Here is a 57,671-nt window from a genome sequence, read left to right on the forward strand (position 1 = left end):
CGACGGCATGCTGGTCTACGACCAGGTGGGGCCGGACGGCACCCTGGGCGACAAGGTCGCGGTCAACGGCCTGATCGAGCCGGTGCTGAAGGTAGCCCGGCGCAAGTACCGCTTCCGCCTGCTGGATATCGGCCCGAGCCGCATCTACGAGTTCTTCCTGACCCGTACCAACGGCGTATCGCAGACCTTCGACTACATCGCCAACGACGGCAACCTGCTGCCGGCGCCGCTGCGCAATCAGGTCAGCGTGCGCATCGCCGTGGCCGAGCGGGCCGATATCGTCATCGACTTCTCCAGGTACGCGCTCGGCACCGAGCTGTACCTGTCCAACCGCCTGCAACAAGTCGAGACGCGTCGGCACGAAGGGCTGGGCGCCGCCACCCCGGTGCTGAAGTTCATCGTCGACCGCGAGCCAGACGAGCAGGATCTGAGCCAGGTGCCGAACGTGCTGCGCGAGCTGCGGCCGCTGGACCCGGCGGAGATCGCCGCGGCGCCGGTCAGGCGCTGGGTGTTCGAGCGCAGTAACGGCATGTGGGCGATCAACGGCCAGTTCTTCAACCCCAACCAGCCGCGGGCGGTCATTCCCAAGGGCGGCGCCGAGGTCTGGGAGCTGGTGAACATCGACAACGGCTGGGATCACCCCATCCATATCCACTTCGAGGAGGGGCGCATCCTCAGCATGACCCGCGACGGCGTCGAGGTGCCCGTGCCGCCGCACATGCGGGGACGCAAGGACGTCTACCTGCTAGAGCGCAACTCGAGCTTCCGGGTGTTCATGCGCTTCCGGGACTTCGTCGGCAAGTACGTGATGCACTGCCACAACCTGATCCACGAGGATCACGCGATGATGCTGCGCTGGGACATCAGGGAAGACGACTAGTCGCCGCGACGGAGGTATTGCCATGAATACGCGAAGAAAACTGCTGGCCGGAATGGGCGCGGTGGCGCTGGGCGGGCTGCTCTGGCAGCGCTTCCCGGCGGAGGCGGACGGCGAGGTCGAGGAGGCCGTTCAGGCCCCCGAGGACACCTACTTCCCCAACGTCTGGGTCACCACCCATGAAGGTGAGCGGGTGCGCTTCTACGACGACCTGGTGCGCGGCAAGATCATCACGGTCAACATGATGTACGTGGACTGCGCCGGCGTCTGCCCGACCATGACCTCGAACCTGCGCAAGGTGCAGGAACTGCTCGGTGAGCGGCTGGGTGAGGAGGTGTTCATGTACTCCATCACCCTGCAGCCTTTGCTCGACCGTCCGGAACAGCTCAAGGAGTACGTCAGGCAGCAGCGCCTGTTGCCCGGCTGGAAGTTCCTCACCGGTGACCCGGCCGATATCACCCGATTGCGCTACGGCCTGGGCTTCTACGACCCGGACCCGGAAGTCGACCGCAACCTGGCCACCCATACCGGCATGCTGCGGGTCGGCAACGACCGCAACGAGCGCTGGACCATGGCGCCGGCCCTGGCCGACCCGGAGCGCATCATCACCACCATCAACCATGTCGATGGGGCCATGGTGCACACCGTCCACCGGGGGCGCGAGGGTGCCAGCCGCATCGGCTAGCGGGGGCATGCTCTACGGGAAGCGTGGGAATTAATGCTCGCAGCAAGGAGGTGCTCGGGCCCTGAGCAAGGGTGAGCGTGATGAAGCACACAGCAACCGGAAGCGACAAGGACAAGGGGGACGCGCCATCCCATGATGCGTCTTCCCCGAGGCGCACCAACAGCGTGCGAGAAGAGAAGGGCGAGGACGAAGGCCGCCGTGCCTTTATCAAGGGTACGGCGGTGGGCTTGGCGCTGCCGCTACCGCTGCTGCTGAGTGCCACGAGCGGTAGCGGCAAGAGGCGGGAGCGCCGCGACGACGAGGCCGAACCGGACGACAGGCCGGAGAAGAGTCCGCCGAGCATTCCCTGGCAGATCGAGTTGCCGCTGGCCTACGAGCCGCTGCAACCCGTGGTGCTCGACCCGGCGCCGATGGAGGAGGCCAACACCGCGGCCGGCGAGGCCGGGCGCGACGCCCATCAGCGCTGGGACGAGCTCTACGAGCGCGTGCGGGAATATCCGCCCGTTTACTACGAGATGAGCGCCGCGGAAAACCCCGCCTGGGTCTTCAATCCGGCCTATCCGCCGCAGCGTACCTGGGGTTTCGCCTATGGCGGCAACGCCGCGACCACGCCGGGGCCCACCATAGTCGCGCGCTACGGCCAGCCGGCCATAGTGCGTATCTACAACCGCTTGCCCCAGGACCACAAGGGCTTCGGCACGCCGGAGATCGCCACCCATCTGCACAACGCGCACACGGCCTCGGAGAGCGACGGATTTCCCGGGGACTTCTACAGTGCGGTCAAGGCCGGGCCGACCCTGGCCGCCCCCGGGCAGTTCCTGGATCACTTCTATCCCAACATCTACGCCGGCTACGACGAGCAGCAGAACGGCATCGGCGACCCGCGCGAAGCCTTGGGAACCCTGTTCTACCACGACCACACCATGGACTTCACCGCGCCGAACCTGGTCCGTGGCCTGATGGGCTTCCTCCTGCTGTTCGACGATATCGACTCCGGCGACGAGCGCGACCCCAGTCCCGCGGCGCTGCGCCTGCCGAGCTATCCCTACGACTACCCGCTGGATTTTGCCGACCGCCTGTTCGACCGCAACGGCATCCTGTTCTACGACCAGGTGGACCCGGACGGCACCCTGGGCGACAAGGTCATCGTCAACGGCTATGTCGAGCCGGTGTTGCGGGTGGCGGCGCGCAAGTACCGCCTGCGCCTGCTCAACAGTGGCCCGAGTCGCTTCTACGAGTTCTACCTGGTCGACGCGAACGACAGGGTGCAGACCTTCACCTACATCGCCAACGACGGCAACCTGCTGCCCGCGCCGCTGCTCAACCAGCACCGGGTGCGCCTGACCGTGGCAGAGCGCGGCGATATCGTGGTGGACTTTTCCCGGTACCCGATCGGTACCGAACTCTACCTGGTCAACCGCCTGCAGCAGGACGACACGCGGCGCCCGGATGAGGTGAAGGCGCCCGGCGTGCGGGTGCTGAAGCTGATCGTCGATCGTTATCCGCCGCAGCAGGACCTCAGTCGGGTGCCGCCGGTGCTGCGCGAACTGCGCCCGCTCGATCCGGAGGAGATCGCCAATGCCCCGGTGCGCCGCTTCGAGTTCGAGCGCACCAACGGCATGTGGGCGGTGAACGACAAGTTCTTCAACCCGCTGCGCAGCGCCGCGAATATTCCCCGGGAGGCCGTGGAGGTGTGGGACCTGGTCAACGACTCGGGCGGCTGGGCGCACCCCATCCACATCCACCTGGAAGAAGGGCGGATCATCGCCAAGTTCCAGGATGGCACCGACGACGATGACGAGGTGCCGGTGCCGCCCCACGAGCAGGGCCGCAAGGACGTCTTCAACCTGGCACCCAACTCGCGCACCAAGGTGCTGCTGCGCTTTCGCGACTTCCTCGGCAAGTACGTACTGCACTGCCACAACCTGATCCATGAAGACCACGCGATGATGCTGCGCTTCGATGTCGTCGCGCCCGACCGGCAGGCGGATGACCCGGTTCCTGATCGGGACCGGCCCGACGAGCGTCTCGACCGTGACGACAAGCGCTCGTCTCGACGCAAGGGCAAGGGCCGCAGAAACTAGGTGCTCGACACTTCGCCAGTCGTGTCACAGCCTGTGCCCGGAATAACCGGCTGGCCGTCTGTATTCCCCAAGCTAGAGCGGATGCTCCCTCAGCGACCAAGGCATCGAGGGACGCTGTGTTTTTATGGCGTTTGCTATTTGACGCACCTGCACCAAACTAGGTTCGTGTCGCGCTTTTTGATATGGTGAGCGGCGAAAAACAACCGCAATTCAGACCGCAGCAGTGATGCGCATGGGGAGTTCGCTTGATTAGGGTGCTGGTGGTCGATGACCACGATCTGGTTCGAACAGGCATCACGCGCATGCTGGCGGATATCGACGGCCTGCAGGTCGTCGGTCAGGCCGACTCCGGCGAGGAGTCGCTGCAGAAAACCCGCGAACTCAAGCCCGATGTCGTCCTGATGGACGTCAAGATGCCGGGTATCGGCGGCCTGGAGGCCACCCGCAAGCTGCTGCGCAGCCATCCTGACCTGAAGGTGGTGGCGGTTACCGCGTGCGAGGAAGACCCTTTCCCCACTCGCTTGCTGCAAGCCGGGGCGGCCGGTTACCTGACCAAGGGCGCGGCGCTGACGGAGATGGTCCAGGCCATCCGTCAGGTGTTTGCCGGGCAGCGCTACATCAGCCCGCAGATCGCCCAGCAGCTGGCGTTGAAACCCTTCCAGCCCCAGGGCAATGCGTCGCCGTTCGACCTGTTGTCCGAGCGCGAGATCCAGATCGCGCTGATGATCGCCAGCTGTCAGAAGGTGCAGAGCATCTCCGACAAGCTATGCCTGTCGCCGAAAACGGTGAACACCTACCGCTATCGAATCTTCGAGAAGCTATCGATCACCAGCGATGTCGAGCTCGCCTTGCTGGCGGTGCGCCACGGCATGGTCGATGCCGTCAGCTGAGATGAACGCCCCGTTCGACGCCAGTGCCTTCCTCGCCACCTGCAGCAGCCGCCCCGGTGTCTACCGCATGTTCGGCGCGGACGCCAAGCTGCTCTACGTCGGCAAGGCGAAGAACCTGAAGAAGCGCCTGGCCAGCTACTTTCGCAAGAGCGGCCTGGCGCCCAAGACCGCGGCGCTGGTCGGCAAGATCGCCCAGGTCGAGACCACCATCACCGCCAACGAGACCGAGGCGCTGCTGCTCGAGCAGACCCTGATCAAGGAGTGGCGGCCGCCCTACAACATCCTGCTGCGCGACGATAAGTCCTACCCCTACGTGTTTCTCTCCGATGGCGAGTTTCCGCGTCTGGGCATTCACCGCGGGGCGAAGAAGCTCAAGGGCCGTTATTTCGGCCCCTATCCCAGCGCCGGGGCGATTCGCGAGAGCCTGGGCCTGCTGCAGAAGGCCTTCCTGGTGCGCCAGTGCGAGGACAGCTACTTCAAGAACCGCACCCGTCCCTGCCTGCAGTACCAGATCAAGCGCTGCAAGGGACCCTGCGTCGGCCTGGTCGAACCGCAGGAGTACGCCGAAGATGTGCGCCACTCGGTGATGTTCCTCGAAGGCCGCAGCAACGCCCTGAACGCAGAGTTGTCCGCCGAGATGCAGCAGGCCGCCGGCGCGCTGGATTTCGAGCGGGCCGCCGAGCTGCGCGACCAGGTGGCCTTGCTGCGCCGGGTGCAGGATCAGCAGAGCATGGAGGGCGGCAGCGGCGATGTGGACATAGTCGCGGCCATGGTCAACCCCGGCGGGGCCTGCGTACACCTGATCAGCGTGCGCGGTGGGCGGGTGCTGGGCAGCAAGAACTTCTTCCCCCAGGTGGCGATCGAGGAGGAGGGCAGCGAGGTGCTGCTGGCCTTCCTCGCCCAGTACTACCTCAGCAGTCAGGAGCGCGACCTGCCCGGCGAGTTGATCGTCAACGCGCTGCACGAGGACTTCCCCACGCTGATTTCCGCCATCGCCGAGGCGCGCGGTCGCGAGCTGAGCATCAGCCATCGCGTACGCGGCACCCGCGCGCGCTGGCAGCAGCTGGCCGTGACCAATGCCGAGCAGGCCCTCGGCGCGCGCCTGGCCAACCGCCAGCATGTCGCCGCCCGGTTCGAGGCCCTGGCCGAGGCCCTGGACATGGACGAACTGCCGCAACGCCTGGAGTGCTTCGACATCAGCCACTCCAGCGGCGAGGCGACCGTGGCCTCCTGCGTGGTGTTCGGCCCCGAGGGCCCGCTGAAGTCCGACTACCGGCGCTACAACATCGAAGGCGTCACCGCCGGCGACGACTACGCGGCCATGCACCAGGCCTTGACCCGGCGCTTCAGCAAGATCAAGGACGGCGAGGGCAAGCTGCCCGATATCCTCCTGGTCGACGGCGGCAAGGGCCAGCTGGCCATGGCCCGCGAGGTCTTGGAGGAGCTGGCCGTGCCCGACCTGATCCTGCTCGGGGTCGCCAAGGGCACCACCCGCAAACCCGGCCTGGAAACCCTCTACCTCAACGACGCCGCCCATGAGTTCACCCTGCCGGGAAACTCGCCGGCCCTGCACCTGATCCAGCAGATTCGCGATGAATCGCACCGCTTCGCCATCACCGGACACCGCGCGCGGCGCGGCAAGGCCCGGCGCACCTCCAGCCTGGAAGAAGTCGCCGGGGTGGGGCCGAAGCGCCGCCGCGAGCTGCTCAATCATTTCGGCGGCCTGCAGGAGCTGACCCGAGCGAGCGCCGAGGAGATCGCCAAGGCCCCCGGCATCAGTAAAAAGCTTGCCGAGTCGATTTATGCCGCCCTGCACAGCGAGTAGAATGCCGACTCACCTCGCAGCCCAGTTGTGCCGATGAACATCCCCAACCTGCTTACCGTGCTCCGCGTCCTGCTGATCCCGATCTTCATCCTGCTGTTCTACCTGCCGTTTTCCTGGAGCTATTGGGCCGCCGCCGGCGTATTCGCCTGTGCCGCCTTCACCGACTGGCTGGATGGCTACCTGGCGCGGCGTTGGGAGCAGAGCACGCCTTTCGGCGCCTTCCTCGACCCGGTCGCCGATAAGTTGATGGTGGCCGTCGCCCTGGTGTTGCTGGTGGCCGAACATGCCAACCTGTGGCTGACGCTGTCGGCGGCGATCATCATCGGCCGGGAAATTGTGGTGTCGGCCCTGCGCGAGTGGATGGCCGAACTGGGCGCCCGTGCCCATGTCGCGGTGTCCAACCTGGCCAAGTGGAAAACCGCCGCGCAGATGCTCGCGCTGATCATCCTGCTGGCCAATCCGCCGCTGTTCAACTTCTGGGTGCTGCTCGGCTATGTGCTGCTGATCGTCGCCGCGGTGCTGACCCTGTGGTCGATGCTGCAGTACCTGCTGGCCGCCTGGCCGCATCTGAGTACCACCGCGGAAAAGAAATAAAGTTTTTTGAATCAAGGGGTTGACGGGGCGTTCTGAAGCTATAGAATGGCGCCCGTCACCAAGACAAGCGGGAATAGCTCAGTTGGTAGAGCACGACCTTGCCAAGGTCGGGGTCGCGAGTTCGAGTCTCGTTTCCCGCTCCAATTTCTACGGGCCGTTTACGACGGCCCGTTTGGTTTCAAGGCTGAGTAGCAGAGTGGTTATGCACCGGATTGCAAATCCGTGAACGCCGGTTCGATTCCGACCTCAGCCTCCAATTAGAAAGCCCCAAGCGGTCATGCTGTTTGGGGCTTTTTATCGTGCGCCTGTTTTTATGCTGCTCGACAAGCCAGGGCCGTTTCATGCGGCTCATGTAGCAGTGCTCGGGGCTCATGCGATTACCCAGGGTTCCATAGCTTTCGTATTCGCCCCACGCTGTTCTTTGGCGTACTCAGCATGGCCATGGAGCTGGGGCTGTTCCTGTATCCTCGGAAAGCGTGCGCTTCTGGTCGCCGAGAAAACTCTGAGCGAGCGGCTTCGGCCGCTGTGCCGGGGGCACATCACCCTGAGCTGTGGTGTGGCCATGGCCGATGTGGGTGATCAGGTCGAGGCGTTGGTCGTACGCCTTGCCGAGCAGGCGCCGAGCCGCAGTTTCCCCAGGGCTGTAGCCCAGTTAGAAAGCTACCAAAAATAATGGTTTACGCGCATTTTCTAATAAAACTGAAAGGTTGCGGCTTCGTCGAGTGCTGTATATAGTCCTGGCCTCGCTCGAGCCGGCCAAGGCTCGCTGCGTTGGGCCCGGCCTCATTCGTCGTGAATGACAGAGCCCAGCCCGCCGTCCGTTAGCCATTCACCTGCTTAGCCAGGTGAAATGCCGAAGCGCCCCGATGGTGAAATTGGTATACACAGCAGACTTAAAATCTGCCGACCGCAAGGTCTTGCCGGTTCGATTCCGGCTCGGGGCACCATATTCGAGTCTTGCTCCAGCGCCCGCTCGGGCAAGCTGAGAATCCAACCGCGCAACGGGTCGTTCCCTTTATGCCGCGCCGTCTCCAATGCCTGCCCCCCCTGCGGTGAAGTGCGCAAATCCAGTGCATTCCCTTACTCGCCTCGCCATATGCTGGGAGAGCTTCCCTGGCTCGGTCTCCCGCAGCGTCTGCGATAAGCGCATAAATCTCTCCTATAGTTAAAACAGACCTGCCCACCTCCGAGGCACTGTTGTAGTGCATGTCGGACGTCTGAAGTAAAGCCCCATGGGCGCCAAGTCCCTCATCTGCATACGCCGGGCGAGCGTTTAAGTGGCAGCCGGTCCGCAAGGGCTCCGGGTGATTCTGGAGCTGGGCGGGTTCGCCGCGCAGTCGTGATGCGCAACCACAAGTACATGAGGAACTCCATGGAACATGCACTCAGTTTCGCAACATGGTTCTGGCTGATCGTGCCGATGGGCGGCGTCGTTCTGCTGTCGCTGGTTACCTACCTAATGGGCAAGTGAGGAGCGCCAGCCATGAGCATGAGTACCCCCACCCTGGTGACTTTCATCATCTATCTGATTGGCATGCTGGTGATCGGGTTTGCGGCCTATCGGCTCACCGACGACCTGTCCGACTACGTACTCGGCGGACGCCGCCTCGGGCCCGGCGTGGCGGCGCTGAGCGCCGGTGCCTCGGACATGAGTGGCTGGCTGCTGCTCGGCCTACCCGGCGCGCTCTATGCCGCCGGTATGAACCAGGTGTGGATCGCGGTGGGCCTGACCATCGGCGCCTACCTGAACTGGCAGTTCGTCGCCCGGCGGCTGCGGGTCTACACCGAGGTCGCCCGCGACGCGATCACAGTGCCGGACTACCTCGAGAATCGCTTCCATGACAGCAGCAAGGTGCTGAGGATGATCTCGGCGCTGGTGATTCTGCTGTTTTTCACCTTCTACACCTCGTCCGGCATGGTCGCCGGCGCGACCCTGTTCGAGAAGAGCTTCGGCATGGAGTACGGTGTCGCCCTGTGGGTGGGCGCGATCGTCATCATTTCCTACACCTTTCTCGGCGGCTTTCTGGCGGTTTGCTGGACCGACTTCGTGCAGGGCCTGCTGATGTTCCTCGCCTTGCTCATGGTGCCGATCGCGGTGATCGCGGCCGATGGCGGCTGGGGCAACACGGTGGCGCAGGTGGCGGCGGTCGACCCGACGCGGCTCGATATCTTCCATAACATGACGCTGTTCGGCATCGTCTCGCTGATGGCCTGGGGACTGGGCTATTTCGGTCAGCCGCACATAGTCGTGCGTTTCATGGGCCTGCGCCGCTCCAGCGACATGCCCACCGCCAAACTGATCGGCATGACCTGGATGGTCCTGGCGCTGTACGGTGCGATCTTCACCGGTTTCGCCGGTATCGCCTACTTCGCCGAGAGCCCGCTGGAGAATCCGGAGACGGTGTTCATCACCCTGTCGCAGGTGCTGTTTAATCCCTGGGTGGCCGGGGTGCTGCTGGCGGCGATCCTGTCGGCGATCATGAGCACCATCGACTCGCAGCTGCTGGTGTCCTCCAGCGCCCTGACCGAAGACTTCTACAAGGCCATGATCCGGCCTAGCGCCGGCCAGCAGGAGCTGGTGTGGATCGGCCGCGGCACGGTGATCCTGATCGCGTTGATCGCGGTGCTCATGGCCCGCGACCCCGACAGCACGGTGCTCGGTCTGGTTTCCTATGCCTGGGGCGGGTTCGGCGCGGCATTCGGCCCGGTGATCATCCTGTCGCTGTTCTGGAAGCGCATGACCCGCAACGGCGCCATTGCCGGCATGGTGGTCGGCGCGCTGACGGTGATTCTGTGGAAGCAGGTCGAAGGCGGCATGTTCGACATGTACGAGATTCTTCCCGGCTTCATCCTCTGTGCGCTCACGGTCGTCGGGGTCAGCCTGATGGGGCCGGCGCCGACGGCGGCGATCCAGAGCGAGTTCGATGCCTTCGAGAAGACCCTTCACGACTAGCTGCGGGTAGACGACCGCGTCGCGCACGCGGCCACCGCAAGGCCGGCGGCGGCTGTCCGCCCAGATTCCAGGCGAGGACGAGACGATGATCTTCGATACTCCCCCACTGCAACCCGATGCGCTGCGGCGCGAGATCGACGCTCACTACCGGGCTGACGAGGCGAGTTGTGTGACGGCGCTGCTGGGGCAACTCGATCTATCGTCCCAGGCCCAGGCGCGGATCCAGTCCACGGCCGGCCGCTTGGTCGAGGGCGTGCGCGCCAAGTCCAAGGGCGGCATCGACGCCTTTCTGCACCAGTACGGTTTGTCTACCCAGGAAGGGGTGATGCTGATGTGCATCGCCGAGGCGCTGCTGCGCATCCCCGACGACGCGACCCAGGAGGCCCTGATCCGCGACAAGATGTCGGCGGCCAACTGGGATGCGCACCTCGGGCGCAGCGACTCGGTGTTCGTCAATGCCTCGACCTGGGCGCTGATGCTGACCGGCCGGGTCGTCGGCCTGCGCGGCGTCAAGGGTCAGACACCAGGGGCGGTGCTGCGCCGGCTGGTCGCCCGGGTCGGCGAGCCGATGATCCGCGAGGCCGTGAACCAGGCGATGCGCATCATGGGCAAGCAGTTCGTCATGGGCCGCACGATCGGCGAGGCGCTCGAACGCGCCAAGGCCTTCGAGCGCAAGGGCTATCGCTACTCCTACGACATGCTGGGGGAGGCGGCTCGGACCATGGCCGACGCCGATCGCTTCTTCGAGTCCTACCGCAGCGCGATTGCCGCCATCGGTCGGGTGTCGGGCGGCAAGGGGATCTACGACGGGCCGGGTATCTCGGTGAAGCTGTCGGCGCTGCACCCGCGCTACGAGCTGTGGCAGGAGCTCCGGGTCATGGACGAGTTGGTGCCGCGCATGCATGCGCTGGCGGTCGAGGCCGCCCGGCTCGACATCGGGCTCAATATCGACGCCGAGGAGGCGGCGCGCCTGGACATCTCCCTCGACGTGTTCGAGGCGATTTCCGGCTCCGACGACCTCAAGGGCTGGGACGGCTTCGGCGTCGTGGTGCAGGCCTACCAGAAGCGTGCGCCCTTCGTCATCGACTGGCTCGCGGACATGGCGCGGCGCCACGGCCGTAGGCTCATGGTGCGCCTGGTCAAGGGCGCCTACTGGGATGCGGAGATCAAGCTGTCGCAGGAGCTGGCACTGCCCGACTATCCGGTCTACACGCGCAAGATGAACACCGATGTCGCCTACCTCGCCTGCGCGCGCAAGCTGCTCGCGCAGCGCGACCTGTTCTATCCGCAGTTCGCGACCCACAACGCCCACTCCATTGCCTCCGTGCTGGAGTACGCGGGCGACAAGGGCGGCTTCGAGTTCCAGCGCCTGCATGGCATGGGTGAGGAGCTCTACGAGGGCGTGGTCGAGGACAAGCGCATCGGCATGCCGTGTCGCATCTATGCGCCGGTCGGCGGGCATGAGGATCTGCTCGCCTACCTGGTACGGCGGCTGCTGGAAAACGGCGCCAACAGCTCCTTCGTCAACCGCATCCAGGATGAATCGCTGCCGGTCGAGGCGATCATCGCCGATCCGGTCGCTCAGGTGCAGGCGCTGCCCTACATCCCACACCCGCATATCCCCCAGCCGCGCGACCTGTACGGCCAGGGCCGGACCAACTTCGCCGGGCGGGATCTGTTCGATCGCGCGACCTTGCGCGAGTTTGCCGAGGCCATGGCGGCGGCCGAGCAGGGCGCCTGGAGCGCCGGGCCGATCATCGACGGCGAGGAGCGCAAACGCGACGCGTGCGAGGTCCTGAGCCCGGCCGACCGCACCCGTGTAGTCGGCCATGCCGGCGAGGCTACGGGCGAGGACATCGAACAGGCCTTGGCGAGTGCACAGCGCAGTGCCGCGGACTGGGCCGCCACCCCGGTCGCCGAACGCGCTGCCGCGCTGCGCCGCCTGGCCGACCTGATGGAGCAGGAGGCGCCGCAACTGATGGCCATCGCCGTTCGCGAGGCGGGCAAGACGCTCGCCGACGCGCTCGCCGAGGTGCGCGAGGCGGTCGATTTCTGTCGTTATTACGCGCAGCGCGCCGAGCACGATTTCAGCCAGCCGGTGAGGTTGCGCGTACCCTCCGCGGCGGGCCACGAGGCTCGCCTGCATGGCGGTGGGGTGTTCTGCTGCATCAGCCCGTGGAACTTCCCTCTGGCGATCTTCACCGGTCAAATCACCGCGGCATTGGCCGCGGGTAACGCGGTGGTGGCCAAGCCTGCGGAGCAGACGCCGCTGATCGCCGCCGCCGGGGTCCGGCTCATGCACCGCGCCGGCATCCCGACCGGCGTGCTGCACCTGTTGCCCGGCGATGGTGCGCGGGTAGGCGGCACGCTGGTCGCCGACGCCCGTGTCAGCGGCGTGTGCTTCACCGGTTCGACCGAGGTCGCCCAGCTGATCAACCGCACGCTGGCACGGCGCGACGGCGCGCTCTGCCCATTGATCGCCGAGACCGGCGGTCTCAACGCGATGATCGTCGACTCCAGCGCGCTGCCCGAGCAGGTGGCCCGCGACGTGGTCATGTCGACCTTCCAGAGTGCCGGCCAGCGTTGTTCGGCGCTACGCGTGCTGTTCGTGCAGGAGGACGTCGCCGACAAGATGCTGAGGATGATCTGCGGCGCGATGGAGGAGCTCAACGTCGGCGACCCGGCGCTGTTGTCCACCGATATCGGTCCGGTCATCGATGACGAGGCCAAGGGCCTGCTCGAGCAGCACATCAAACGCATGCGCGGCGAGGCGAAATTGCTCAAACAGGTCAAACCGGGACCGAGCAGCGGCAGGGGCAGTTTCGTCGGGCCGGTCGCCTTCGAGCTGGACAGCCTTTCGCGGCTCAAGCGCGAGGTCTTCGGGCCGGTGCTGCACGTCATCCGCTTTCCCGGCGAGCAGATCGGCAAGGTCGTTGAGACCATCAACGCGACCGGATACGGACTGACCCACGGCATCCACACCCGGGTCGACGAGACGCGTGATTACATCCTCGAACGTGTGCGTGCCGGTAATACCTATGTGAACCGCAACCAGATCGGCGCGGTCGTGGGTGTCCAACCCTTCGGTGGCGAAGGGCTGTCGGGCACCGGCCCGAAGGCGGGCGGGCCGCACTATCTGCAGCGCTTCGCCAGTGAAGTCGTCGATGGCACAGCAGGGGAGGCCGCCGCCCCCACTGGCGCCCCAGGCGCAATGGCCGGGGTCTCACGGGAGCAGTTCAGCCGTGCTCTCGAGGAGGCGCGTACCGCAGCACCGGCTTGGGCCGCCAGGCCGGTCGCTGAGCGGGCCGACCTGCTGGAGGCGGTCGCCGCGGCGCTCGAGGCTTCCGAGCAGAAGCTGGCTGGACTCGATCCGGACGCTGGGCAGGGTATCGCTCGGGCCGCCGAGTCTCTGCGTTTCTATGCGGCCCATGCGCAAGCCGAACTGGCCGAGCCCGTCGGGCTGCCAGGGCCCACCGGCGAGCGTAACCAGATGTGGTTCCCGCCGCGCGGCCTCGTGGCCTGTTTCGCGGCGGCCGGCAGCGGTTTCACCGCGCTTGCCGCCCAGTGCGGCGCGGCGCTCGCCGCGGGCAACGCCGTGCTGCTGTGGCACGAGGACGAACCCATCGCCACCGAGTTACAACGTCTGCTGCATGCCGCCGGGCTGCCGAAGGCATCGGTTGCCGTGCTGGCGGCCGGCAGCGATGCGACACTCAAGGAGGTGATCGAGGACCCGGGTGTCGATGCCGTCGCACTTGCCGGCCCGCACGACCTCGCGAAGGCACTAAACCGTGTGCTGGCCGAATGCGACGGAGCGATCCGCCCGTTGATTCCATTCGCCCTGCAGGCACATACGGGCGGCGCGCCGGGTTGCCCGCTCGCCGGCAGCCCGGCCTACCTGCACCGTTTCGTACTGGAGCGCGCCGTGAGCATCGATACCACCGCGTCGGGTGGCAACGCCTCACTGTTCACGATGGAGTAGCCGTCATGCAGAAGCGGGCAGGGGGCGACATTCGTGACGCTGAAGTCTTGAAACGCAGTACTTGCAACCGTTTCCACTGTCGAAGCCGCCCGTTAAGAAGTGCATGAGCAGCGCATCACAAATGGCCGGGGATGATGAGCCCTTCGCGGCGATAGGTTTCGATATCGATGCCGAATGCGCCGGTCGGGTGCACGGTGCCGATTCGATAGGGCAGGCCGTTCTGATCGGTGGGGTTGCTCAACAGGTCGAGGATCTTGGGTTTGCAGGGCTGTTTATTGCCATCGAGTACCAGAAGAAGACGGGGCTTGAGTTTATGCTCGGGCGAGCATGCGGTGATAATGGCTACTTCGCCCGTGGTGAGCTCGACAATCTCGCCCGGCGGGAATATTCCGATCATGCGGATGAAGGCGAGGACTATCTCTTCGTCGAACTGGGAGTTGGCCGCATCGAAGAGGATGCGTAGCGCCTCCATCGTGGAGCGACCCTTGCTGTAAACCCGGTCGCTATTGATGGCGTCATAGGCGTCGACCACCGCGATTATCTTGGCGAAGTAGGGGATCTGACTCGCTTTCAGCCCTCGAGGATAGCCCGCCCCATCCATTCGCTCATGATGAGCATAGGCAACGTCGACCGCGGCAGGCGGCACCTGTCCATTGGCCAATAGCAGCTTGCGTCCTTCGACCGCGTGCAGTTGCATTACCCTGAACTCTTCGTGGGTCAGTTTGCCCGGCTTGTTCAATATCTCGTCGGGCACCTTGAGCTTGCCCACATCGTGGAGCATGCCGCAGATACCCACTTGTTCGAGTTCCAGGGGGCTCAGGCCCAACTCGCGCCCCAGGGCGATCGAAAGGATACCGACGCGCAGACAATGCTCGGCGGTGTACTCATCGCTGTTTTTGATTCGTGCCAGCCAGAGCATCGCCGCAGGACTTTCCAGGATATGCTCCACGCACGTCTTGACCACGCCCTTGACCGTGGCGATGTCGAGATTCTGGCCGAACCTGACTGCATTGAGGATGCGCAGGGATGTGTCGCGGGCGTCCTGCCAGATGGGGAGTGCCTGCTGCAGGCGATTGTCGAACTTGACCTTGGCTATAGCCGCCTGCCGCGCCGCGGCATCTGGCTGCCTAGCCAGATGCCGGACACCATCGCCGGTGGACTGTCTGGCGTCGACCCAGACCGACCGGCAGTGCTCCCGCAGTTGCCGCAGTTCCTGCTGCTCGCGAATAAGGAAGCCTTGGAAGAGGAAGGGCGTCTCAGTCCAGGGGCGATCCAGGGCCGCCACGTACATACCGATGCTTAGGTCATCTACCGCCACCTCGAGGGTGTGTGGCAGCGAAGGTGTGTTCATGATTTCTCCGTGAGCGGACTGCGATGCTAGCCAATGGCCTCAAGCGATTATAGGTCGGAGCAATGGCCTGTACCTCAAGTGATTCCCTCACAGGGCTCGGGCAAGAGCGCGCTCGGTCGGGCCGTGGCCCGCGCACTCGGCTGGCGCTACCTCGAGGGCGATCTGTTCCATTCCCCGCAGAATATCGAGCGAATGCGCGCCGGCATCCCCCTGGGCGATGCCGAGCGCGGCCCTTGGCTGGATGCCCTGGTCCATGGCTTGCTGTCCGCCCAGGCGGCCGGCGAAGGGGTGGTGCTGGCCTGTTCGGCGCTCAAGCGCCGCTACCGGCAACGCCTGCGTGCCGCGGTGCCTGGACTGCGCTTCGCCCACTTGAGTATCGACCCGGCCAGCGCCCGGCGGCGGGTCGATGCCCGTGTCGGCCACTTTATGCCGAGCAGGCTGCTCGACAGCCAGTTCGCCAGCCTCGAAGACCCCAGCGGCGAACCCGGGGTGCTGCTTATGGATGCCACTCTCAGCAGGGGCGCGCTGCGCCGGCAGCTCTGCGCCTGGCTGTGCGAGCGCGGCTAGGCGCGGGGGATCGCAGGCGTCAGGCGCTGGCCTGGTCGAGCTTCCTCTCCTGGGCCGCGACCTGCTGGCAAATCTCGATGATCTGCTCGCGCATCCAGCGGTTGGCCGGGTCCTGGTCGGTGCTCTCATGCCAGTACAGGTGGGTTTCCAGGGTCGGTACGTCGCTGACCGGCAACTCCACATGGTGCAAGCCGTTGCGCCGGGCGAAGCGCTCCGGCACGGTCATGGCCATGTCGGTCTGCTGCATCACGGTGCTGGCCATCAGGTAGTGCTGCGAGCGCAGGGCGATCTTGCGCTGGATGCCCATCTTGCCCAGGGCCAGGTCGATGTAGCCCAGGCCGCTGCGGCGACTGGAAATGTGGATATGGGTCAGGGACAGGTACTCGTCCAGGCTGAGCTTGTCCTTGGCCAAGGGGTGGCCCTGGCGTAAAGCGCAGACATAGCGATCCTCCATCAGCTTGACGTGGCGCACCTGGGGATCGGTATTCAGGGGCGCGTCCACGGCGAAGTCCAGGCGGCCGGCGGCCAGCTCCTTGGTGGTCTCGCGACGCTTGGCCAGCATGCTCTCGATCACCAGTTGCGGCGCCAGGCGACGCAGGCGCTGGAACAGCGGTGGCAGGATGACCGCCTCGGTCAGGTCGGTCATGCTGATGCGGTAGGTCTTGTTCGCCTGGGCCGGGTTGAAGGTGCGGCTCTCCTGCACCGAGATGCGCAGCTGCTGCAGGGCGCTGCGCACCGGGCCGATGATGTTCTGCGCCATGGGCGTGGGTACCATGCCCTGGGCGGTGCGCACGAACAGCGGGTCGTTGAAGGTCTCACGCAGGCGCGCCAGGGCGTTGGATACCGCCGGCTGGGTGATGCCGACGATCTGCCCGGCGCGGGTCAGGTTGGCCTCGCTGTAGATGGCATCGAAGACGACGAAGAGGTTGAGGTCGACCTTGTTCAGATTCATTGCGAGCGGGCTCCGCGGCTGGTCCGGTTCGCCGGATCATATATCGGTGATGAATGTTTATACACGACGAAAATAGCTTAGATAAATCAAAAGCCCTGTTCTAGCATCCTTCCCATGTCGCCAAGACCTCACTCAAATCCCGTCAGAAGGTAGCCCCATGGATTTCGCCTACTCCCCCAAGGTCCAGGAACTGCGTGAACGCGTGACGGCGTTCATGGAGGCCTATGTCTATCCGGCCGAAGCCGTGTTCGAGCAGCAGGTGGCCGAGGGCGATCGCTGGCAGCCGACCGCGATCATGGAAGAGCTCAAGGCCAAGGCCAAGTCCGAGGGCCTGTGGAACCTGTTCCTGCCCGAGTCCGAGCTGGGCGCCGGCCTGAGCAACACCGAATACGCGCCTCTTGCCGAGATCATGGGCAGCTCGCTGATCGGCCCGGAGCCCTTCAACTGCGCCGCGCCGGACACCGGCAACATGGAGGTGCTGGTGCGCTACGGCAGCGAGGCGCAGAAGCAGCAGTGGCTGGAGCCCTTGCTCAGCGGCGAGATCCGCTCGGCCTTCGCCATGACCGAGCCGGGCGTGGCCTCGAGCGACGCCACCAACATGGAGGCCACCGCCGTGCGCCAGGGCGACGAGTGGCTGATCAACGGCCGCAAGTGGTGGACCTCGGGCGCCTGCGATCCGCGCTGCAAGGTGATGATCTTCATGGGCCTGACCGACCCGGAGGCGCCGCGCCACCAGCAGCACTCGATGATCCTGGTGCCGATGGATGCGCCCGGGGTCAAGGTGCTGCGCCCGCTGCCGGTGTTCGGTTACGACGACGCGCCCCACGGCCATGCCGAGGTGCTGTTCGACAACGTGCGGGTGCCCTACGAGAACGTCATTCTCGGCGAAGGGCGCGGCTTCGAGATCGCCCAGGGTCGCCTGGGTCCGGGCCGTATCCACCACTGCATGCGCTCGATCGGCATGGCCGAGCGCGCCCTCAAGCTCATGTGCGAGCGCGCCATCGAGCGCACCGCCTTCGGCAAGCCTCTGGCGCGCCTGGGCGGCAATATCGATCTGGTCGCCGACTCGCGCATGGAGATCAACATGGCGCGCCTGCTGACCCTCAACGCCGCCTACATGATGGACACCGTGGGCAACAAGGTCGCCGCCAGCGAGATCGCCCAGATCAAGGTGGTGGCGCCGAATGTGGCACTCAGGGTGATCGACCGGGCCATCCAGATCCACGGCGGCGCCGGGGTCTCCAACGACTTCCCGCTGGCCTACTGGTACGCCATGCAGCGCACCCTGCGCCTGGCCGACGGCCCGGACGAGGTGCACCGCGCGGCGATCGGCAAGTTCGAGATCGGCAAGTACATGTCCCGCGAGGCGATGAAGGCCACGCGCTGACGGCGGGCACGCCGATTGAATGGCCTGGGCCCGCCATGGTGTGAGCCCCGGGCATTTGGCTCGTTTCTCAGGGCCGCGGGTCGTCGCTGTCGTCGCGGGCCTGCTGCAGCCAGCGCAGGCGCAGATGCGGTTGCGCGGCGAAGGTGCGGGCCGCCAGCTCCTCATGGGCGTTCAGGGCGCGCCGGCCGCAGCACCCTTGCACGGTGGTATGGATACTGACCTGGGGGAGCGTCAACTGCTGTGACGGTCCTGGGTGTGTGTGCGGGTCTTGAGCAGCGACAGCACCACGCCGCCGCTCAGCAACCCCAGGGTTACGCCAAGCGACAGCAGCGCCGGCACGGGGCCGAGCAGATCGTGCAGGAAAATCTTGCCGCCGATGAAGATCAGCACCAGTGCCAGAGCGTATTTCAGGTAGACGAAGCGGTGCATCAGCGAGGCCAGGGCGAAATACAGCGCGCGCAGGCCGAGAATCGCGAAGATGTTCGAGGTGTAGACGATAAAGGGGTCCTGGCTGATGGCGAACACCGCCGGCACGCTGTCCACGGCGAACACCAGGTCGGCCAGCTCGATCAGCACCAGGGCCAGCAGCAGCGGCGTGGCATGCAGCCGGGGTCTGCCGCCGCCGGGCTCCGGCAGGCGCACCAGAAAGCGCCCGCCATGCAGCTCGTCGGTGACCCGCAGGTGCCGGCGCAGGAAGTTCAGCAGCGGGTTGCGCGCCAGGTCCGGATGCCGCTCCTCGCGGGTAAACAGCATCTTCACCCCGGTCAGCAGCAGGAAGGCGCCGAACAGGTAGAGCACCCAGTCGAAACGCTGTATCAGGGCGGTGCCCAGGCCGATCATCAGCGCCCGTAGCAGCACCACCCCGAGGATGCCCCAAAACAGCACCCGGTGTTGGTAGCGACGGGGAATGTCGAAGTAGGCGAGGATCACCGCCATGACGAAGACGTTGTCCATCGACAGCGACTGCTCGACCAGCAGACCGGTGTAGAACTCCAGTGCCTTGGTCGCCCCCAGCTGCCACCAGATCCAGGCGCCGAACGCCATGCCCACGCTGAAGTAGCCGCTGTAGAGCAGCAGGCTCTCGCGCATCTCGATTTCATGCTGCTCGCGGTGCAGCACCCCCAGGTCCAGCACCAGCAGGGCGACGACGATGGCGGCGAAAGCCAGCCAGAACCAGCCGGGGGTGCCGAGAAAGGAGAGGGTGAGGAGGCTGTCCAGTGCGGTCATAGGCCCTCCCTGATGTCCGCCTAAGTTGAGAACCAACTTGGTGACGCCGACATCACGGTGAACATTCACCGCCAGAGGGGCCCGGTATCACTGGGAGTAAGGCTAGAGCCGAATACCCCCCAAGGCAAATCCCAGGCCGCCGACGATGCCGGCCTGGGGTGCAAGCGGGCTCAGTACACCCAGACTTCGACCCGGCGATTCTTGATCCGCCCTTCGTCGGTATCGTTGACGGCCACCGGCAACTCGTCGCCCAGGCCGATGATGTCGCGGAAGATCACGCCCTGCTTCGCCAGTTCGCGGCGCACCGCCATGGCTCGCAGCTTGGACAGCAGCTCGGCCCGGGCCGGATCGGACTTGGGGTCGCCGAACCCGACCAGCACCACCTTGTGGCGCAGCTTGTCCTGCTCCTTGAGGAAGGTCAGCACCCGGGCGAAATCCCGCCCGGTCTTGTTGTCCAGGCTGGCGCTGCCCTCCTGGAAGCGGAAGTTCACCGACAGCCGCTGGGCGTCCCTGGCCAGGTCCTGGTAGGCCGCCGGCATGGCCGGGTCGGGCTTGACCTGCACGGCCTGCACGGTCTGCGCGATGAAGCCGTTCTGCGCCACTATGGCCTGTCCGCGCGGGCTATGGGCGAAGCGGATCAGGGCCTTGGCCCAGGGATTGTCCAGCGCCGGCTGGTTGTACAGGAACAACCGTCGCGACAGGGGGTAGTCCTCGGTGGCGATCAGCGTCTCGCTCGGCGGCATGGCCAGGGAATCCCCGGCGGCGACGGCCAGGGCCTTGGCCTGGCGAATGTAGGGCAGGCCGATGAAGCCGATGCCCTGGGTATCCCGGCTGACCAGGTCGGAGAGGCGCTCGCTGGATTCGAAGCGGCGGGCGCCGGCGGCCAGGTTCTTGCCATTGGCGGCCAGTACCAGCTCCTTGAAGGTGTCGTAGGTGCCGGAGTTGTCGTCCCGGGCGTACAGGTTGATCGGCCCCGGGCGCCCACCGAGCTGCGCCCAGTCGGCGATCTCGCCGGCGAACACCTGGGCCAGCTGATCGATGCGCAGCGCCTCGATGGGGTTGCTTGGATGCAGGATGATCGCCAGGCCGTCGATGGCGATGACCTGCTCGGCGTCCCGGCTCCTCATGTCGCCGAGGGCCGCCAGGGCGGCGACCTCGCCGGCCTTGATTGGCCGCGAGGAGGCCGCCAGATCGGCGCTGCCGCTGTGCAGGGCGGCGAAGCCGGTGCTGGAGCCGTGGGCCGCCACCTCGATGATCACGCTGCGGCCCTGGTCGGTGGTGCCGACGATCCGCTGCTCATTCTCCGCCTTGCCCGGCCGCACGTCGATGGCGTCGACGCCTTGCTGTTCGAGCAGCCCCTTGGCCAGCGCCGGTCCGAGCTTCGCGCCTATGGTATTGGAGCCCTGGATGCGCAGCACGCTGCTGCCGTCGGCGGGAGTCGGCAGGGCGGCGGAGACCGGCCCGGACAGGAGCGAGCCGATGAAACCTAGCAACAGCAGGGCTGCGTTCAGGTTCCGGGGTTGGCGATCACGATCTTGCAGGGCGCGCGGCATGCTGCAGACACCTTCTATGGGTGGATGAGGATGCCGTGACGATAAGACAGAAAGATGACCGAAATATGACAGCTGCGTGCGCGCGGATGCTCTAGGACGAGGCCTCCCGGCAAGCTCGCCGATTGCCGGGACTCGGCAATCGGCTCGGCTCAGCTCAGCTCCAGCCAGATCGGCGCGTGGTCCGAGGGCTTCTCCATGCCGCGCAGTTCGTAGTCGATGCCGGCGTCCTCGATCCGCTCCTGCAGGGCCAGGGAGGCGAGGATCACGTCGATGCGCAGGCCGCGCTTGGGCTCGTCCTCGAAGCCGCGGCTGCGGTAGTCGAACCAGCTGAAGCGGTCGTTCACCTGCGGATTGAGGCGGCGGAAGCTGTCCACCAGGCCCCAGTCCTTCAGCTCGGCCAGCCACTGCCGCTCCTCCGGCAGGAAGCTGCACTTGCCGGTCTTGAGCCAGCGCAGGCGGTTCGGCTCGCCGATGCCGATGTCGCAATCCTCCGGCGAGATGTTGATATCGCCCATCACCACCAGCGCCTGCTGCGGCTGGAAGCGGCTGCGCAGCAGCTGCTGCAGGTCGGCGTAGAAGCGCTGCTTGGCGGGGAACTTGAGCGGGTGGTCGCGGTTTTCGCCCTGGGGGAAGTAGCCGTTCATCACCGTCACCGGATTGCCCTGGGCATCGGCGAAGGTGCCGTAGATGAAGCGCCGCTGGGCATCCTCGGCGTCACCGGGAAACCCCTTGTGCAGCTCCAGCGGGGCCTGGCGCGAGAGCAGGGCGACGCCGTAGTGGCCCTTCTGCCCGTGGTAGTGCACGTGGTAGCCGAGCTGGCGGATCTCCGCCTCGGGGAATTGCTCGTCGGCGACCTTGGTTTCCTGCAGGCCGATCACGTCCGGCTGGTGCTTGTCGATCAGCGCCGCCAGTTGATGGGGGCGCGCACGCAGGCCGTTGATGTTGAAGGAGACGATCTTCATGGGGCGGCAGATCCTGGGACAGTTGTCTGGAAGGCCTGGGATGCTAGCCGATCCCCGGGGGCCGGGGCCAGTCGCCTAGCGGGCGCGGGGCTGCGGTGCTAACGTGGCCCAAGGCCACGCAATCCAATAGGAAGAGGTCGCGCCCATGCCCAACAGTCCAGCCGAGATTCGCCAGCTCGATGGCGGCTATGCCCGCGAGGCCCGCTCGCTGCTGTACCACGCCTACCGTCACGAACCCACCTTCGCCTACCTGTTCGAGGCCGGTCGCACGGGCTATGACCAGCGCGTAAGGGCCACGGTGCGCGAGCTGGTGCAGCAGCATTTCAGCGAGGACCTGCCGGCCCTGGGCCTGCTGATCGACGACCGGCTGATCGGCATGGCGCTGATCGCGCCGCCCCAGCGGCGCCTGGACATCACCGAAAGCTGGGGCTGGCGCATGCGCATGCTGCTGACCACCGGCTTTCGCTGCACCCGGCGCTACCTGGAGTACCACGATGCCGTACTGGCCTGCCTGCCGCCGGGTACCTATCACCAGTTGCCGCTGCTCGGCATCCACCCTGAGTTCCAGGGCCAGCACTACGGCGAGCAGCTGCTCGAGGCGCTGCACAACTGGTGCGCGGAGGATGGCAGTTCCCAGGGCGTGGTGCTGGACACCGGCGACGAGCACTACCTGGACTTCTACAAGCGCCAGGGCTACCAGGAGGTCGGCCAGGTGGCGGTCGGCCCCATAGTCGAGCACGTGTTTTTCCATCCCAATCCGCAGCCCGCGGTCAAGGCCAGCGCCTGATTCGGCGCGTGCGCGGTGCCGCCTCGCAACTAGCGTCCGGAGGCTCTGGCCAGGGGCGCGGCGCGTGCTAGCATCGCTCCCATGACCATCCTCGAAAAGCTCTGCGCCGGCCTGGCGCTGCTGTTGCTCAGTGCCACCATCCTCGCCGAGGCGCGGCTGGAGGTGCGGGTGCAGCCGGCCAACAAGGCCCTGAAGAGCAACATCGAGGGGCACATCGGCAGCCTCGGCAAGCGTGATCCGGAGTCCCTGCAGCGCTTTCGCCGGGTGGCCGAGGCCCAGGCGCGCAAGGCCGTTCAGGCACTGGGCTATTACCGGGCGCGGATCGCCAGCGAGGTGGTCGCCGGAGAGCCGCACCGCCTGATCATCGAAGTCGATCCCGGCGAGCCGGTGCGCTTGCGCGAGGTGGTCCTCAGGGTCGAGGGGCCGGCCAGCCAGCTACAAGCCTTCCGCGTGCCCGGCGATGCCCAGCTGCGCAGCGGCGCGGTGCTCAACCATGGCCGCTACGACGCCGCCAAGCGGCAGATCCAGAACCAGGCCTCGCGTTACGGCTTCTTCGCCGGACGCTTCACCCAGCAGCAGCTGCGCATCGACCCGGACGCCGGGGTGGCCGATATCGCCCTGGTCTACGACAGCGGCCCGCGTTACCGCCTGGGGGCGGTGCGATTCAGCGGCGACGCGCCGTTCGACGAGGAGCTGCTGCGGCGCATGGTGCCGTTCGAGGCCGACAGCCCCTACGACTCGGAGCTGATCGCCGAGCTGTATCAGTCGATGCGCGCCAGCGGCTATTTCGAAACGGTGCGGGTCGATGCCGACCCGGCCACCGCCGTGCAGCAGGCCATCCCGGTCGAGGTCCAGTTGCAGGTGCGCAAGCCGCGCAGCCTGGGCCTGGGCCTGGGCGTCTCCACCGATGTCGGGGTGCGTGGGCGGGCCAACTGGACACGCCACTATGCGAACCGCAAAGGTCACAGCTACGGTGCCGAGCTGGAGCTGTCGCAGCCGCGGCAGAACGTCGGCCTGTGGTACGACGTGCCCCGCGATCCGCCGCTGACCGACAAGCTGCGCTACGCCGGCGGCTACCAGTACGAGGAGCTGGCCGACACCGACAGCCTCAGCCGCCTGCTGACCATCGGCCCCGAGTGGCACAGCCGGCTGGACAGCGGCTGGCAACGGGTCATCTCGCTGAAATGGCAGCGCGAGGAGTATCGCCTGGGCGATGACTCCGGCCTCAGTACCCTGTTGATGCCCGGCATCAGTTACGCCTACCTGCACAGCGACAATCAGCTGGACCCCAATCGGGGCTATCGCCTGCAGTTCGATCTGGCGGGGGCCAAGCAGGGGCTGCTTGCGGATGCCGACGTCATCCACGGCACCGTACTGCTCAAGGGCCTCACCACCCTGGCGGACAAGCACCGCCTGCTCGGCCGGGTGCAGCTCGGCGCCACCGAATCCGGCGGCTTCAAGGGGGTGCCGCCGTCGCTGCGCTTCTTCGCCGGCGGCGACCAGAGCGTGCGCGGTTACGACTACCAGAGCCTGTCGCCGGAAAATGCCCAGGGCGACAAGATCGGCGGCCGCTACCTGTTCGCGGTCAGTGCCGAGTACCAGTACGGTCTGACCGAGCGCTGGCGGCTGGCGACCTTCGTCGACCAGGGCAACAGCTTCAACGCCCTGGAACTGCCCAGCCTGAAGAGCGCGGTGGGGTTCGGTCTGCGCTGGGTGTCGCCGGTCGGCCCGCTGCGCCTGGACCTGGCTCACCCGCTGGATGACCAGGGCGGCGTGCGCCTGCACTTCTCCATGGGGCCCGAGCTGTGAGACGCGGTCTGCGCTACGGCGCCTATGCGCTGCTCGGCGTCATCGCCCTGGTAGCGCTGGCCCTGTGGCTGCTGCTCGGCACGAGCGGCGGCAGCCGCTGGGCGCTGGAGAGGGTGCCGGGGCTGAAGGTCGAGGGTTTCGAGGGCCGCCTGGGCGGCCGTTGGCAGGCCGAGCGTCTGGCCTGGCATCAGGACGACGATCACCTGGTGGTGCAGGCGCCGCTACTGGAGTGGTCGCCGCGCTGCCTGTGGCGTCTGACCCTGTGCGTCGCGCGTCTGCAGGCCGAGCGGGTCGAACTGCAGAGCGCCCCGAGCACGGAGCCCGATGCCCAACCCTTAGGCCTGCCGGATCTGCAATGGCCCCTGGCCGTGGAACTGGGCGAACTGCGCATCGGCAGCCTGCTGATCGATGACGATGAGCAGTTGCACGGCCTGCAGTTGTCGGCGCACTGGCAGGCCGAGGGGCTGCGGATCGACAGTCTGCGGGTGCAGCGGGGCGAACTGCGCCTCGAGCTGCAGGGCCGCCTGCGGCCGCACGGGGCTTGGCCGCTCAGCGCCAGCGGACGTCTGCAGCTGCCGGCGCCCGATAAGCACGACTGGCAACTGGCCCTGGAGGTGGATGGCGACCTGCTCGGCAGTCTGCGCCTGAGCGCCGACAGCAGTGGCTATCTGCAGGGGCGTCTGAGCGGCGAGGTGCAACCGCTGGCCGAGAACCTGCCGGCGACCGCCCGGCTGATCGCCGATGGCTTCATGGCCAGCGGCGAGCTGCCGCCGACCCTGCGCCTGGACAAGGTCGAGCTCAGCGCCGCTGGCGACCTGGCCAGCGGTTACCGGGTCCAGGGCACGGCCGAACTGCCGGGGGAGGGCGGTGCGCTGGCCCTGGCCCTGCAGGGGCGGGTCGACCTGCAGGGCGCCGAGGTGGCCAAGCTGAGCATGGAAGCCGGGCCCGAGCAACATCTGCAACTCAGCGGCCGGATCGACTGGCAGGAGGCGCTGAGCCTCGACAGTCGTTTCCACTGGCAGGACTTCCCCTGGCGGCGCCTGCTGCCGGAGGTCGAAGAGCTGCCGGTGAGCCTGCGCCAGCTACGGGGTGAGCTGGCCTACCAGGGCGGCCACTACCTCGGCCACTTCGATGCCCAGCTGCAGGGGCCGGCCGGCGACTTCAGCCTGCAGAGCCCGCTCAGTGGCGACCTGCGGCAGTTGTTCCTCCCCGATCTGCGACTTCAGGCCGGCCAAGGTCGCGCCACAGGCCAGCTCAGCCTGGGCTTCGCCGAGGGCCTGCGCTGGGACGCACGGCTGCAGTTGAGCGACCTCGATCCGGCCTACTGGCTGGCCGAGCTGCCCGGACGGCTCGCCGGCCCCCTGAACAGCAGCGGCGAGTTGCAGCAGGGACGTCTGCGTCTGGAGGCGGACGTCGACCTCGACGGTCGCCTGCGCGGCCAGCCGGCGCGCCTGCAGGCCCAGGCCAGCGGGGCCGGCGAACACTGGACGCTGCACCGGATCGACCTGCGCCTGGGCGACAACCGCATACAGGGCAGCGGCACGTTGCAGGAACGCCTCAGTGGACAGTTACAACTGGCGCTGCCGCGCCTCGGCCAGTTGTGGCCGCAGCTACAAGGCCAGCTCGAGGGGCAGCTGGACCTGGCCGGCAGCCTGCAGGCCCCACAAGGCCGGCTGCGGGCTCAAGGCCGGCGCCTGGCCGTTGCCGAGCGGCGCGTACAGCGCCTTGAGTTGGATGCCCGGCTCGACGCCACACAGCAGGCCCGGATCGAACTGCAGGCCGATGGCATTGCCCTGGGGAAGACCGAACTGGGCCGCCTGAGCGCGACGGGGCGCGGCGATGCGCGACGCCAACAGCTGCAGGTGCAGCTCGAGGGGCCGTTGCTGCGCAGCGCCCTGGATGTGGCCGGCGAGCTGCGTGACGGCGCCTGGCGCGGCCGGTTGCGCAGCGGCGAGGTGCACAGCGGCGGCCAGGACTGGCACCTGCAGCAGCCGGCCGGCCTGCTGCGCCGGGCCGATGGCCGACTCGAACTGGGCGCCCATTGCTGGCGTTCCGGCCCGGCCAGCCTGTGCGGCGAGGCGCAACGTCTGCTGCCCGAGCCGCAGATTCGCTATCGCCTGGCCGACTTCCCCCTCGACAGCCTGAGCCCCTGGCTGCCCAAGGATTTCGCCTGGCAGGGGCAGCTGGATGCCGAGATCGCCCTCGACTTGCCGCCCAACGGGCCCCGCGGTCGGGTCACGGTCGATGCCGGGCGCGGCAGTTGGCGCATCCGCGATCAGGAACAGTGGCTGACGTTCGGCTACGACGAGCTGCGCCTGGACGGCCAATTGCGTCCGGCGGGCATCGACACGCGGCTCGCGCTGCGTGGACCGAAGCTCGGCGAACTGTCGCTGCAGGCCACGCTCGATCCGCGTTCGGCGCGCAAGCCGCTGAGCGGCAGTTTCCGCCTGAGCGGCCTGGACCTGGCCCTGGCCCGGCCCTTCGTGCCAAGGGTCGAACAGCTGGCCGGACGCCTGGAGGGCAGCGGCAGCCTGGGCGGCGAGCTGCTGGCGCCGCGGATCGATGGCCGTGTGCAGCTGCGCGATGGTGAGATCGGCGGCGGCGAGCTGCCGAGCAACTTCCGCGACCTGCAGCTGCAGGCGAATATCGCCGGCGAACGCCTGCAGCTGGACGGCGGTTGGCGCAGCGGCGAGCAGGGTCGCGGCGAGTTGTCCGGCGAGCTGACCTGGGCCGGCGGCCTGCAGGGGCAGCTGCGCGTGCGTGGCAGCCGCCTGCCGGTCAGCGTCGAACCCTATGCGGAGCTGGAGGTCGAGCCGGATCTGCGATTGAGCCTGGCAGCGGATCAACTGGCCCTGAGCGGCAAGGTGGCGATACCCCGCGGCAAGATCCAGATACGCGAGCTGCCGCCGTCCACCGTGCAGCTGTCGGATGACGCCGTGATAGTCGGTCAGGACAGCCCGCCGGCCCGGGCGCCGGCCATCGCCATGGATATCGACGTGGAGGTCGGCCAGGACCGCCTGAGCTTCTCCGGTTTCGGCCTCAAGGCCGATCTGGCCGGACGTGTGCACATCGGCGACGACCTCGACACCCGCGGCGAACTGAACCTCAACAACGGACGCTTCCGTGCCTATGGCCAGCGCCTGACCATTCGCCGCGCACGCCTGCTGTTCGCCGGCCCCATCGACCAGCCGTTCCTCGACATCGAGGCGATCCGTCGGGTCGATCAGGTGGTCGCCGGTCTGCGTCTGAGCGGCCGCGCCGAGCAACCCAGGAGCGAGGTGTTTTCCGAGCCGGCGATGAGCCAGGAGCAGGCCCTGTCCTACCTGGTGCTCGGCCGGCCACAGGGGCAGGGCAGTGGCGACAACAACCTGCTGGCCCAGGCGGCCCTGGCCATGGGGCTGGCCAGCAGCGCCTCGCTGACCGGCGGCCTGGCCCAGCGTCTGGGCATCGAGGACTTCCAGCTCGACAGCGAGGGCAGCGGGGTGACCACCAGCGTGGTGGCCAGCGGCAATCTGTCCGAGCGCCTGAGCCTGCGTTACGGCGTCGGCGTGTTCGAGCCGGCCAATACCCTGGCGCTGCGCTACCAGTTGAGCAAGCGCCTGTACCTGGAGGCCGCCAGCGGCCTGGCCAGCTCCCTGGACCTGTTCTACCGCCGCGACTTCTAGTCTCGTCCTGGCCAACGGCACGTCGTCCTGAAGCTGCATCGGCTGCGCTGGACTAAAGTGATTTATCAAGCCCAGGTGCAGGTCGATGTTCGCGGCCGGCCGGCCAGCGGCGTGCACAACCAGATGAAGGAGACTGCCATGGAGTTCATCACCGACCTGGTCAATCAAGTCAACGGCCTGGTCTGGGGCCCACCCATGCTGGTGGCGATCCTCGGCACCGGGCTGTTTCTCATGCTGCGTCTGAAGTTCATGCCTCTGGGCAAGATAGGCGCCGGTTTCAAGCTGATGTGGCAGGGGCGCAAGAAGGGCGACGAGGCCAGTGGCGAGATCAGCCCGTTCCAGGCGCTGATGACCTGCCTGGCCGCCACGGTCGGTACCGGTAACATCGCCGGCGTGGCCACCGCGATCTTCCTCGGCGGTCCCGGCGCGCTGTTCTGGATGTGGTGCACCGCCCTGGTCGGCATGGCCACCAAGTACTGCGAAGTGGTGCTGGCGGTGCATTACCGCGAGACCGACGAGCGCAAGGAGCACGTCGGCGGACCGATGTACGCGATCAAGAACGGCCTGGGGCCCAAATGGGTGTGGCTGGGCACGGCCTTCGCCATCTTCGGCGGCCTGGCCGGCTTCGGCATCGGCAACATGGTCCAGGTCAACTCCATGGCTCACGCCCTGACCGACACCTTCGGCGTACCGGCCTGGGTCACCGGGCTGGTCGCCATGGTCTTCGTCGGCCTGGTGATCCTCGGCGGCATCAAGCGCATCGGTCTGGTCGCCGCCTCCCTGGTGCCGACCATGGCCATCGCCTATATTGCCGCGGCCGTCGTCGTGCTGGTGGTGCATTCCGATGCCATCCCCGGCGCCTTCGCGCTGATCTTCACCCATGCCTTCAGCCCGGTGGCCGCCACCGGCGGCTTCGCCGGCGCGGCGGTGATGGCGGCCATCCGCTTCGGCGTGGCCCGCGGCATCTTCTCCAACGAGGCGGGTCTGGGCACCGCCGGCATCGCCCAGGCGGCCGGTACCACCACCAGCGCGGTGCGCTCGGGGATGATCGGCATGCTCGGGACCTTCATCGACACCCTGATCATCTGCACCCTGACCGGCCTGGCGATCATCTGCTCGGGCATGTGGACCAGCGGCGTCAGTGGCGCGGGGCTCTCGGCGGCGGCCTTCGAGGCCGGAATGCCCGGCTTCGGCGGCGCCATCCTCAGCATCGCCCTGGTGGTCTTCGCCTTCACCACCATCCTCGGTTGGGGGTACTACGGCGAGAAGTGCTGGGAATTCCTCGTCGGTACCAAGTCGATCCTGCCGTTCCGTATCTTCTGGGTCCTGGCCGTGCCCTTCGGTGCCATCGCCCAGCTGGACTTCGCCTGGCTGCTGGCCGACACCCTCAACGGCCTGATGGCACTGCCCAACCTGCTGTCGCTGTTGCTCCTGAGCCCCGTGGTGGTCAAGCTGACCCAGGAGCATTTCGCGAGAAACTGATGTGTCGCCGGGACGGGAAGAAGAGTCTGACTTGATGGTCAGATAATTCTGCCCGTCCCGATTCAACCCGATAACAGCCCTCAACCCTGCAGAGAAAGGATCAACCCATGGCGCAAGTCACCCTCAAAGGCAACCCGGTACAAGTCGCTGGTCAGCTGCCGCAGGTCGGCCAACAGGCCCCGGCCTTCAGCCTGGTCGGCAGCGATCTGAGCGATGTCAGCCTGGCCAGCCTGGCCGGCAAACGCAAAGTGCTGAACATCTTCCCCAGCGTCGATACGCCGACCTGCGCCACCTCGGTACGCAAGTTCAACAGCGAAGCGAGCAAGATGGCCAACACCCTGGTGCTGTGCATCTCCGCTGACCTGCCGTTCGCCCAGGCGCGTTTCTGCGGTGCCGAAGGCCTGGATAACGTGATCAGCCTGTCGACCATGCGCGGCGGCGAGTTCCTCAAGGATTACGGCGTGGCCATCGCCGACGGCCCCCTGGTCGGCGTCGCCGCCCGCGCCGTGGTGGTGCTGGACGAGCACGACAAGGTGCTGCACAGCGAACTGGTGGCCGAGATCGCCGACGAGCCGAACTACGCCGCGGCCGAGGCGGCGCTCAAGTAAAGGCGGCTATCGCAGCAAGAGAAACGGCCTACCGCGTAGGCCGTTTTTTATTGGCTTAGCGACCGAGCATGGCCATCGACTCTGCCGCGTAGCGCTCTCCGGCGGCGACTCGAGGTGGGAAGATGGCGTTCAGTGCGGCGATGTTCTGCTCCAGGTGAGACCGAGTCGGTCTTCGCCGGCAATTGCAGCGGCCCCCAGGGCCGTTTGCGCGTGGATCTGCCGGTCTCGCTCGCGCATCGCGTGGTGATTCCGGCGCTGCCGGAGTTCTGCGTCCGCTATCCGCGCATCGAACTGGAAGTCGGCGCCAGCGACCGCCCGGTGGACCTGATCCGCGAAGGAGTGGATTGCGTGCTGCGGGGCGGCGAGGTGCACGACAGCTGCCTGGTGGCCCGGCCTTTGACCGCGCTGCCGCAAGTGACCTGTGCCAGCGCAGCCTACCTGGCGCGGTACGGCACGCCACACACCCTCGCCGAGCTGGAGGGGCGCCGGGCGGTCAACTATTTCTCCTCGCTGACCGGACGGCGTTTCCCCCTGGAGTTTCTGGTGGCGGGGGAGCGGGTCGAACTGGCCTTGCCCGGCAGCATAAGCCTGAATAATGCCGAGTGTTATGTCGCCGCTTGCGAGGCGGGAATGGGCATCATCCAGGCGCCGGAGTACCACCTGCGTGAACAATTGGCAGCCGCCACCCTGCTGGATATCCTCGGCGACTTGCGGCCAGCACCGCTGCCGCTGACCGTGCTCTATCCGCCCCAGCGGCAACTGTCGCGGCGGGTACGGGTGTTCGTCGACTGGCTGGTTGAGCTGTTTTCCCGACGCGACCTGCTGAGCCAGAAGCTCTCCGGGTAGCCCAGGAACCGGAGAACACTGCGCCAAGGCATCGGGCAACATCTGTTTTTGCCGGCGGCTCATAGGCTTAGCCAACTCGCGCGAGGGTAAATAGGCGGTAAAGAGGCTTTGCTTCATGGCCGCGACTGCTTATCGTTCAGGCTCCCAAGAAAGCGGTCCGAGCCATGCCCGAGATTCAAGCGACACCCCACCGACTGTACACCGCGCGCCGCCAGTGGCTGACGGGCCTGAGCCTGCTGGTCGGCATCATTCTGCTCGTCTGGTGGTTCTGGCCGAGCCAGCCTGAGCCGCGACGCGGCGGGGGGCACTGGGGCGACGACGGGCCAGTGCCGGTACGGGTGGCCAGCGTCAGCCAGGGCGATTTCCCGATCGAACTCAAGGCCTTGGGCACAGTGACCGCCTACAACCGGGTCGATGTGCGTCCGCGGGTCGAGGGCCAACTCGTCGAGGTGCTGTTTGCCGACGGCCAGCGGGTCGAGGCCGGCGAGCTGCTGGCACGCATCGACCCGCGCCCCTACGAGGTGGCCCTGCAGCAGGCCCTCGGTGTGCAGCAGGAGAACCAGGCGCAGCTGCGCAACGCCGAGATCGACCTGGCCCGCTACCGAGGCCTGTACGAACAGGACTCCATCGCCAAGCAGACGCTGGACACCCAGCAGGCGCTGGTCAACCAGTACCGCGGTACCCTCCAGAGCAACCAGGCGGCCGTCGCCCAGGCGCGCCTGAACCTGGGCTTCACCCAGGTGCGCGCGCCCATAGGCGGGCGCCTGGGGCTGCGCCAGGTGGACGCCGGTAACCTGGTCGGCTCCGGCGACACCCTGCCGCTGGTGGTGATCACCCAGACCCAGCCGGTGTCGGTGCTGTTCACCCTGCCGGAGGCCGAGTTGCCGGCCGTGCTGCAGCAGTTCCGTGCCGGCCGGTCATTGCCGGTGGAGGCCTGGGACCGCAACGAGCGCATTCGGCTGGCCGAGGGCCGGCTGGACAGCCTGGACAATCTGATCGACACCGCCACCGGCACGGTCAAGCTCAAGGCGCGCTTCGAGAACGCCGAGGAGCTGCTGTTCCCCAATCAGTTCGTCAACGTGCGCCTGCGCCTGCAGACGCGCGAGAACGCGACCCTGATGCCGGCTGCCGCCGTGCAGTACGGCGCCCGCGGCACCTTCGTCTATGTCGTAGATGGCGACAGCAAGGTGCAGGTCCGGCCGATAGTCGCCGGCCCCAGCAACGGCGAGCTGACCCTGGTGGAACAGGGCGTGCAGGCCGGCGAGCGCCTGGTGCTCGAGGGCACCGACCGCCTGCGCGAGGGCAGCCTGATCGAGGTGGTAGGTGACGCTGAAGCGCCGGCCACGGCGCAGGCCGAGACCGGAGCGCGGAAGGACGCATGAACGCCTCGCGCCTGTTTATCCTGCGGCCGGTCGCCACCACCCTGGTCATGCTGGCGATTCTGCTCAGCGGCCTGATCGCCTACCGCCTGCTGCCGGTCTCGGCGTTGCCGGAGGTGGACTACCCGACCATTCGCGTGATGACCCTGTATCCGGGCGCCAGTCCGGACGTGATGACCCGCTTGGTGACCGCGCCGCTGGAGCGCCAGTTCGGCCAGATGGCGGGCTTGAAGCAGATGTCCTCGACCAGCTCCGGCGGCGCCTCGGTGATCACCCTGCGTTTCAACCTGGAGGTTGAGTTGGACGTCGCCGAGCAGGAGGTGCAGGCGGCGATCAACGGGGCGAGCAACCTGCTGCCCGGCGACCTGCCGGCGCCGCCGGTGTACAACAAGGTCAACCCGGCGGACACCCCGGTGCTGACCCTGGCAGTCAGCTCCAAGACCCTGCCGTTGCCGCAGGTCAACGACCTGGTCGACACCCGCCTGGCGCAGAAACTGGCCCAGACCAGCGGCGTCGGCCTGGTCACCCTGGCCGGTGGCCAGCGGCCGGCGGTGCGCATCCGGGTCAACCCCGAGGCCCTGGCCGCCTACGGGCTGAACCTGGCGGACGTGCGCAGGCTGATCACCGCCAGCAACGTCAACCAGCCCAAGGGCAATTTCGACGGCCCGACCCGGGTCTCGCAGCTGGACGCCAACGACCAGCTGCAGTCGCCGGACGAGTACCGCGCACTGATCCTCAGCCATCAGGACGGCGCCACCCTGCGCCTGCAGGATGTCGCCGAGATCGTCGACGGCGCCGAGAACCAGCGCCTGGCGGCCTGGGCCGACCGCAACGAGGCGGTGCTGGTGAACGTGCAGCGCCAGCCGGGCGCCAACGTCATCGAGGTGGTCGAGCGCATCCAGACCCTGCTGCCGCACCTGCGCGAGGGCTTGCCGGCCAGCGTCGAGGTGCGGCTGCTCACCGACCGCACCCAGACCATCCGCGCCGCGGTGCGCGACGTGCAACACGAGCTGCTCCTGGCGGTGGCGCTGGTGGTGCTGGTGACCTTCCTGTTCCTGCGCAAGCTGGCGGCCACGGTGATCCCCTCCATCGTCGTGCCGCTGTCGCTGATCGGCACCTTCGGCGTGATGTACCTGGCCGGCTTCACCCTCAACAACCTGACACTGATGGCGCTGACCATCGCCACCGGCTTCGTGGTGGACGACGCCATCGTCATGCTGGAGAACATCGCCCGCCACCTGGAGGCCGGCGAAACACCGCTCAACGCCGCGCTCAAGGGGGCCAGGGAGATCGGCTTCACCCTAATCTCGCTGACCCTGTCGCTGATCGCGGTGCTGATTCCCTTGCTGTTCATGGCCGACGTGGTCGGACGGCTGTTCCGCGAATTCGCCATCACCCTGGCGGTGGCCATCCTGATCTCCCTGGCGATTTCCCTGAGCCTGACGCCGATGATGTGCGCGCGTCTGCTCAAGGCCGAGCAGGGCGAGGGGGAAGGGCGCTTCTACCGGGCCAGCGGCGCCTTTATCGACGGACTGATCGCGCGCTACGGCCAGTGCCTGCAGTGGGTACTGGCCCGTCAGGGGCTGACCCTGCTGGTGGCGCTGGCTACCCTGGGGCTGACCGTGCTGCTCTATCTGGCGGTGCCCAAGGGCTTCTTCCCGGTGCAGGACACCGGGGTGATCCAGGGCATCTCCGAGGCGCCGCAGGCGATCTCCTTCCGCGCCATGAGCGAGCGTCAGCAGCGCCTGGCCGAGGTGATACTGCGCGACCCGGCGGTCGCCAGCCTGTCGTCGCACATCGGCGTGGACGGCGACAACCCGACCCTGAACAGCGGCCGCCTGCTGATCAACCTCAAGCCCCATGCCGAACGCGAAGTCAGCGCCAGCCAGGTGATCGAACGGCTGCGCCCCGAGCTGGCCCGGCTCAGCGGCATCGAGCTGTACCTGCAGCCGGTGCAGGATCTGACCATCGAGGACCGGGTCAGCCGCACCCAGTTCCAGTTCAGCCTGGAGTCGCCGGACCTGGCGCTGCTGGAGCAGTGGGTGCCCAGACTGGTCGACGCCCTGGCCCGCCAGCCGCAACTGCGCGATGTCGCCAGCGACCTGCAGAACCGCGGCCTGCAGCTGTACCTGCAGATCGACCGGGACCTGGCCGGGCGCCTCGGCGTGAGCATCGCCGATATCGACGACGCGCTGTACGACGCCTTCGGCCAGCGGCAGATCAGCACCATCTACACCCAGGCCAACCAGTACCGGGTGGTGCTGGAGAGCCAGGGCGCCGGCAACCTCGGCCCGGCGGCTTTGCGCCAGGTACACCTGGCCACGGCATCCGGCAGCCAGGTGCCGCTGGCGTCCCTGGTCCGTATCGAGGAGCGCGCCGCCAAACTGCTGGTCAACCACATCGGTCAGTTCCCGGCGGCGACCCTGTCGTTCAACCTGGCAGGCGGCGTGGCCCTGGGCGAGGCGGTGGCGGCGATCGAACGGGTGCAGCAGGAGATCGGCCTGCCGGCCGGCATCCAGAGCCGCTTCCAGGGCGCGGCCGAAGCCTTCCGCGCCTCGCTCTCCAGTACCCTGCTGCTGATCCTGGCGGCCGTGGTCACCATGTACATCGTCCTCGGCGTGCTCTACGAGAGCTATATCCACCCCATCACCATCCTCTCCACGCTGCCCTCGGCCGGGGTCGGCGCCTTGCTCGCGCTGTTGCTGACCGGCAACGACCTGGGCCTGATCGCCATCATCGGCATCATCCTGCTGATCGGCATCGTCAAGAAGAACGCGATCATGATGATCGACTTCGCCCTGGAGGCCGAACGCAACCAGGGTATGTCCCCGCAGGAGGCGATCTACCGCGCGGCGCTGTTGCGCTTCCGGCCGATCCTGATGACCACCCTGGCGGCGCTGTTCGGCGCCATCCCGCTGATGCTCGCGACCGGCTCCGGCGCCGAGCTGCGCCAGCCCCTGGGCCTGGTGATGGTCGGCGGCCTGCTGCTCAGCCAGTTGCTGACGCTGTTCACCACCCCGGTGATCTACCTGTACTTCGACCGCCTGGCCCGGCGCCTGAGCGGCCGTAGCGCGGCCGGCCTGGTCGTCGGCCCATGAACCTCTCCGCGCCCTTTATCCGCCGGCCGGTGGCGACCCTGCTACTGAGCCTGGCGATCCTCCTGCTCGGCGGCGTCAGCTTCGGCCTGCTGGCCGTGGCGCCGCTGCCGCAGATGGATTTTCCGACCATCACGGTGCAGGCCAGCTTGCCCGGCGCCAGCCCGCAGATCATGGCCTCCAGCGTGGCCACGCCACTGGAGCGTTCGCTCGGCACCATCGCCGGCATCAGCCAGATGAACAGCCGCAGCAGCCAGGGCAGCACGTGGATCATGATCCAGTTCGACCTGGACCGGGACATCAACGCCGCCGCCCGCGAGGTGCAGGCGGCGATCAATGCCGCCCGCGAGCTGCTGCCCAGCGGCATGCGCTCGATGCCCACCTATCGCAAGGTCAACCCGGCGCAGGCGCCGATCATGGTGCTGTCGCTGACCAGCGAGGTGCTGGGCAAGGGCCAGCTGTACGACGTCGCCTCCACCATCCTGGCGCAGAAGCTGGCCCAGGTGAGCGGTGTGGGCGAGGTGTCGATCGGCGGCAGCTCCCTGCCGGCGGTGCGGGTGGCCCTGGAACCGCGCCTGCTCGACCAGTACGGCATCGCCCTGGACGAGGTGCGCCAGGCCATCGCCGCGGCCAACGTGCAGCGGCCCAAGGGCGCGGTGGAGGACGCCGAACGCCACTGGCAGGTGCAGGCCAACGACCAGCTGGAGCGGGCCGCCGACTACCTGCCGCTGCTGATCCGCTACCAGGACGGCGCGGCGGTGCGCCTGGGCGATGTGGCGACGGTCAGCGACGCGGTGGAGGACCGTTACAACAGCGGCTTCTACAACGACAGCAGCGCCGTGCTGATGGTGATCAACCGACAGAGCGGGGCGAATATCATCGAGACCATCGCCGGCATCCGCGAACAGCTGCCGGCGTTGCGCGCGGTGATCCCGGCCAGCGTCGAGCTGCAGGTGGCCATGGACCGCTCGCCGGTGATCCGCGCCACCCTGCACGAGGCCGAGCGCACCCTGCTGATCGCCGTGGCCCTGGTCATCCTGGTGGTGCTGGCCTTCCTCGGCCGCTGGCGCGCGGCGCTGATCCCGGCGCTGGCGGTGCCGGTGTCGCTGGTCGGCACCTTCGCGGCCATGTACCTGCTGGACTTCTCCCTGAACAACCTGTCGCTGATGGCCCTGATCATCGCCACCGGTCTGGTGGTGGACGACGCCATCGTCGTACTGGAGAACATCGCCCGGCATATCGAGGCCGGCGACCCGCCGCTCTCGGCGGCCTTCAAGGGCACCCGCGAGGTCGGCTTCACCCTGCTGGCGATGAACCTGTCGCTGGTGGCGGTGTTCGTCTCCATCCTGTTTATGGGCGGCATCGTCGAGCGGCTGTTCCGCGAGTTCTCCATCACCCTGGCGGTGGCCATCCTCATCTCCCTGCTGGTGTCGCTGACCCTGACGCCCATGCTCTGTGCCCGCTGGCTACGGGCCGAGAGCACCGTGCAGCGCGGCAGCGGACTACAGCGCCTGGGCGCGCGGCTGCAAGCACGGGGGCTGGATGCCTACCGACGCAGCCTGGACTGGGCCCTGCGCCACTCGCTGCCGATGCTGGTCGGCCTGTTGGCGACCATCGCCCTGAACGTCTTCCTGTTCGTCAGCGTGCCCAAGACCTTCCTGCCACAGCAGGACACCGGCCAACTGATCGGTTTCATCCGTGGCGACGATGGCCTGTCGTTTCAGGTCATGCAGCCGAAGATGGAAAGCTACCGCCGCGCGGTGCTGGCCGATCCGGCGGTGGACAGCGTGGCCGGCTTCATCGGCGGCAGAGGGGGGATCAATAACGCCTTCATGATCGTGCGCCTGAAACCCATGAACGAACGCCGGGCGAGCGCCCAGCAGGTGATCAGCCGCCTGCGCAAGAGTCTGCCCAAAGTCCCGGGCGGGCGGTTGTTCCTGATGCCCGATCAGGACCTGCATATCGGCGGACGCGAGGGGCGCAGCTCGGAGAACGAATACCTGCTGCTGTCCGGCGACCTCGGGCTGCTGCGCCAGTGGCTGCCCAAGGTGCGCGAGGCCCTGCGCGCCCTGCCCGAGCTGACCGACATCGACGCCCAGGAGACCGAGGGCGCCCAGCAGGTCCGCCTGCAGGTCGACCGCGAACGGGCCCAGCGCCTGGGGGTGGACATGGCCATGATCACCGCGGTGCTCAACAACGCCTTCAGCCAGCGCCAGGTGTCGACCATCTATGCCAGCCTCAACCAGTACAGCGTGGTGCTGGAGATCAACCCGCAGTATGCCCAGCACCCCGAGGCCCTGGAGCAGATCCAGCTGATCGCCGAGGACGGCGCGCGGGTGCCGCTGTCGAGCTTCGCCAGCTGGGAGCGCAGCATCGAGGAGGACAGGGTCAACCACCAGGGCCAGTTCGCCGCGGAGAACATCGGTTTCTCCCTGGCCGAGGGTGTCAGCCTGGAACAGGCCACCCGGGCGATCGACCGGGCGGTGGCGCGCCTCGGCCTGCCGAGCGAGGTGCAGGGCACCCTGGGTGGCACCGGTGCGGCCTTCCAACAGACCCAGCAGAACCAGCCGTGGATGATCCTGCTGGCGTTGGGGGTGGTGTATATCGTCCTGGGGGTGCTCTATGAGAGCTACATCCACCCGCTGACCATCCTTTCGACCCTGCCCTCGGCCGGAGTCGGCGCCTTGCTCGCCCTGCAGCTGCTGGACACCGAATTCAGCCTGATCTCGCTACTCGGGCTGTTCCTGCTGATCGGCATCGTCAAGAAGAACGCCATCCTGATGATCGACCTGGCCCTGCAGCTCGAGCGCAGCGAACGGCTCAGCCCGGAGGAGTCGATCCGCCGCGCCTGCCTGCTGCGCTTCCGGCCGATCATGATGACCACCCTGGCGGCACTGCTCGGCGCCTTGCCGCTGATGCTGAGCAGCGCCGAAGGCGCGGAAATGCGCCAGCCGCTGGGTATCACCATAGTCGGCGGGTTGATCCTCAGCCAGCTGCTGACCCTCTACACCACCCCCGTGGTCTACCTCTACTTCGACCGCCTGCGCCACCGGGTCAACCGCTGGCGCGGCGTGCGCAGCGATGCCGCCCTGGAAACCCCGCTATGAGAGCTGTGACGTCCACCCCACGCCCCCTGGGCCTGATCGCCCTGAGCCTGCTGCTGGCCGGCTGCGCCATCGGCCCGGATTACCGACGGCCCGAACTGGCCACCCCGGCGCAGTTCAAGCAGATAGAGGGCTGGACCCTGGCCGCCCCCGGCGACGCCCTAGAGCGCGGCGCCTGGTGGACGCTCTATGGCGACGCCGAGTTGAACGCACTGGTCGAGCGTCTAAACCTGTCCAACCACAACCTGGCCGCCGCGGCGGCCCAGTACCGCCAGGCCCGCGCCTTGGTGCGCGGCGCCCGGGCGGCCTTCTATCCGAGCCTGTCGAGCAGCGCCGGGGTGACCCGGGCGGGGCAGGGCGGCGGCGACAGCACCCTGAGCACAGCGGACGGCTTCAGCGTCGGCGGGGCCGATACGGCCAGCATCTCCCAGAACTACGACCTCAGCCTGAATGCTGCCTGGGAGCTGGATGTCTGGGGCAAGCTGCGCCGCGCCCTGGAGTCCAGCCAGGCCGACTTCGAAGCCAGTGCCGCCGATCTCGCCGCGCTACGCCTCAGCCTGCAGGCCGAGCTGGTGCAGAACTACCTGCAACTGCGGGTGCTGGACGAGCAGCGGCGTCTGCTGGAGGCCACGGTCGCGGCCTACGCCCGATCCCTGAGGCTTACCGAGAACCAGTACAACGCCGGCATAGTCCCAAGGTCGGACGTCAGCCAGGCGCGCACCCAGCTGAAGAGTACCGAGGCCCAGGCCATCGACCTGCGCTGGCAGCGCGCCCAGCTGGAGCACGCCATCGCCGTGCTGGTCGGAGTGCCGCCCAGCGAGCTGGGCATCGCCGCCCGTGACGCGCTGCCGCTGCTGCCGCAGATACCCGTGGCACTGCCTTCGCAACTGCTGGAGCGGCGTCCGGATGTGGCCGCCGCCGAGCGCCGGGTGATGGCCGCCAACGCCCAGATCGGCGTGGCCGAAGCCGCCTGGTACCCGGACCTGAGGCTGTCGGCCAGCGGCGGCTACCGGGGCAGCAGCTTCGCCGACTGGGTCAGCCTGCCGAACCGCTTCTGGTCGATCGGCCCGAACCTGGCACTGACCCTGTTCGACGGTGGGGCGCGCCGTGCCGAGCTCCAGCGCAGCGAGGCGGCCTATGAGCAGACGGTGGCCGAGTACCGTCAGGTGGTGCTCGACAGCTTTCGCGAGGTCGAGGACCGGCTGGTGCAACTGCGCGTGCAGGAGCAGGAGGCGCAGGTCCAACAGCAGGCCCTGGAGGCGGCGCGCGAGTCGCTGCGGCTACTCGAGAACCAGTACCGGGCCGGCACCGTCGACTTCAACAGCGTGGTCAACGTGCAGGCCACGGCACTCAACAACGAGCGCAGCAGCCTGACCCTGCTCGGTAGCCGCCTGACCGCCAGCGTGCAGCTGATCGCCGCCTTGGGCGGTGGTTGGCAGGCGGCAACCGCCTCCAAGACAGAAGAGCCCCATGCTAGCTTCGGAGGAGGATAGCACTTTGATATCGCTTGCCTGCTCCAGACGGCTGGACGCCGGATATCCTTGAGCTAGGGTAAAAACTGAGCAATGGCACATTGGCAGGGATGCGGCTATGGACAGATATCAGGTGTTGCCGTTCGACTTGGCGGGCCAACACTTGGCAGTCGCCCTCGAACAGGTGGTTCGGGTGCTGCCGGCGTTGCACGTCAGTCCCTTGCCGGGAGCACCGAAGACGATCCGTGGGCTCGCGAACGTGCGCGGCCAGCTGCTCCCCGTGGTGGACCTGCCCCGGCGTTTCGGCTGGGATGCCCCTGAGCCCAGCCTCTGGCAACCCTTCATCTGGCTGACCAGCAGCACACGCGAGTTGTTGCTCCCGGTCGAGCGAGTGGAAGCGGTTAGCACCTACGCCTCGGAGCATTTCACTCCGGCGCCCGACCCGCGGGTGCCCTCCAGTCTGCTGCGTGGCGTGGTGCGCAACCGCGACGGATTGCTGCTGATTCAGGATGTCGAGCAGCTGCTCAGCCATGAGGACGAGCTACAGCTCGACACCCTGCTGGCCGCCAGGGAAGGGGTCTTCGATGCCGTGCAATGAACCGGTGTGCTCGCCGCGCCTACTCACCGCATTGAGTCATAAGGTTCTGCAACACCTGGGCATGGACTTCTCCGGTCCGCGCCGCAGCGACCTGCTACGCCGTCTGCAGCTGATCGCGACGGAGCGCGAGGTCGGGGATTTCGACAGCTGGCTGCACAACCTGGCATTCGCCGACTGGGACGCCAGCCAGGTGCAACGCCTGATCGCGGCACTTACCGTCGGCGAAACCTATTTCCGCCGGGATGCAGAGGCCTTCGACTGGCTCGCCAGCCAGCACCTGGCCCCGTTGTTGGCGTCACGCCGGGCCGAGGGGCGGCGCAGCCTGCGCCTGTGGAGTGCCGGCTGCTGTACCGGCGAAGAGGCCTATGGGCTGTTGTTTCTGCTGGACGAGCTGCTCGCCGGCGAGCGTGGCGACTGGTCGGTGGAACTGGTCGCCAGCGACATCAACGCGGCCTTCCTGGCCCGGGCGGAGCAGGGGCTGTATGGGCGCAATGCCTTCCGCAGCTGCGAGACGGGCTTCCGCGACCGCTACTTCCAGCCCGTGGGGAATCAATGGCGGGTGCGTCCAACCTGGCGCGGGCGCATTCGTTTCGTTCAATACAACCTTGCCGATAGCCGTCTGTCTCCGGCGCTGTCCGGCGCCGACCTGATCCTCTGCCGCAACGTGCTGATGTATCTGGCCCCGGAGCGGGCACTGGGCGCCTTGCGCCGGTTGCTCGCCAGCCTCAGCACAGACGGGATTCTGCTGCTGAGCGCCGTCGAGGCCGGGCTTGCGACCCAGGCCAGGCTGAACGGTCGCTGGGCCGGTTGCAACTACGCATTGTCCGGCGCCACTCGGGCCGGCATGGCGTTGCTGGTGCGCCCGGCTCCGCCATCAGCACCGGCGCCTCTGCCGTGGGCAGAGGCGCCGGCCAGAGCTTGCGCCGAACGACCAATACCCCTGGCCCGGCCGCCGGTAAACGCACCTATCGAACCTGCCCGCGCCGAGCCAGCTCCGGCCTCGCCCGAGCCTTACCGGCGCCCGTTAGAGCCGAACCGGGCCGGCGACGAGCCCGATCAGGTTCGGCAAGCGCTGCTCGACTCCCTGAGCTGTCCTGGCCTAGCCCCGGAGCAGAAACACCAGGCTTGCCTGGCCATGGCCCGCAGCTGGGCCGACCAGCAGCACCTCGAACAGGCCAAAGAATGGTTGGCGCGCGCGCTGGAGCTGGATAGCGCCGCACCCGCGGCCTACTGGCTACAGGCCCTGCTGGCCGAGCAGGAGGGTGATCACCGCGCGGCACGGAGAGCGGTGCAGAAGGTGCTGTACCTGGACCCCAAGTTCATCCTCGGTCATTTACTGCACGCCCGTCTGTTGCGGATCGAGGGTCGATTTCGGGACGGCGACAAGGCCTTGGCGGTATGCAGGCAATTGCTCCTGGCTGAGGACGGGGCCGCTCCGATACCCCATGGCGAGGGCATCTGCTGTGCGCAGCTGCTGCGTCTGTGTGACCAACTGCAACAGGAGCCGGGTAAATGTCCGAGCCACTGAAGGAAGATCAACGCTGGGAGCAGATCCGCCAGCGCCTGGCCCGATTCGAGCAGCGCCTGGCCGAAGGCTTCGGCGTCGATGCCGAGGAGCGCGATGCCCGGCTGCTGGAGCGCAGCCGGCAGTGGGCCGCGCCGGAGGAAGAGGAGCAGGCCGAAGACTGGCTGGAGGTGTTGATGTTCAGCATCGGCGGCGAGCTCTATGGCATAGGGAGCGAGCATGTCGCCGAGGTGCTGCCGCTGGCCCAGTACACCCCTTTGCCGGGCACGCCGCCCCATGTGCTGGGGATCGTCAGCGTCCGTGGCCATATCGTTTCGCTGCTCGACCTGCGGGTGTTGCTCGAACTGCCGGCTGGCGGCCTTTCCGACAAGAACTTCATGGCCGTCCTGCATGGTGACCAGATGGAGTTCGGCCTGCTGCTCGACCGGGTGCAAGGCACCGCGCGCATACGTCGCGATGCGGTTCAGCAGCAGCTGGCCAATCTCTCCGGCGTTCGCGCGAGGTATCTGCTCGGGGTCACCGCGGAGCAGCGCACGGTGCTGGATGGGGCAAGGCTGTTGAGTGACCCGAATCTGCGGGTCATGGACGAGGAGTAGGGGCAATGGAGGGTTCTATGACCAGGCTCGTCAACTTGGGTATCGGCAGCAAGCTGATCGCGGCCTTCGCCGCGCTGATCACGGGTTTCGGCATCCTGTTGTTCAGCAGTCTCGAGCGCTTCGCCAGTTTGCAGGAAAGCGAGGAGCGGCTGTTCCAGCAGCATTACGCACGGGTTTCCGATGTGAAGGAGCTACGCATCAACATCGCTACTCAGCGCAGCGACTTGAACCTGGTCATCGGCGAAGGTGCGCTGATGGAACTGGATACCATCGAGGACCGCATCCGCCGTCGCAGCGCGGAGAACGACCGCCTGGTGAAGCGTTTGCAGGATGCGGCCAGCGGTGACCTGGAGGTCAACGAGATTCTCGACGACATGCTGGCGGTGCGCGCCGCCCAGGCGCAGACCCGCGTAGAGCAGCTAAGGTTGATCCGTACCGGCGCGCTCGACGAAGCGCAGCAACTGGGCGCCGGGGTACAGGCGGAGCGCCTGGACAGGATTCACGAACTCGGCCTGCAACTGTCCGAACTGACCGACCGACGCGTCGCCGAGGCGCAGGAGCAATCGCGTCAGGCGCTGGAAGCCCAGCGCGAATGGTTGTTCCGCCTGAGCGTCCTGCTGGTCGGCATCAGCGCCTTGCTGGCCTGGTTGCTCAGCCGCCACATCGCCCGGCCACTGGCGCGCCTGACCCTATGGGCTGAACGCATCGGCCGCGGCGAGATCCCCCAGGACATGGTCGGCAGCACCCGTCAGGACGAGGTGGGGCGATTGACCCAGGCCTTCGTCGACATGGGCCAGTACCTGCGCGAGCTGGTCCGGGAAATGAACGAGGGCATCGGCGTGCTCGCCTCGTCCAGCGAGGAAATTCTCGCCGCCGCCAGCCAGGTGGCCGCCAGCACCCAGGAAACCGCCACCGCCATCAGCGAGATCGTCACGACGGTGGAGGAGGTCAAGCAAACCGCCGTGCTGGCTGGCAGCAAGTCTCAGTCGGTCGCCGAAAGCACCGAGCGTACCCGCCAGGTTGCGCTGAACGGGCGCCAGGCGGTGGACGAGGCGCTCAAGGGCATGGCGCAGATACGCGAGCAGATGCAGGCGGTGGCGGAAAGCATCATGCGCCTGGGTGAGCAGAGCCAGACCATCGGCGAGATCGTCGCCTCGGTCGGCGACCTGGCCGAGCAATCGAATCTGCTCGGGGTCAATGCCTCGATCGAGGCGATGAAGGCCGGCGAGGCGGGCAAGGGCTTCTCGGTGGTGGCCCAGGAGGTCAAGGCCCTGGCGGACCAGTCGAAACAGGCCACCGCCCAGGTGCGCGGCATTCTCGGCGATATCCAGAAGGCCATGACCAAGGCCGTACTGCTAGCCGAGCAAGGTAGCAAGACAGTGGAAAACGGTTTCGAACGGGCGCAGTCGAGCGGCGAGGCCATCCGCAGCCTGAGCAGCAATATCGAGGCCTCCAGCGAGGTGGCGCTGCAGATTGCCGCCACCAGCCAGCAGCAGATGGTCGGCATGGACCAGATCGCCTCGGCCATGGCGGACATCCGCCAGGCCAGCCAGGACAATGTCGGCGGCACCCAGCAGGTCGATCTGGCGGCGCGCAATCTGCACCAACTGGGTTTGAAGCTCAAAGGATTGGCCAGCCGCTTCAGGCTTTGAGCGGGTTTGTTCAGACGCAAAGGTTAGGGACGAGGAGACGCCAAAATGCTCGGAAGAATTGCCAACCTAAGCATCGGCAGCAAACTGATTCTGGTTTTCGCCGTGCTCATCTGCGGTTTCGGAGTCTTGCTGCTCACTTCGCTGCAGCGCTTCGACAGCCTGCAGACAACCCAGGCCGCGCTCTTCCAGCGCAGTTTCGAACGCGTTTCCATGGTCAAGGAACTGCGCGTCAACATCGTCAGTCAGCGCGCCGAGTTGCTCCAGGCCATGACCGATGCCCAGGATGAGGGCCGGCGATTGCAGCAAAGCGAAGGCGAGATCGAGGCGCTGTCGAAGGCCAATGATCGTCTGTTCGATGAACTGCTCGCCGGGCTGGGCGACGAGAGCGAGACGGGGAAGCTCCTCGATCAACTCAAGGAGGTGCGCACCGCGTTCGTGCAGACCCGCGACAGGCAGTTGCTGCCCCTCATACGCGAGGGGCGGCTGGATGAGGCCGAGGCACTGGCACTGGGAATCCAGCTCGAGCGCATGACGCAGATCAACGCACTGGGCCAGCGCCTGGCCGAGTTGACCGAACGCAAGGTCCGAATGACCCTGGAGCACGCGCAGTTGCAGGTCGAACGCCAGCGCATGGAGCAGCTGACGCTCGGGCTGCTCATGCTGGTTCTCGGCATCGTCATGGCCTGGCAGCTCAGTCGGCATATTGCCCAGCCCCTGGCGCAGCTGACCCTCATGGCCGAGCGGATCAGCCGCGGTGAGATCCCCAGGGAGCTGCGCGGCGTTACGCGCCGCGACGAGGTCGGGCGGCTGGGCCAGGCCTTCGCTCAGATGAGCCAGTACCTGCTGGCCCTGGCGGCCAAGGCCGAGTACCTGGCCCAGGGGCATCTCAACCAGGACAGCCAACCGGTATCCGAACAGGATGTGTTGGGTAGCGCCTTCGCCACCATGCTGGCGAACCTGCGCAACCTGGTCGGCGAACTCAATGAGGGCATCACGGTGCTGGCCACCTCCAGCGAGGAGGTGCTGGCGGCCACCAGTCAGGTGGCGACCAACACCCAGGAGACCGCTACCGCCATCAGCGAGATCGTCACCACGGTGGACGAGGTCAAGCAGACCGCCGTGCTGGCCAGTGGCAAGGCACAGTCGGTGGCAGACAGCACGGCGCGTACCCGTGAAGTGGCCCAGGGCGGCCGGCAGTCGGTGGAGGAGGCGCTCAAGGGCATGGGCCAGATCCGCGATCAGATGCAGGCCGTGGCCGAAAGCATCATGCGCCTGGGCGAGCAGAGCCAGACCATTGGCGAGATCGTGGCGTCGGTCAGCGACCTGGCCGAGCAATCCAATCTCCTCGGGGTCAACGCCTCGATCGAGGCGATGCGCGCCGGCGAGACCGGCAAGGGCTTCTCGGTAGTGGCCCAGGAGGTCAAGGCCCTGGCCGACCAGTCGAAGCAGGCCACCGCCCAGGTGCGCGGCATTCTCGGCGATATCCAGAAGGCCATGACCAAGGCGGTGCTGCTCGCAGAGCAGGGCAGCAAGGCGGTGGAGTCCGGCTATGAGCGAGCGCAGTCGAGCGGCGAGGCGATCCGCGCCCTCGACAGCAGCATCGTCGAGTCCAATGAGATGGCGCTGCAGATCGCGGCCACCAGTCAGCAGCAGATGGTCGGCATGGACCAGGTCGCCAATGCCATGAGCAGCATTCGCGAAGCCAGCCAAAGCAACGTCAGCGGTACGCGGCAGATGGACCAGGCCACGCGCAACCTGCATGAGCTGGGTATGAAACTCCAGGGCCTAGTGGCCCAGTTCAAGTTGTGAGCCGGCCATGAGCGTGGATCGCAAGGCCCTGCAACAGCGCCTGCAGGAGAGCTTCCGCATCGAGGCGGGCGAGCGTTTGGGCGTGCTCGCCGACACCCTGGCCAGCTGGCGGCAGGGTGTCACCAGCGACGACTCCATCGAATCGCTGTATCGCGAAGTACACAGTTTGAAAGGCGCTTCCCGGGCCGTGGGCCTGACTGCCATCGAGCGTCTCTGTCATGCCTGGGAGAGTCTGCTGGGCGCCGTGCGCAGGGGCTTGCTGGAGTTGTCGGAGGAGCGCGTCGAACTGTGCCGCCAGGCCTTGCGCATGGTGCAGCAATTGCACCAAGGGCAGCAGTTGGACGGCGGCGACCCCGAGCGGTTAAGCGCGCTGCTCGAGAGCGCCGCACGTGGCGAAGACGTCAGCCTGCCCAAGCCGCTACCCGTTGCCTCGCCGAGGCCTGCCACCCCGCCGAACCTGGTGGAGTCCGGCACCGTCAGGGTTTCCACCCGGCGCCTGGATCGCCTGCTGTTCCACGGTGAGAGCCTGTTGCAGCACAAGCTCGAGGCCCAGGCCTATGCTCGCCGTTTGCGCGAACATGAGGCGGCCTTCGAACCCCAGCGCGGTAAACGCCTGCTCGGCGCAGGCAGCCTGAAACAGCTGAGCGCGGACCTGGAGACGCTGCCGCTGACAAGCCGGGATGCGCTGAAGGGGCTGCTCGACTATCTGAACTGGAGCCAGGCTCAGCTCGACCGTCTGCATTTCGAGGCGGTCCACCTGGAAAGAGCGGGGCGGCACCTGGCGCAAGGTCTGGCCCAGCTTTCCGAGGCCCACACCAGCGAGTTGCAGGCAACCCTGCTACTGGCCGGCAGCCATCTGGTGGAGGGGTTGCCGGCCATGGTCCAGGACCTGGCCAGTGAGGCGGGCAAGCGTGTCGAGCTGCAGCTGAGTGGCACCGATCTGCAGGTCGACAAGCGTATTCTCGACGAACTGCGCACGGTGTTGACCCACCTGCTGCGCAATGCCGTGGACCATGGCCTGGAACCCCCGGCGCAGCGCGAGGCCAGCGGCAAGCCGGCGCTCGGCCTGATTCAGGTCGAACTGCTGCAGGAGTCGGCGGACCGTTTCGAGTTGCGAGTGCGGGACGATGGCCGCGGTATTTCCGGGCCGGCACTGAAGGCCAAGGCCCAGGCCGCCGGTTTGCTCAACGAGGAACAGGCCGCCGCGCTGAGCGAGGCCGAAAGCCAGCGCCTGATCTTCCGTTCCGGATTGTCGACCAGCGCGCTGATCACCGACCTGTCGGGCCGGGGACTGGGCATGGCCATCGTCGAGGAAACGGTCGAGCGACTGGGCGGGCGCATCGAGCTGGAGTCCAGTCCCGGCAAGGGCACCTGCTTTCATCTGTACCTGCCGCTCAGCCTGTCGACCTTCCGTGCGGTGATCGTGCGCAATGCCGAGCGCACCTTCGCCGTACCGGCGTTGGCGGTGGAGCGCTGCCTGCGCTTGCCGAGCTCCGCGGTGAAGAATCTCGAGGGCCGTCCTTCGCTGGTACTCGAAGACAGGGTGTTGCCGGTCTGGTCCCTGGCCGACGTGCTCGGCTTGAGCAACTCGCTGAACCAGGCCGATGAGCTGCTGCTGTTGCTGCTCAAGGTCCGCGGCGAACGATTCGTATTGTGGGTGGACGAGCTGCTGGGGGATCAGGAGATCACCGTCAAGAGTCTCGGCCGCCAGCTGCTGCGGGTACGCAATCTGCTCGGCGCGACGCTGCTAGGCGATGGCCAGCTGGTGCCCATCCTGCACCCCGGCGACCTCTATCGCAGCGCCCTGGCAGTAGGCGCCGGCAGCTTCGAACGCGCAGTGGACTCGGCGAGCGACTCGAGAGTGCAGCGCCTGTTGATCGCCGAAGACTCCTTCACCTCGAGGGGCCTGCTCAAGGCCATTCTCGAGGGGGCCGGCTATCAAGTCACCACCGCCAACGATGGCCTGGAAGCCTGGAATGCCTTGAAGCAGGGGGCATTCGACTTGCTGGTATCGGACGTGGAAATGCCGCGTATGGACGGCTTCACCCTGACCAGCCGCATTCGTGCCGATCGGGATCTGGCCGACCTGCCGGTGGTGCTGGTGACGGCCCTGCACTCGGCCGAGGATCGCGCCCGGGGGCTGGACGTCGGGGCCAATGCCTACCTGGTGAAGAGCGGCTTCGAGCAGGACAGCCTGCTGGATGCCATTGGTCGTCTGATCTGATCGGGAGCTGTGATGCGGGTACTGATAGTCGATGATTCGCCGGTGCTGCGCATATTGCTGCGCTCGATCCTCGAAGCCGCAGGCTTCGAGGTGCGTGAAGCGGACTGTGGCGAACGGGCCCTGCGCGTGCTGGTGGACTATCTGCCGGACATCGTCACCATGGACGTGCACATGCCGGGCATGGATGGCTATGAAACCACAGCGCGCATCCTCGAGAAGTATGCCCTGCCGGTGGTGGTGCTCACTGCCAGCGCCAATGCCTATGCGGCGGCAACTGCCATGCACGCGCTCGAGGCCGGCGCGCTGACCGTGCTGGAGAAGCCTCAGGGCCCCGGCGCGGCGAACTTCGAGGAGCGGGTCGAGGCCCTGTTGAACACCCTGCGACGCATGGCCCAGGTCAAGATGGTGCGCCGCCCACGCTTGCTGAAGAGGGCCGCTGCGGTATCGGCGGCCAGCCCACCGCACAGCGCTCAGCCCAAGTTGGTCGCCATCGCCGCATCGGCGGGGGGGCCGGTGGCGCTCAAGGAACTGTTGTCCGGCCTGACGATCGCGCCGCCTTGGCCATTGCTGCTGGCGCAGCACATCGCCACGGGCTTTGTCGGCAGTTTTCGCGACTGGTTGGCCAGCGTCTGCGCCCTGTCGGTGACCATCGCCGAAGACGGCCAGCGACTGCAACCCGGGGTGCTCTACCTGGCGCCCGACCACAAGCAGCTGGGAGTAAGCGACGACCTGCGGGCACAGCTGCAGGGCTGGAAGGGTGAGCCTTACTGCCCCTCGGCCAACCATCTATTCGCCAGCGTCGCCCGACGACTGGGGAGCCAGTCCATCGGTATCCAGCTGTCCGGCATGGGCCGGGATGGCGTGGAGGGACTGGCCGAGCTACACCGCCGCGGCGCCCTGACCATCGCCCAGGAGCCAGCCAGCGCAGTGATCGATGCCATGCCCCTGGCGGCGATCGATCTGCGGGTTGTGCGACAGGTGCTGACGCCGGAAGCCATTGCGGCATTGCTCAATTCGATCGCCCAGCGTGCTGTTACTCGCAGTACTGTGCTCAAAGGAGAGTGAAGATGTTCACGGACGCGGAGATTCTCATCGTCGAGGACAGCCCGACCCAGGCCGCCGAGCTGCAGTTTCTGCTCGAGGCAGCCGGCTGCCAGGTACGGGTCGCGCGTAACGGCGTGGAGGCACTCGCGGAAGTATCCGAGCACCCGCCGACCATCGTCATCAGCGATATCGTCATGCCCGAGATGGATGGCTACGAACTGTGCCGTCGGCTCAAGGCCGAGCCGGGCACCGCCAACATCCCGGTGATTCTGGTCACTCGCCTGGCCGATGCGCGGGATGTGGTGCACGGGCTGGCCTGCGGCGCCGACAACTTCATCGTCAAGCCCTTCGATGAGAAGTACCTGATGTCGCGTGTCCGCTACTTCCTGGTCAATCTCGAGCTGCGCACCAACGAGCGGGTGCAGATGGGGGTCGAGGTGATGCTGGAGGGCGAGCGCCACTTCATCACCGCCAGTCGCCAGCAGATCCTCGACCTGCTGATCTCCACCTACGAGCAGGGCGTACGCCTCAACCACGAGTTGCTGGCCAAGCACGACGAACTGACCCGCACCAACTCCTTGCTCAACTGCCTGTTCCAGTTCACCAGCGGTCTGACCGACGCGAGAAGCGAACAGCATGTCATCCAGACCGCCCTCGGGCGCATCCTCGAATTCCCCAATGCCGAGGGCGCCTGGCTGCTGCTTGCCGATGGCAACGGCGAGAACCCGGACGACAGCCTGCGGGTAGTCGCGGCCCGTGGCGGCAATGGCGACTACAGCCTGGAGCGCCTGACGGCCTGCTCCCAGGACTGCCCCTGCCGCCACGCCTGGTTGCGCGATCAGCTGAGCGTACCGAGCAACATTGCGGCCTGCCCGGCCCTGGCGCAACTGGTCGGGCAAAGCCATGCCAGCATCCCGCTGCTGCTGGGAGGGGAAACCATCGGCATGCTCAACGTGGTGCGCCATCAGGGGCAGGTATGGGCGGAGGACGCACTCAACGCGCTGGCATCGATCGGCCGTCAACTGGCCATGGCCCTGGGGCGAGTACGCTTGTTCGAAAGCCTGGAGCAGCTGGTCGAGCAACGTACCCGGGCGCTGGCACAGAACGAGGCGCTGCTGCGCAAGATTCTCGACAACCTGCCGGTCGGGGTCGCCGTAGCCGACAGCCAGGGTCGGCTGATTCTCAGCAACCCTGAGAACGGGCTGATCTGGGCCGGCCCACAGCCGGCCGAGTTGGAGGACTTCGCCCGTTACCATGGCGCCTGGTCGGAGCGTGGCGAGCCGTTGAAGGCGGAGGATTGGCCGCTGGCCAGGGCCGTGCTCGATGGCCAGGTGATGCGTAACGAGGTCATCGACATCCAGGCCTTCGACGACAGCCACAAGACCACCCTCAACTCGGCGGTGCCCTACCTCGATGAGCAGGGCGTGGTGCAGGGCGCCATCGCGGTGATCCAGGACATCAGCGAACAACGCCAGCGCGACCTGGAGTTCCGCATCCGCACCCGGGCAGTCGAAGCCAGCGTCAACGCCATCGTCATCACCGACAATCAGCGCGAAGACCAGCCGATCGCCTACGTCAACCCGGCCTTCGAGCGCATCACCGGCTACCGTAGCGAGGAGGTGCTGGGGCGCAACTGCCGCTTCCTGCAGGGCGAGGACAGGGACCAAGCGGAACTCGACAATATCCGCCGGGCGCTAAGCGCCGAGGAGGAGGGCAGGGCCATTCTGCGTAATTACCGCAAGGACGGCTCGGCCTTCTGGAACGAACTGCGCTTGTCCCCGGTGGTGAACGATCGCGGCAAGGTCAGCCACTTCGTCGGCATCCTGCACGACATCACCGAGGCCAAAGGCTACCAGGAAGAGCTGGAGCATCAGGCCAACCACGACAGCCTGACCGGACTGCCCAACCGTAACCTGCTCAACGACCGCATACTCCAGGCCATTGCGTTCGCCAGCCGCAACCAGGGCGGGTTCACCCTGGCGTTCATGGACCTCGACAACTTCAAGGTGGTCAACGACAGCCTCGGCCACAATGCCGGCGACCAGTTGCTGGTCCAGGTGGCCGCACGCCTGGAGGCTTGCGCCCGGGAAGTCGACACCGTGGCCCGGCTGGGGGGCGATGAGTTCGTCATCCTGCTGGCCGATGGGGGACAGCTGACCCGGCGCATCGGCGGCCTCGAGCGCTTCAAGCAGATCGTCGCCGAGCCCCTGAGCCTCGACGGCCAGGAAGTGGTGGTCAGTAGCAGCATCGGCTTCTGCTGCTTCCCCGACGACGGCAAGGATATCGGTACCCTGATGCGCAACGCCGATACCGCCATGTACCAGGCCAAGCATCAGGGGCGTAACCGCATCTGTGCCTTCACCCCGCAGATGAACGAGCAGATGCAGCGGCGCCTGTTGCTCGAGCGGGATATCCGCCATGCCCTGCAGCACGATGAGTTCCAGGTGGTCTACCAGCCGCAACTGGACCTGCGCAACGGCCGCCTGTGCGGTTTCGAGGCGCTGGTACGCTGGAGTCACGAGGGCAAGACGGTGATGCCCGGCGAGTTCATTCCGCTGGCCGAGGAGACCGGCTTGATCGTCAGCATCGACTTCCACGTCTTCGACGCCGTTTGCCAGCAGTTGCAGACCTGGAAGTACCTGTTGCTGAACGGCTGCATCGCCGTGAACTTCTCCGCCATCAGCTTCATGGCGCCGGAGTTCGTCGAACGCATCCGGACGACGCTGCAACGGCACGGGGTTGCGCCGTCCCTGGTCAAACTGGAGGTGACCGAGTCCATGCTGATGACCGATGCCGACGAAGTGCTGGAGCGGATGCGCACCCTGAGCGCCTTGGGCATCGGCTTCTCGATCGACGATTTCGGTACCGGCTATTCGTCCCTGGGATACCTGAAGCGCTTCCCCTTCAGCCAGCTGAAGATCGATCGCAGCTTCGTCACCGACGTGCATATGGACCCGGACAGTGCCTCGCTGGTGCGTTCGATGATCTCCATTGGCCACAACCTCGGCATCAAGGTGATTGCCGAGGGCGTGGAAAGTGCAGAGCAGCTCGGCTTCCTGCGCACCGCCGGCTGCGACGAACTGCAGGGCTACTACTATTCGCCACCGCTGCCGCCCCAGGCCTGTCTGCAGTTTCTCGGCGAGGAGGGCGAACTGAAACTGCCGCCGCTGATGGACGCAGAGCCGGTATGCCACCTGCTGCTGATCGACGATGAAGCCGGGGTACTCAGGGCGCTGCAGCGCGAACTGCGTCAGGAGAACTACCACATCCGGGTCGCCAGCAGCGGCGCCGAGGCGCTGAACATGTTGGCGGCCCATAGAGCCGACGTGGTGCTGACCGACCTGCGCCTGACCGATATGAACGGGGTGGAGCTCCTGCGCAAGATCAGGCACATCTATCCTGAGATCATCCGCATGGTGCTCAGCGGCTCCACCGACGTGCGCGACATCCTCAAGGCCGTCAACGAAGGGGTGGTCTTCCGCTTCATCACCAAGCCCTGGGACGCCGATGACCTGCGGGGCCAGCTGCGCGATGCCTTCGCCCAAAGCCTGCTGGTACAGGACAACCAGCGTCTGCGGGAGCAGCTGATGGCATTCAAGCGTTGAGCGAGGAGCGCTCCGTCCGCCACCGCGCCCTACGCCCTACGCACCGCCCGCTAGACTGAAAGAATCACAGCGGGTCGGAGGTGTGCCATGAACGTCTGTGAGGGGTTTACCGGCGCCATCGGTAATACCCCCTTGATCCGTCTCGCCCGACTCAGCGCCGAGAGCGGTTGCGAGATTCTGGCCAAGGCCGAGTTCCTCAATCCAGGCGGTTCGGTGAAGGACCGGGCCGCCCTCGCGATCATCGAGGACGCCGAACGCAGTGGCCGGCTGCGCGGCGGCGGCACCGTGGTCGAGGGCACCGCGGGCAATACCGGCATAGGTCTGGCGCACATCTGCGCGGCGCGGGGCTACCGTTGCATCATCGTGATCCCCGACAACCAGTCGGCAGAGAAGCTCGATCTGCTCCGCCATCTGGGCGCGGAGGTGCACCCGGTGCCCCCCAAGCCCTACAGCGATCCGCACAACTACCAGAAGATCGCCGGGCGCCTGGCCGCCGAGTTGCCCGGAGCGATCTGGGCCAACCAGTTCGACAATACCGCCAACCGCGACGCCCACTACCGGACCACGGGCCCGGAAATCTGGCGCGACACCGATGGCCGCGTCGATGCGTTCGTCTGCGCCACCGGTACCGGCGGCACCCTGGCCGGCGTGGCGCGCTATCTCAAGGAGCGCAACCCAGCGGTGCGCATCGTGCTCGCCGACCCCATGGGCAGCGCGCTCTACCATTGGGTGCTGGACGGCGAGCTGCTCGCCGAAGGCAGTTCCATCACCGAAGGCATTGGCACCAGCCGGGTGACGGCCAACCTGAAGGGTACCCAGATCGACTCGGCCCTGCGGGTCGATGACCAGCAGTGCGTGGACATGGTCTATCGCCTGCTGCGCGAAGAAGGCCTGTTCGTCGGCAGTTCCAGCGGCATCAACCTCTGTGCCGCCATGCGTCTGGCCGCCGACCTGGGGCCCGGGCATACCCTGGTGACCCTGCTCTGCGACCGCGGCGGCCTCTACGCCAGACGCCTGTTCAACCCGGCGTGGCTGCGGGAAAAGGGGTTGACACTACCGGCCTGAGAGCGCCGCGGGCGCTACGAGTCATTCGTCGGGCGGGGCCTGTGCTCGCAACAGCGGCGCCAGCAGGGCGCACATGTTGCGCCAGTGGCTGCCCTCCCAATACAGGCGACGACAGCCGCCACACTGCATGAAATGCGAGTAGCTGTAGCCGATGCGGCTGGGCAGTCGCTCGCGGGCCTCCTCCAGATCGATGGGCTGCAACGGCAGGTTGCAATGCAGGCAGCGGCTGAAAGGCTCGATACAGCGGGCCAGATCGAGGCGCTCGAACAGCTCGCGCAGTTGCAGCGCGGGCTTGAGTGCATGCACGTAGCAGCCATGGCTGACCAGCCGGCGCTTGAGCAGCTCGCGGTCCCGGGTCAAGACGATGCGCCCTTGCCGGGCGGCCAATTCGGCGATCATCGCATCCTCGAAATGGTTGTCGTAGAGCGTGTCGAAACCGAGCATACGGAGCAGGCGGGCCAGGCCGCCGAGATGGGCATCGGCGACAAAGCGCAGCACCCGTAACGGACGATCGCGCACCTTCAGCAACGGGCTGATGTCCAGGCGCTCGAACTTCGGATAGACCGCCACCCGGTCGCCGTCCAGCAACATCCGCTCGAAACCGACCGACTCGCCGTTGAGCAATACCAGTTCCACTTCGGTATGGGGCACGCCGAGTGCCTCGATCATGTGCTTGACGGTCGCCGCCTGGGCGCAGTCGCAGTCGAACGCCCTGCGCCGCCGTGCCGGCGCCAGGAAGTCGTTGAGCTCCTCATAGAAGCGAAAGGTGGCGTGGACCATGCCTCAAGCATAGCCTCAACCGGCAGGCAGACGCCTGACAGGGATGGGCGAACCGGCCTTCAGGCCGTACCTGAACGGCACGCGCTCATACTCAGCGGCACCCAGTTTGAGCGGCCAGTGGCTGCCATATTCTGATTTTTTGCAGAACGCATCAGGGTTCTCCGTTACTATCTGCGCGGTTGTTGCCTAGCTGCCGGCGCGAGCAGGCTGTACGCAAGCACGCCCACTGCGGTTCGGAGGCCCCTCCGGCCGCATTGCACAATCGTTCCCGGGGCGTCACTCAGCGGGGTCTAGAGCGCTGTAATGCTGGTTGCGAGTTACGATTTTTCCCTGGTGCTAACCTCCCTGGCCGTGGCCATCCTGGCGTCCTATACCGCGCTTGACCTGGCCGGGCGCATCGCCACCGCCAGAGGCCTCGCGCAGTCCTTGTGGATAGGCGGCGGCGCCGTGGCCATGGGCATCGGTATCTGGTCCATGCACTTTATCGGCATGCTCGCCTTTAGCCTGCCGATTGATCTTGGCTACGACGTCCCCATTACTCTGCTGTCCCTGGCGATGGCGATGCTCGCCTCGGGATTCGCCCTGTGGCTGGTGAGCCAGCCGCAGATGTTGCGCTGGCACTGGCTGCTCGGCGCCTTGGTGATGGGCGCGGGCATCAGTTCGATGCACTACCTCGGCATGGCGGCGCTGCGCATGCAGCCGGGGATCGACTATGACCCCGTGCTGTTCGGCCTGTCCTTGTTGATTGCCGTGGCGGCGTCCGCCGCCTCGCTGTGGATCGCCTTTCGCCTGCGCTGGCCAGGTCCCTACGTGCGCATGGCGCGCCTCGGCGCGGCAGCGCTCATGGGCGGGGCCATCGTCGGCATGCACTACACCGGGATGGCCGCGGCCAACTTTCCCCAGGGCAGTTTCTGCCTGGCCGCAGGGACCGGCCTGGACAGCGCCTGGTTGGCCGGCATGGTCGGCATCGCCACCCTCGCGGTGCTGACCATCGCCTTGCTCACCTCGGTCCTCGATGCGCGCATGGAGGACCGCATCGCCAAGCTGAACGAGTCCCTGGCCAAGGCCAACCTGGAACTGACCCAGCTGGCCCTGCATGACCCCTTGACCAAACTGCCCAACCGCCTGCTGCTGGAAGACCGGGTCGGCCAGAGCATCCACAAGATGGCCCGCAAGGGCGGGCATTTCGCGTTGATGTTCATGGACCTCGATGGCTTCAAGCCGATCAACGACGCCTATGGCCACCATATCGGCGACCTGCTGTTGTGTGCGGTGGGCGCGCGCCTGCGCGAGCGGCTGCGGGCGCAGGACACCTTGGCGCGGGTGGGCGGCGATGAGTTCGTACTGCTGGCGGAGGTGCACGAGCCGGACGACGCGGTCAGTCTCGCCAACCAGCTCATCCAGCTGATCGGCCAGCCGTTCCGGGTCGGCGAGCATGAGCTGCGCGTCTCCACCAGCGTCGGGATCGCCCTCTACCCGGGCGACGGGGCGGATCAGCAAAGCCTACTGCTCAATGCCGATGCCGCGATGTACCACGCCAAGGGCGCCGGAAAAAGCGGTTACAGTTTCTTCGAGGCCTCGATGAATGCCAACGCCCGCAATCAGCTGCAGTTGCTGCATGACCTGCGCATGGCCCTGGAGCGCGAAGAGTTCTGCCTCTACTACCAACCCAAGTTCGATGCGCTGAACGGTCGGCCTACGGGAGCCGAGGCCTTGCTGCGCTGGCAGCACCCGGTGCGGGGCCTCGTCTTGCCGGCGGAGTTCATCGGCCTGGCGGAGAAGACCGGGATGATCATCGCCATCGGCGAATGGGTGCTGCAACGGGCCTGTCGGCAGATGCGCGAATGGTACGATCAGGGGCGGCGCGACTGGCGCGTGTCGGTCAACCTGTCGGCGCTGCAGTTCTGCCATGCCGACCTGATCGAGAATGTGGCCAACGCCCTGGCGCAGCATGAGCTGCCGGCCAACTGCCTGACCCTGGAAATCACCGAGACCACGGCCATGCGCGATGCCGATGCCAGCCTGCAGGTGCTCGAGCAGCTGGCGGCGCTAGGCGTCGATCTGTCCATCGACGACTTCGGCACCGGCTACTCCAGCCTGCTCTACCTCAAGCGCCTGCCGGCCAACGAGTTGAAAATCGACAGGGGCTTCGTGCGCGACCTGGCCCAGGACAGCGACGATGCCGCGATCGTCTCGGCCGTCGTCGCCCTGGGCCAGGCGCTGAACCTGCGCATCGTCGCCGAAGGCGTGGAAACCCTGCAGCAGAAGAGTTTCCTCACCGACCTCGGCTGCAACGCGCTGCAGGGCTTTCTCCTGGGGCATCCGCTGCCGCCCCAGCAGCTCATCCAGGCCTTGGACGGCGGCGTTCTGGTCGGCGCCGAGTGAAAGCTGCCGGCCGGGGACGGCCGTCGATCAACGGGGCGACTTGCGGTTGACGGCCTGCGCGGCCTTCAGCACGTCGGCACCGATCTGCGCCTCGAACTGCCGCCACACCGGCCGCATGGCGTTGCGCCAGGCCTCGCGCTGTTCGGCGCTCAGGCCGATCACCTGGCTACTACCGGAGGCCTCGATGCGTTGGCGGTCGGCCCGGTTATCGGCCTCGGCCTGGCGGTTCACCGCATAGGTGACCTCATCGACTAT

General features: G+C 66.7%; 38 protein-coding genes and 3 tRNA genes (2 of these 41 cut by a window edge). 33 read left to right on the forward strand and 8 right to left on the reverse strand.

Features of this window, described 5'->3' with window-relative positions; translation table 11 throughout:
• From ACSX1C_RS05475 to putA, 11 genes are all read left to right on the forward strand, one after another.
• On the forward strand, nt 1–880 hold the final stretch of the coding sequence (locus ACSX1C_RS05475; RefSeq protein ID WP_439888575.1) for a multicopper oxidase family protein. It extends 1,031 nt beyond the left edge of the window; only the last 880 of its 1,911 coding nucleotides appear in the window; the start codon falls outside the window, past its left edge; it ends in the stop codon at nt 878–880.
• 22 nt (nt 881–902) lie between these two features.
• Nucleotides 903–1,562: an SCO family protein gene (locus tag ACSX1C_RS05480; protein WP_439888576.1), complete on the forward strand. Its 660-nt coding sequence runs from the start codon at nt 903–905 to the stop codon at nt 1,560–1,562.
• A gap of 80 nt (nt 1,563–1,642) precedes the next feature.
• Complete coding sequence (locus ACSX1C_RS05485) at nt 1,643–3,646, forward strand: multicopper oxidase family protein (RefSeq protein WP_439888577.1); 2,004 nt, start codon at nt 1,643–1,645, stop codon at nt 3,644–3,646.
• Nucleotides 3,647–3,891: 245 nt separating this feature from the next.
• On the forward strand, nt 3,892–4,536 hold the full coding sequence (gacA, locus tag ACSX1C_RS05490; protein WP_439888578.1) for a response regulator transcription factor GacA: 645 nt from the start codon (nt 3,892–3,894) through the stop codon (nt 4,534–4,536).
• 1 nt (nt 4,537) lies between these two features.
• The gene (uvrC, locus tag ACSX1C_RS05495) at nt 4,538–6,361 is read left to right on the forward strand and encodes an excinuclease ABC subunit UvrC (protein ID WP_439888579.1); all 1,824 of its coding nucleotides are present in this window, start codon (nt 4,538–4,540) and stop codon (nt 6,359–6,361) included.
• A gap of 33 nt (nt 6,362–6,394) precedes the next feature.
• A complete protein-coding gene (pgsA, locus tag ACSX1C_RS05500) occupies nt 6,395–6,955 on the forward strand; it encodes a CDP-diacylglycerol--glycerol-3-phosphate 3-phosphatidyltransferase (protein ID WP_439888580.1) in 561 nt (186 codons plus the stop codon).
• 67 nt (nt 6,956–7,022) lie between these two features.
• Nucleotides 7,023–7,098: transfer RNA gene (locus ACSX1C_RS05505), tRNA-Gly, on the forward strand.
• A 39-nt stretch (nt 7,099–7,137) separates the two neighbouring features.
• Nucleotides 7,138–7,211: transfer RNA gene (locus tag ACSX1C_RS05510), tRNA-Cys, on the forward strand.
• Nucleotides 7,212–7,815: 604 nt separating this feature from the next.
• Nucleotides 7,816–7,902, forward strand: a tRNA-Leu gene (locus ACSX1C_RS05515).
• A 536-nt stretch (nt 7,903–8,438) separates the two neighbouring features.
• Nucleotides 8,439–9,908 carry a sodium/proline symporter PutP gene (gene putP, locus ACSX1C_RS05520; protein WP_439888581.1) on the forward strand — a complete coding sequence of 490 codons (1,470 nt, stop codon included), beginning with the start codon at nt 8,439–8,441 and terminating at the stop codon, nt 9,906–9,908.
• An 85-nt stretch (nt 9,909–9,993) separates the two neighbouring features.
• A complete protein-coding gene (gene putA / locus ACSX1C_RS05525; protein ID WP_439888582.1) occupies nt 9,994–13,887 on the forward strand; it encodes a bifunctional proline dehydrogenase/L-glutamate gamma-semialdehyde dehydrogenase PutA in 3,894 nt (1,297 codons plus the stop codon).
• Between the two features lie 115 nt (nt 13,888–14,002).
• Here the strand turns inward: putA and ACSX1C_RS05530 are convergent, their stop codons facing one another.
• A complete protein-coding gene (locus tag ACSX1C_RS05530) occupies nt 14,003–15,238 on the reverse strand; it encodes an HD-GYP domain-containing protein (RefSeq protein ID WP_439888583.1) in 1,236 nt (411 codons plus the stop codon).
• Between the two features lie 78 nt (nt 15,239–15,316).
• Here ACSX1C_RS05530 and ACSX1C_RS05535 point away from each other — a divergent pair, with 78 nt between their 5' ends.
• The gene (locus ACSX1C_RS05535; protein WP_439888584.1) at nt 15,317–15,805 is read left to right on the forward strand and encodes a gluconokinase; all 489 of its coding nucleotides are present in this window, start codon (nt 15,317–15,319) and stop codon (nt 15,803–15,805) included.
• A 19-nt stretch (nt 15,806–15,824) separates the two neighbouring features.
• On the opposite strand, the gene ACSX1C_RS05540 is transcribed toward ACSX1C_RS05535, so the two are convergent.
• Nucleotides 15,825–16,757, reverse strand: a complete 933-nt coding sequence (locus tag ACSX1C_RS05540) for a LysR family transcriptional regulator (RefSeq protein ID WP_439888585.1) — start codon at nt 16,755–16,757, stop codon at nt 15,825–15,827.
• 157 nt (nt 16,758–16,914) lie between these two features.
• On the opposite strand from ACSX1C_RS05540, the gene ACSX1C_RS05545 reads away from it, so the two are divergent.
• Nucleotides 16,915–18,144, forward strand: a complete 1,230-nt coding sequence (locus tag ACSX1C_RS05545) for an acyl-CoA dehydrogenase (protein ID WP_439888586.1) — start codon at nt 16,915–16,917, stop codon at nt 18,142–18,144.
• 67 nt (nt 18,145–18,211) lie between these two features.
• Here the strand turns inward: ACSX1C_RS05545 and ACSX1C_RS05550 are convergent, their stop codons facing one another.
• From ACSX1C_RS05550 to xthA, 4 genes are all read right to left on the reverse strand, one after another.
• The gene (locus ACSX1C_RS05550) at nt 18,212–18,379 is read right to left on the reverse strand and encodes a hypothetical protein (RefSeq protein ID WP_439888587.1); all 168 of its coding nucleotides are present in this window, start codon (nt 18,377–18,379) and stop codon (nt 18,212–18,214) included.
• Entirely contained in the window at nt 18,376–19,371 is a 996-nt protein-coding gene (locus tag ACSX1C_RS05555) for a TerC family protein (RefSeq protein WP_439888588.1), read from the reverse strand. Before ACSX1C_RS05555 ends, ACSX1C_RS05550 begins: the two co-directional genes overlap by 4 nt.
• Nucleotides 19,372–19,541: 170 nt before the next feature.
• Nucleotides 19,542–20,924 (reverse strand): substrate-binding domain-containing protein, encoded by a 1,383-nt coding sequence (locus ACSX1C_RS05560; RefSeq protein ID WP_439888589.1) that lies wholly within the window; start codon nt 20,922–20,924, stop codon nt 19,542–19,544.
• Nucleotides 20,925–21,073: 149 nt separating this feature from the next.
• The gene (gene xthA, locus ACSX1C_RS05565; protein WP_439888590.1) at nt 21,074–21,886 is read right to left on the reverse strand and encodes an exodeoxyribonuclease III; all 813 of its coding nucleotides are present in this window, start codon (nt 21,884–21,886) and stop codon (nt 21,074–21,076) included.
• 145 nt (nt 21,887–22,031) lie between these two features.
• Here xthA and ACSX1C_RS05570 point away from each other — a divergent pair, with 145 nt between their 5' ends.
• The 19 genes from ACSX1C_RS05570 (at nt 22,032) to ACSX1C_RS05660 (ending at nt 54,251) form a co-directional block, all read left to right on the forward strand.
• Complete coding sequence (locus ACSX1C_RS05570) at nt 22,032–22,673, forward strand: GNAT family N-acetyltransferase (RefSeq protein WP_439888591.1); 642 nt, start codon at nt 22,032–22,034, stop codon at nt 22,671–22,673.
• 81 nt (nt 22,674–22,754) lie between these two features.
• A complete protein-coding gene (locus tag ACSX1C_RS05575) occupies nt 22,755–24,482 on the forward strand; it encodes an autotransporter assembly complex protein TamA (protein ID WP_439888592.1) in 1,728 nt (575 codons plus the stop codon).
• Nucleotides 24,479–28,147 carry a translocation/assembly module TamB domain-containing protein gene (locus ACSX1C_RS05580; RefSeq protein WP_439888593.1) on the forward strand — a complete coding sequence of 1,223 codons (3,669 nt, stop codon included), beginning with the start codon at nt 24,479–24,481 and terminating at the stop codon, nt 28,145–28,147. Before ACSX1C_RS05575 ends, ACSX1C_RS05580 begins: the two co-directional genes overlap by 4 nt.
• Nucleotides 28,148–28,285: 138 nt before the next feature.
• A complete protein-coding gene (locus tag ACSX1C_RS05585) occupies nt 28,286–29,629 on the forward strand; it encodes an alanine/glycine:cation symporter family protein (RefSeq protein ID WP_439889371.1) in 1,344 nt (447 codons plus the stop codon).
• A 107-nt stretch (nt 29,630–29,736) separates the two neighbouring features.
• Nucleotides 29,737–30,237 (forward strand): thiol peroxidase, encoded by a 501-nt coding sequence (gene tpx / locus ACSX1C_RS05590; protein ID WP_439888594.1) that lies wholly within the window; start codon nt 29,737–29,739, stop codon nt 30,235–30,237.
• Between the two features lie 132 nt (nt 30,238–30,369).
• The gene (locus tag ACSX1C_RS05595; protein WP_439888595.1) at nt 30,370–31,083 is read left to right on the forward strand and encodes a LysR substrate-binding domain-containing protein; all 714 of its coding nucleotides are present in this window, start codon (nt 30,370–30,372) and stop codon (nt 31,081–31,083) included.
• A gap of 164 nt (nt 31,084–31,247) precedes the next feature.
• Nucleotides 31,248–32,465: an MdtA/MuxA family multidrug efflux RND transporter periplasmic adaptor subunit gene (locus ACSX1C_RS05600; protein WP_439888596.1), complete on the forward strand. Its 1,218-nt coding sequence runs from the start codon at nt 31,248–31,250 to the stop codon at nt 32,463–32,465.
• Nucleotides 32,462–35,560 carry an MdtB/MuxB family multidrug efflux RND transporter permease subunit gene (locus ACSX1C_RS05605; protein ID WP_439888597.1) on the forward strand — a complete coding sequence of 1,033 codons (3,099 nt, stop codon included), beginning with the start codon at nt 32,462–32,464 and terminating at the stop codon, nt 35,558–35,560. The genes ACSX1C_RS05600 and ACSX1C_RS05605 overlap by 4 nt, the downstream gene beginning before the upstream one ends.
• Complete coding sequence (locus tag ACSX1C_RS05610; protein WP_439888598.1) at nt 35,557–38,664, forward strand: multidrug efflux RND transporter permease subunit; 3,108 nt, start codon at nt 35,557–35,559, stop codon at nt 38,662–38,664. Before ACSX1C_RS05605 ends, ACSX1C_RS05610 begins: the two co-directional genes overlap by 4 nt.
• Nucleotides 38,661–40,154 carry an efflux transporter outer membrane subunit gene (locus ACSX1C_RS05615; RefSeq protein WP_439888599.1) on the forward strand — a complete coding sequence of 498 codons (1,494 nt, stop codon included), beginning with the start codon at nt 38,661–38,663 and terminating at the stop codon, nt 40,152–40,154. Before ACSX1C_RS05610 ends, ACSX1C_RS05615 begins: the two co-directional genes overlap by 4 nt.
• Before the next feature lie 97 nt (nt 40,155–40,251).
• Nucleotides 40,252–40,731 carry a chemotaxis protein CheW gene (locus tag ACSX1C_RS05620; protein ID WP_439888600.1) on the forward strand — a complete coding sequence of 160 codons (480 nt, stop codon included), beginning with the start codon at nt 40,252–40,254 and terminating at the stop codon, nt 40,729–40,731.
• Nucleotides 40,718–42,259, forward strand: coding sequence for a CheR family methyltransferase (locus tag ACSX1C_RS05625; protein WP_439888601.1), 1,542 nt, complete (start codon nt 40,718–40,720; stop codon nt 42,257–42,259). The genes ACSX1C_RS05620 and ACSX1C_RS05625 overlap by 14 nt, the downstream gene beginning before the upstream one ends.
• Nucleotides 42,244–42,852, forward strand: coding sequence for a chemotaxis protein CheW (locus ACSX1C_RS05630; RefSeq protein WP_439888602.1), 609 nt, complete (start codon nt 42,244–42,246; stop codon nt 42,850–42,852). The genes ACSX1C_RS05625 and ACSX1C_RS05630 overlap by 16 nt, the downstream gene beginning before the upstream one ends.
• A gap of 17 nt (nt 42,853–42,869) precedes the next feature.
• Nucleotides 42,870–44,504 (forward strand): methyl-accepting chemotaxis protein, encoded by a 1,635-nt coding sequence (locus ACSX1C_RS05635; protein WP_439888603.1) that lies wholly within the window; start codon nt 42,870–42,872, stop codon nt 44,502–44,504.
• 45 nt (nt 44,505–44,549) lie between these two features.
• Nucleotides 44,550–46,313 carry a methyl-accepting chemotaxis protein gene (locus ACSX1C_RS05640; RefSeq protein WP_439888604.1) on the forward strand — a complete coding sequence of 588 codons (1,764 nt, stop codon included), beginning with the start codon at nt 44,550–44,552 and terminating at the stop codon, nt 46,311–46,313.
• A 7-nt stretch (nt 46,314–46,320) separates the two neighbouring features.
• A complete protein-coding gene (locus ACSX1C_RS05645) occupies nt 46,321–48,537 on the forward strand; it encodes a hybrid sensor histidine kinase/response regulator (protein WP_439888605.1) in 2,217 nt (738 codons plus the stop codon).
• A gap of 12 nt (nt 48,538–48,549) precedes the next feature.
• Nucleotides 48,550–49,602: a chemotaxis protein CheB gene (locus ACSX1C_RS05650; protein WP_439888606.1), complete on the forward strand. Its 1,053-nt coding sequence runs from the start codon at nt 48,550–48,552 to the stop codon at nt 49,600–49,602.
• 2 nt (nt 49,603–49,604) lie between these two features.
• Nucleotides 49,605–53,186, forward strand: a complete 3,582-nt coding sequence (locus ACSX1C_RS05655; protein WP_439888607.1) for an EAL domain-containing protein — start codon at nt 49,605–49,607, stop codon at nt 53,184–53,186.
• Nucleotides 53,187–53,273: 87 nt separating this feature from the next.
• Nucleotides 53,274–54,251 (forward strand): cysteine synthase A, encoded by a 978-nt coding sequence (locus tag ACSX1C_RS05660; protein ID WP_439888608.1) that lies wholly within the window; start codon nt 53,274–53,276, stop codon nt 54,249–54,251.
• Nucleotides 54,252–54,272: 21 nt separating this feature from the next.
• Here ACSX1C_RS05660 and ACSX1C_RS05665 read toward each other — a convergent pair whose 3' ends face one another.
• On the reverse strand, nt 54,273–55,031 hold the full coding sequence (locus tag ACSX1C_RS05665; protein ID WP_439888609.1) for a Mut7-C RNAse domain-containing protein: 759 nt from the start codon (nt 55,029–55,031) through the stop codon (nt 54,273–54,275).
• A 303-nt stretch (nt 55,032–55,334) separates the two neighbouring features.
• Between ACSX1C_RS05665 and ACSX1C_RS05670 the strand changes: the two genes are divergently transcribed.
• Nucleotides 55,335–57,416: a putative bifunctional diguanylate cyclase/phosphodiesterase gene (locus tag ACSX1C_RS05670; protein WP_439888610.1), complete on the forward strand. Its 2,082-nt coding sequence runs from the start codon at nt 55,335–55,337 to the stop codon at nt 57,414–57,416.
• A gap of 27 nt (nt 57,417–57,443) precedes the next feature.
• Here the strand turns inward: ACSX1C_RS05670 and ACSX1C_RS05675 are convergent, their stop codons facing one another.
• Nucleotides 57,444–57,671, reverse strand: partial view of a TRAP transporter substrate-binding protein gene (locus tag ACSX1C_RS05675; protein ID WP_439888611.1) — the 3' portion only. The gene runs 777 nt beyond the window's last position; only the last 228 of its 1,005 coding nucleotides appear in the window; its start codon lies beyond the right edge, outside the window; it ends in the stop codon at nt 57,444–57,446.

The sequence above is a fragment of the Pseudomonas sp. MBLB4123 genome (genome assembly GCF_051904775.1).
In the GTDB taxonomy this organism is placed as follows: Bacteria; Pseudomonadota; Gammaproteobacteria; order Pseudomonadales; family Pseudomonadaceae; genus Aquipseudomonas; species Aquipseudomonas benzenivorans_B.

Bases quoted from the DNA above. Each gene is read 5' to 3' on its own strand.
- ACSX1C_RS05485 (WP_439888577.1), top strand. From the start codon at position 1,643: ATGAAGCACACAGCAACCGGAAGCGACAAGGACAAGGGGGACGCGCCA.
- ACSX1C_RS05650 (WP_439888606.1), top strand. From the start codon at position 48,550: ATGCGGGTACTGATAGTCGATGATTCGCCGGTGCTGCGCATATTGCTG.
- tpx (WP_439888594.1), top strand. From the start codon at position 29,737: ATGGCGCAAGTCACCCTCAAAGGCAACCCGGTACAAGTCGCTGGTCAG.
- ACSX1C_RS05540 (WP_439888585.1), bottom strand. From the start codon at position 16,757: ATGAATCTGAACAAGGTCGACCTCAACCTCTTCGTCGTCTTCGATGCC.
- ACSX1C_RS05555 (WP_439888588.1), bottom strand. From the start codon at position 19,371: ATGACCGCACTGGACAGCCTCCTCACCCTCTCCTTTCTCGGCACCCCC.
- ACSX1C_RS05610 (WP_439888598.1), top strand. From the start codon at position 35,557: ATGAACCTCTCCGCGCCCTTTATCCGCCGGCCGGTGGCGACCCTGCTA.
- ACSX1C_RS05570 (WP_439888591.1), top strand. From the start codon at position 22,032: ATGCCCAACAGTCCAGCCGAGATTCGCCAGCTCGATGGCGGCTATGCC.
- ACSX1C_RS05560 (WP_439888589.1), bottom strand. From the start codon at position 20,924: ATGCCGCGCGCCCTGCAAGATCGTGATCGCCAACCCCGGAACCTGAAC.
- ACSX1C_RS05605 (WP_439888597.1), top strand. From the start codon at position 32,462: ATGAACGCCTCGCGCCTGTTTATCCTGCGGCCGGTCGCCACCACCCTG.
- xthA (WP_439888590.1), bottom strand. From the start codon at position 21,886: ATGAAGATCGTCTCCTTCAACATCAACGGCCTGCGTGCGCGCCCCCAT.
- ACSX1C_RS05625 (WP_439888601.1), top strand. From the start codon at position 40,718: ATGCCGTGCAATGAACCGGTGTGCTCGCCGCGCCTACTCACCGCATTG.
- putA (WP_439888582.1), top strand. From the start codon at position 9,994: ATGATCTTCGATACTCCCCCACTGCAACCCGATGCGCTGCGGCGCGAG.
- ACSX1C_RS05645 (WP_439888605.1), top strand. From the start codon at position 46,321: ATGAGCGTGGATCGCAAGGCCCTGCAACAGCGCCTGCAGGAGAGCTTC.
- ACSX1C_RS05545 (WP_439888586.1), top strand. From the start codon at position 16,915: ATGGATTTCGCCTACTCCCCCAAGGTCCAGGAACTGCGTGAACGCGTG.
- ACSX1C_RS05575 (WP_439888592.1), top strand. From the start codon at position 22,755: ATGACCATCCTCGAAAAGCTCTGCGCCGGCCTGGCGCTGCTGTTGCTC.
- ACSX1C_RS05585 (WP_439889371.1), top strand. From the start codon at position 28,286: ATGGAGTTCATCACCGACCTGGTCAATCAAGTCAACGGCCTGGTCTGG.
- ACSX1C_RS05630 (WP_439888602.1), top strand. From the start codon at position 42,244: ATGTCCGAGCCACTGAAGGAAGATCAACGCTGGGAGCAGATCCGCCAG.
- ACSX1C_RS05635 (WP_439888603.1), top strand. From the start codon at position 42,870: ATGACCAGGCTCGTCAACTTGGGTATCGGCAGCAAGCTGATCGCGGCC.
- ACSX1C_RS05670 (WP_439888610.1), top strand. From the start codon at position 55,335: ATGCTGGTTGCGAGTTACGATTTTTCCCTGGTGCTAACCTCCCTGGCC.
- ACSX1C_RS05620 (WP_439888600.1), top strand. From the start codon at position 40,252: ATGGACAGATATCAGGTGTTGCCGTTCGACTTGGCGGGCCAACACTTG.
- uvrC (WP_439888579.1), top strand. From the start codon at position 4,538: ATGAACGCCCCGTTCGACGCCAGTGCCTTCCTCGCCACCTGCAGCAGC.
- pgsA (WP_439888580.1), top strand. From the start codon at position 6,395: ATGAACATCCCCAACCTGCTTACCGTGCTCCGCGTCCTGCTGATCCCG.
- ACSX1C_RS05530 (WP_439888583.1), bottom strand. From the start codon at position 15,238: ATGAACACACCTTCGCTGCCACACACCCTCGAGGTGGCGGTAGATGAC.
- ACSX1C_RS05600 (WP_439888596.1), top strand. From the start codon at position 31,248: ATGCCCGAGATTCAAGCGACACCCCACCGACTGTACACCGCGCGCCGC.
- ACSX1C_RS05655 (WP_439888607.1), top strand. From the start codon at position 49,605: ATGTTCACGGACGCGGAGATTCTCATCGTCGAGGACAGCCCGACCCAG.
- ACSX1C_RS05640 (WP_439888604.1), top strand. From the start codon at position 44,550: ATGCTCGGAAGAATTGCCAACCTAAGCATCGGCAGCAAACTGATTCTG.
- ACSX1C_RS05480 (WP_439888576.1), top strand. From the start codon at position 903: ATGAATACGCGAAGAAAACTGCTGGCCGGAATGGGCGCGGTGGCGCTG.
- ACSX1C_RS05665 (WP_439888609.1), bottom strand. From the start codon at position 55,031: ATGGTCCACGCCACCTTTCGCTTCTATGAGGAGCTCAACGACTTCCTG.
- putP (WP_439888581.1), top strand. From the start codon at position 8,439: ATGAGCATGAGTACCCCCACCCTGGTGACTTTCATCATCTATCTGATT.
- ACSX1C_RS05615 (WP_439888599.1), top strand. From the start codon at position 38,661: ATGAGAGCTGTGACGTCCACCCCACGCCCCCTGGGCCTGATCGCCCTG.
- ACSX1C_RS05660 (WP_439888608.1), top strand. From the start codon at position 53,274: ATGAACGTCTGTGAGGGGTTTACCGGCGCCATCGGTAATACCCCCTTG.